Genomic DNA, 57,671 nt, shown 5'->3' on the forward strand with positions numbered 1-57,671 from the left:
GGGGTTTTAATAACTGGCTCAAAGCTGAAAGCTTTCCGGAACCCCCAGCCTAGCTGGGGGTTTTCTGTGCACAAAAAAAGGGCCGCTTTCGCGGCCCTTGAGACTGATGGCAAAGGCAAAACTGCCTGATGCGCTACGCTTATCAGGCCTACATACTTCCTGCAATATATTGAATTTGCACGATCTTATAGGTCAGATAAGGCGTTCACGCCGCATCCGACATGAACAACGCGCACTTTGCCAATAATCTGAAGGGCCGCTTTCGCGGCCCTTCTCACAAAGCATCTTACCGATTACAGCAGTTCTTTTGCTTTCGCAACAACGTTGTCAACGGTGAAGCCGAACTCTTCAAACAGCAGCTCTGCCGGAGCAGATTCACCGAAGGTGGTCATGCCGACGATAGCACCGTTCAGGCCAACATACTTGTACCAGTAGTCAGCAATGCCAGCTTCCACCGCAACGCGTGCAGTAACCGCTTTCGGCAGTACAGACTCACGGTAAGCCGCATCCTGCTTGTCGAATGCGTCGGTAGACGGCATGGAAACCACGCGCGCTTTCACGCCTTCAGCAGTCAGTTTTTCGTAGGCAGCAACCGCCAGTTCAACTTCAGAACCGGTAGCGATGAAGATCAGTTCCGGCTGACCGGCACAGTCTTTCAGCACATAACCACCGCGCGCGATGTTTGCCAGCTGCTCTTCGGTACGTTCCTGCTGCGCCAGGTTCTGACGGGAGAGGATAAGCGCAGTCGGGCCGTCCTGACGCTCAACGCCGTATTTCCACGCGACCGCGGATTCAACCTGGTCACACGGACGCCATGTGGACATGTTCGGGGTCACGCGCAGAGAAGCGACCTGCTCTACCGGCTGGTGAGTCGGGCCATCTTCGCCCAGACCGATGGAGTCGTGGGTGTAAACCATCACCTGACGCTGTTTCATCAGCGCAGCCATACGTACGGCGTTACGTGCGTATTCCACGAACATCAGGAAGGTGGAGGTGTACGGCAGGAAGCCACCGTGCAGGGAGATACCGTTAGCAATCGCGGTCATACCGAACTCGCGAACACCGTAGTGGATGTAGTTACCCGCAGCATCTTCGTTGATTGCTTTAGAACCAGACCACAGGGTCAGGTTAGACGGTGCCAGGTCAGCAGAGCCGCCGAGGAATTCCGGCAACAGCGGGCCGAACGCTTCAATCGCATTCTGAGACGCTTTACGGCTGGCGATTTTCGCCGGATTAGCCTGCAGTTTAGCGATGAATTCTTTCGCTTTGGCATCGAAGTCAGACGGCATTTCGCCTTTCATACGGCGGGTAAATTCAGCGGCTTCCTGCGGATAAGCTTTGGCGTAAGCAGCGAATTTCTCGTTCCATGCGGATTCTTTCGCCTGGCCTGCTTCTTTCGCATCCCACTGAGCATAGATTTCAGACGGGATTTCGAACGGTGCATATTTCCAGCCCAGCTGTTCGCGGGTCAGGGCAATTTCAGCGTCGCCCAGCGGCGCACCGTGGGAGTCGTGCGTACCGGCTTTGTTCGGTGAACCGAAACCAATGATGGTTTTGCACATCAGCAGGGACGGTTTGTCAGTCACTGCGCGCGCTTCTTCTACTGCGCGTTTGATGGATGCCGCGTCATGACCGTCGATGCCGCGAATAACGTGCCAGCCGTAAGCTTCGAAACGCATTGCGGTGTCGTCGGTGAACCAGCCTTCAACGTGACCATCGATAGAGATACCGTTGTCATCGTAGAACGCAATCAGTTTACCCAGCTTCAGCGTACCCGCCAGAGAGCAAACTTCATGGGAGATGCCTTCCATCATGCAGCCGTCGCCCATGAAGGCGTAGGTGTAGTGGTCGACGATGTCGTGGCCCGGACGGTTAAACTGCGCCGCCAGCGTTTTTTCTGCAATCGCCATACCGACTGCATTGGCAATACCCTGACCCAGCGGACCTGTAGTGGTTTCCACACCAGCGGTGTAACCCACTTCCGGGTGGCCCGGAGTTTTGGAATGCAGTTGACGGAAGTTTTTCAGTTCTTCCATCGGCAGATCGTAACCGGTGAGGTGCAGCAGGCTGTAGATCAGCATGGAGCCGTGGCCGTTGGACAGCACGAAGCGGTCACGGTCAGCCCAGGACGGATTCTGCGGGTTGTGTTTCAGGAAATCACGCCACAGGACTTCGGCAATGTCAGCCATACCCATAGGGGCACCCGGGTGACCGGATTTGGCTTTCTGTACTGCGTCCATGCTCAGCGCACGAATAGCATTGGCAAGCTCTTTACGTGAGGACATTTTGACTCCAGATCGGATGATGAAGGGCACGCCCTTAACGACTTGACGACAGCGCGTTTTGGGCTACGCCGGAAAATTTGCCAACAATTTACCGCAAGCCGCGCGTCATGTACATGGAACATCCTTTTGCCGCTTCAGAAATCTCTGGATCATGCTCGCATGTTGCGCAATCTGCTCGCCCGTCCGCTGCGCTTTTCCTTATACTGAGACTGAGCATCGATTCACCTGCAAACGGTGCATTTTTAGAATAATCCTGACCTTGTGCGGAAGAGAAAACATGAAAATTCGCGCCTTATTGGTAGCAATGAGCGTGGCAACGGTACTGACCGGTTGCCAGAATATGGACTCCAACGGACTGCTCTCATCAGGAGCGGAAGCTTTTCAGGCTTACAGTTTGAGTGATGCGCAGGTGAAAGCCCTGAGCGATCAGGCATGTCAGGAGATGGACAGCAAGGCGACGATTGCGCCAGCCAATAGCGAATACGCTAAACGTCTGACAACTATTGCCAATGCGCTAGGCAACAATATCAACGGTCAGCCAGTAAACTACAAAGTGTATATGGCGAAGGATGTGAATGCTTTTGCGATGGCAAACGGCTGTATCCGCGTCTATAGCGGGCTGATGGATATGATGACGGATAACGAAGTCGAAGCGGTGATCGGTCACGAAATGGGGCACGTCGCGTTAGGCCATGTGAAGAAAGGGATGCAAGTTGCATTAGGTACCAACGCCGTGAGAGTCGCGGCAGCCTCTGCGGGCGGGATTGTCGGCAGTTTATCGCAATCACAGCTTGGTGATCTGGGCGAGAAATTAGTCAATTCGCAATTCTCCCAGCGCCAGGAAGCAGAAGCCGATGATTATTCTTACGATCTTCTGCGCCAACGCGGCATCAGCCCGGCTGGTCTTGCCACCAGCTTTGAAAAACTGGCGAAACTGGAAGAAGGCCGCCAAAGCTCAATGTTTGACGACCATCCGGCATCCGCCGAACGCGCCCAGCATATTCGCGATCGTATGAGCGCGGATGGGGTTAAGTAAAGCCTGGTGGTGCCGAACGTAGGTCAGATAAGGCGTTCACGCCGCATCTGACATGAATGACACATTTGTTACCCTGTCCGCAATGCCGGATGCGATGCTGACGCATCTTATCCGGCCTACGGGCGACATCGCATCTGGCGCTTACTCGCCCTTTTTCGCCGCCTGAATATACAGCATCTCCAGCGCCAGCGTCGCTGCTGCCAGAGCGGTGATTTCCGACTGATCGTATGCCGGAGCCACTTCCACTACGTCCATCCCAACGATGTTGAGATCTTTCAGGCCGCGTACCAGTTTAATGGCGCGATCGGAGGTCAGGCCGCCAATCACCGGCGTACCGGTGCCCGGCGCGAAAGCAGGATCCAGGCAGTCGATATCAAAGGTCAGGTAAACTGGCATATCACCTACAATCTGTTTCACCTGGGCGATAACGTCATCCACGCTGCGATCGTTCACCTGGCAGGCGTCCAGTACGGTAAAGCCGTTGTCTTTATCAAACTCGGTACGAATACCAATCTGTACGGAGTGATTCGGGTCGATCAGACCTTCTTTCGGCGCGGTATAGAACATGGTGCCGTGGTCAAATTCACAACCGTTCGCATAGGTATCGGTGTGGGCGTCAAAGTGTACCAGCGCCATTTTGCCGAAATGCTTCGCATGAGCACGCAGCAGCGGCAGGGTAACAAAGTGGTCACCACCGAAGGAGAGCATACGCTTACCGGCAGCCAGCAGCTTTTCAGCATGCGCCTGCAGCTTCTCGCTCATCTCACGAGCATCGCCGAAGGCATACACCAGATCGCCACAGTCCACCACATTCAGACGCTCGCGCATGTCGAAATTCCACGGGAAGCGGTTGTGTTCCCAGGCCAGATTCGTCGAAACCTGACGGATCGCCGCCGGACCGTGGCGTCCACCCGCACGACCAGAAGTGGCCATATCGAACGGCACGCCGGTAATTACCCAGTCGGCGTCGCTGTCGTACGGCTGGAAGTTCATCGGCAGGCGTAAAAAACCAAAGGCGTTAGAAACCAGTGAGTTATCGTATTGATGACCTAAGGTGCTCATGGATGGACTCCTATTACAAAGTCGATATAAAAAAAACCCTTCCGCGTCGTTAGGCCCGACGAGGAAGGGTTGGATTTGCGAAACACAATTTTGTGCTAATTATCGCCTTAAATGGGCGAAGCATCAAGCGAGGTTACTATTTCCGACACGGTGGCGGCGCATAGCCATTGTTATCTGCCGGGAAGGCTTGTCCAGAGCACGGCGGCAGCGTGTTTTGCGCCGGGCCTTGCAATTCGAAAGCTGCAAAGCCAATTACACCGGTATTACGCACATCGCCTTGCGCCGAATTGGCTGCGTAGGAATCAGCAACGTTGGCGAACTGAAAAGCCGCTTCGGTATGTTTATCTTTGCGGAATCCTTTAATCGCCAACGAATCCCCGGCATTCACAATATAGCCGTTGTTATTCAGAGAACCTTGTTTACCATTGAGAACATCCAGGCCATCAACTGTCGCAACGATCTCGTAGTTGGTGTTACGACTGTAATTGCGGACATATAATTGGTAATTCATTCCTACTCTGGCATGGACTATATAGCGTAGTTCTTTACCTGATGAATTATAAATCCGCGTAATAGGTAGAGAATTAAAATTACCATCGCGAATAGCATATTCAAGTTCGTTAATACGGATGCTATAAACGCGGTCGTAGCCGGAAGGAACATTAGTCGAATAACTAATAACGATCATCTCTGCCGGATCGCGCCAGGCTCGTTCAGCAGATACGCCCTGAACCGTTGAGTGCACATCCCCACCCCAGGCGGTGCCGACATTGCCCGATGCACTGCTATTATACTGCGCATTACTGGAACAACCGGCCAGCAGCACGACTAATGCCACCAACGCGCTACGTACTTTCCATTTTTTCATAACCGTTCCCTCTGCATTTAATTAATGCAGCGATTGTAGGGAGATTATTTAATAAGGAAAGCAGCTAAATTATTTTTAAGAATATATAAAAAGAAAGCGGGTCGATTTACATAAATAAATCGACCCGATAGCGGAATAATCTTAATTACTCATCTTCAAGATAAGTATAACCGTACAGACCTGCCTCGAACTCTTCCAGGAACTGTTGTTGCAGTTCAGCATCAAGATCGGTTTTCTTCACTTGATCACGGAACTGGGTTAACAGCGTTTTCGGATCGAGCTGTACATATTGCAGCATGTCCGCCACGGTATCGCCTTCGTCAGACAGTTCCACTTCTACGCTACCATCAGGGAAGACGAACACGTCAACCGCTTCGGTATCACCAAACAGGTTGTGCATGTTGCCGAGGATCTCCTGATATGCGCCGACCATAAAGAAACCGAGCATCGGCGGATTCTCTGGATCGTACTCCGGCATAGGCATTGTTGTGGCAATACCATCACCATCAATATAGTGGTCGATGGCACCGTCAGAGTCACAGGTAATATCCAGCAGCACGGCGCGGCGCTCCGGAACTTGATTCAGCCCTTCCAGCGGCAGAACCGGGAACAACTGGTCGATCCCCCATGCGTCCGGCATCGACTGGAACAGCGAGAAGTTGACGTACATTTTGTCCGCCATACGTTCCTGCAATTCGTCGATAATCGGGCGATGTGCGCGGTTTTGCGGATCCAGCTGCTTTTGCACTTCATGACACATGCTCAGATAAAGCTGCTCAGCCCACGCGCGTTCTTGCAGGTTGTAGGTGCCCGAAGAATAGCCGATATGAATATCGTGCAAGTCCATCTGGCTGTCATGTAACCACTCACGCAGAGAACGGCGAGTTCCCGGTTCGTGCATCTCCTGCCAGGTTTCCCACATGCTTTGCAGCGCGCGCGGCGCGTCTTCTGCTGGCGCGGTCGGCACCGTGTATTCGTTACGTTCCACGCCGATGATATTCGACACCAGCACGGTGTGATGCGCAGTCACCGCACGACCTGATTCGGTGATTACTGTCGGATGCGGCAGACCATTTTCTTCACACGCATCGCCAATCGCCCAAATGATGTTGTTGGCGTATTCATTGAGGCCGTAATTCACTGAACAGTCGGACTGCGAACGAGTACCTTCATAGTCCACACCCAGACCGCCGCCGACATCAAAGCACTGAATATTGACGCCCAGCTTGTGCAGTTCCACATAGAAACGCGCGGATTCACGAACGCCCGTGGCGATATCGCGAATATTCGCCATCTGCGAACCGAGGTGGAAGTGCAGCAGTTGCAGGCTGTCGAGACGTCCGGCTTCACGCAGGGTTTCAACCAGTTGCAGTACCTGAGTCGCCGCCAGGCCGAACTTCGATTTTTCCCCGCCAGAAGACTGCCATTTGCCAGAACCTTGAGACGCCAGACGCGCGCGCACGCCCAGACGAGGAACGACATTCAGACGTTCTGCTTCATCCAGCACAATGGCGATTTCTGACATCTTCTCAATGACCAGATAGACCTTATGGCCCATCTTCTCGCCAATTAATGCCAGGCGGATATATTCGCGGTCTTTATAACCATTGCAGACGATGACGCTACGGGTCATGCCAGCATGCGCCAGTACCGCCATCAACTCAGCTTTGGAACCGGCTTCCAGGCCCAGCGGTTCGCCCGAATGAATCAGGGATTCAATCACGCGGCGGTGCTGGTTAACTTTGATCGGGTAAACGAGGAAGTAATCGCCGTTATAGCCGTAGGATTCCCGCGCACGTTTGAACGCGGCGTTAATGGAACGCAAACGGTGCTGCAGGATCTGTGGGAAACAGAACAATGCAGGCAGACGCTGACCCTGTGCTTCACGAGTTTTCACTAACTGCGCGAGATCGACGCGAGCTTCCGGGACGTCCGGGTCCGGGCACACGCTAATGTGACCCAGCTCGTTAACGTCATAATAGTTATTGCCCCACCAGGCAATATTGTAAGTACGCAGCATCTTGCTGGCTTCCTGGGAGCTCATTGCAACCTCCTGCATGGAGCGTAGTACACCGTGTTCGCCCGCTGACGAAGGCAAACCCATAGACATGTCGTCAGACATAGCGAACCTCAAATTATTTTATTAAGTGTAAAACAGTTAACGACTATCGCAGCCTGGGACTGCGATAACAACCCATAAGCACACGGATTTTCCAGCAAAGTATGCTGACGCTCCGACTGCGCAACCGGTTTCTTTTTCATAACATTATTAAACACATAACCGAACGTAAGTGTGACAGTTCGGCGAAACCACGAGAAAACTCTTGTTTTTACAAGAGCGCCCTTGTTCAGTCCTCAGTAACTGTAACCAGCTCTTGAATCCTGAGAAGCGCCGAGATGGGTATAACATCGGCAGGTATGCAAAGCAGAGATGCAGAGTGCGGGGAACGAATCTTCACCAGAACGGTGAGACAGGTTAAGCAGCAGACAACGGTTCATTATTTCGTATCACCTCCACGGCCGCCTGTTAAGACGAACCCACAAGCCAAAACTCTGATTTCAACCCGGCTGGAAGTGGCAACACGAAAGAAACGTCGTGTGCTTTTTATTTAAGCCGCGCGCCGCGTTTTATACCCCACAATGGCAGAAAATTGCAAAAGATAAATACGCAGAATGCCAGCATTGTCAGGAAAAATTTCCAGCCACGTTTTTAACAGAATGAGACACGATTCAAAAAAAAGTGGAAATTGGGTGAAGAACTGACCTAAAATAGCCATCCAGATGTTAATCCATCCATACCGATTAACACTCAGACTGCCAGTGTTTTTAACCTGCAGAGTCGTGGTAGGATCCGCTACCACAGAAAATCCACACAACAGTTTGAGCTAACCAAATTCTCTTTAGGTGATATTAAATATGGCAAAACACCTTTTTACGTCCGAGTCCGTCTCTGAAGGGCATCCTGACAAAATTGCTGACCAAATCTCTGATGCCGTTTTAGACGCGATCCTCGAACAGGATCCGAAAGCACGTGTTGCTTGCGAAACCTACGTAAAAACCGGCATGGTTTTAGTTGGCGGTGAAATCACCACCAGCGCCTGGGTAGACATCGAAGAGATCACCCGTAACACCGTTCGCGAAATTGGCTATGTACATTCCGACATGGGCTTTGACGCTAACTCCTGTGCGGTCCTGAGCGCTATCGGTAAACAGTCCCCTGATATCAACCAGGGCGTCGACCGTGCCGATCCGCTGGAACAGGGCGCGGGCGACCAGGGCCTGATGTTTGGCTACGCAACCAATGAAACCGACGTGCTGATGCCAGCACCTATCACCTATGCACACCGTCTGGTTCAGCGTCAGGCTGAAGTACGTAAAAACGGCACTCTGCCGTGGCTGCGCCCGGACGCGAAAAGCCAGGTGACTTTCCAGTATGACGACGGCAAAATCGTTGGCATCGATGCTGTAGTACTTTCCACCCAGCACTCTGAAGAGATCGACCAGAAATCGCTGCAAGAAGCGGTAATGGAAGAGATCATCAAGCCGATTCTGCCCGCAGAATGGCTGACTTCCGCAACCAAGTTCTTCATCAACCCGACCGGACGTTTTGTTATTGGCGGCCCGATGGGTGACTGCGGTCTGACTGGTCGTAAAATTATCGTTGATACCTACGGCGGCATGGCACGTCACGGTGGCGGTGCATTCTCTGGTAAAGATCCATCAAAAGTGGACCGTTCCGCAGCGTACGCAGCACGTTATGTCGCGAAAAACATCGTTGCAGCTGGCCTGGCTGATCGTTGTGAAATTCAGGTTTCCTACGCAATCGGCGTGGCTGAACCGACCTCCATCATGGTGGAAACTTTCGGTACCGAGAAAGTGCCTTCTGAGCAGCTGACCCTGCTGGTACGTGAGTTCTTTGACCTGCGTCCATACGGTCTGATTCAGATGCTGGATCTGCTGCACCCGATCTACAAAGAAACCGCAGCATACGGTCACTTTGGTCGTGAACATTTCCCGTGGGAAAAAACCGACAAAGCGCAGCTGCTGCGCGATGCTGCCGGTCTGAAGTAATCTTTCTTCACCTGCTTTCAAAGGCCAGCTTCGCGCTGGCCTTTTTCTTTTCCAGAGAAATGCCTGATGCGCTACGCTTATCAGGCCCACAACCGCTGTCACATGTAAGTGGATAAGGCGTTCACGCCGCATCCGGCAAAAAAAACCGCCTGCACAATAACATCATTCTTTCTGAACACGTTTTACCCTCAAATCATCACCACGACTGAAACCGATTACACCCACTACACCAGCCAAATATTTGTAATATTTTCATATTATTATTCAGTTTTCACAGCTGTTACATTTCTTTTCAGTAAAGTCTTAATTGCAGATAACAGCGTTTAATCTATGATGATATAACTCAATTATTTTCATGCACTTAAATCATAACTAAGATAAATGTTAGTGTAAGCGATTACACTGATGTGATTTGCTTCACATCTTTTTACGTCGTACTCACCTATCTTAATTCACAATAAAAAATAACCATATTGGAGGGCATCATGCCTGACGCTAAAAAACAGGGGCGGTCAAACAAGGCAATGACGTTTTTCGTCTGCTTCCTTGCCGCTCTGGCGGGATTACTCTTTGGCCTGGATATCGGTGTAATTGCTGGCGCACTGCCGTTTATTGCTGATGAATTCCAGATTACTTCGCACACACAAGAATGGGTCGTAAGCTCCATGATGTTCGGTGCGGCAGTCGGTGCGGTGGGTAGCGGCTGGCTCTCCTTTAAACTCGGGCGCAAAAAGAGCCTGATGATCGGCGCAATTCTGTTTGTTGCCGGTTCACTGTTCTCTGCGGCTGCGCCAAACGTTGAAGTACTGATTCTTTCCCGCGTTCTGCTGGGGCTGGCGGTGGGTGTGGCCTCTTATACCGCACCGCTGTATCTCTCTGAAATTGCGCCGGAAAAAATTCGCGGCAGTATGATCTCGATGTATCAGTTGATGATCACTATCGGGATCCTCGGTGCTTATCTTTCTGATACCGCCTTTAGCTACACTGGTGCATGGCGCTGGATGCTGGGTGTGATTATCATCCCGGCAATTTTGCTGCTGATTGGTGTTTTCTTCCTGCCAGACAGCCCACGTTGGTTTGCCGCCAAACGCCGTTTTGTTGATGCCGAGCGCGTGCTGCTGCGCCTGCGCGACACCAGCGCGGAAGCGAAACGCGAACTGGATGAAATCCGTGAAAGTTTGCAGGTTAAACAGAGTGGCTGGGCGCTGTTTAAAGAGAACAGCAACTTCCGCCGCGCGGTGTTCCTTGGCGTACTGTTGCAGGTAATGCAGCAATTCACCGGGATGAACGTCATCATGTATTACGCGCCGAAAATCTTCGAACTGGCGGGTTATACCAACACCACCGAGCAAATGTGGGGGACAGTGATCGTCGGTCTCACCAACGTACTCGCCACCTTTATCGCAATCGGCCTTGTTGACCGCTGGGGACGTAAACCAACGCTAACGCTGGGCTTCCTGGTGATGGCTGCTGGCATGGGCATACTCGGTACAATGATGCATATCGGTATCCACTCTCCGTCAGCGCAGTATTTCGCCATCGCCATGCTGTTGATGTTTATTGTCGGCTTTGCCATGAGTGCCGGTCCGCTGATTTGGGTACTGTGCTCCGAAATTCAGCCGCTGAAAGGCCGCGATTTTGGCATCACCTGCTCCACCGCCACCAACTGGATTGCCAACATGATCGTTGGCGCAACGTTCCTGACCATGCTCAACACGCTGGGTAACGCCAACACCTTCTGGGTGTATGCGGCTCTGAACGTACTGTTTATTCTGCTGACACTGTGGCTGGTACCGGAAACCAAACACGTTTCGCTGGAACATATTGAACGTAATCTGATGAAAGGTCGTAAACTGCGTGAAATCGGCGCTCACGATTAATCTCCTCTGGCTTCCTCCCGTCGCGGAGGAAGCCACCTCTTGCAGTCATCTTTTCTTCGCTCTATCCTCTGCCGCTATGAAAACATCCCGTCTCCCTATCGCCATCCAACAGGCCGTTATGCGTCGCCTGCGGGAAAAACTCGCCCAGGCCAACCTGAAGCTGGGGCGTAACTACCCGGAGCCAAAACTCTCTTACACCCAGCGCGGAACCTCTGCCGGAACAGCCTGGCTGGAAAGCTATGAAATTCGCCTCAATCCCGTTTTGCTGTTGGAAAACAGTGAAGCTTTTATTGAAGAAGTGGTGCCACACGAACTGGCACATTTGCTGGTATGGAAACATTTCGGCCGCGTAGCGCCACATGGCAAAGAGTGGAAGTGGATGATGGAAAACGTGCTTGGCGTTCCCGCTCGTCGTACGCACCAGTTTGAACTGCAATCCGTGCGTCGCAACACCTTCCCCTACCACTGCAAGTGCCAGGAACATCAGCTTACCGTACGCCGCCATAATCGCGTAGTTCGTGGCGAGGCCGTCTATCGCTGTGTTCATTGCGGTGAACAGCTGATTGCAAAATAACCACCTGAACTATCAGGAACTTTCCTGATCTGGCTGATTGCATACCAAAACAACTTTCGCTACGTTGCTGGCTCGTTTTAACACGGAGTAAGTGATGTACCGTTATTTGTCTATTGCTGCGGTGGTACTGAGCGCAGCATTTTCCGGCCCGACGTTGGCCGAAGGTATCAATAGTTTTTCTCAGGCGAAAGCCGCGGCGGTAAAAATCCACGCTGACGCACCGGGTACGTTTTACTGCGGATGTAAAATTGACTGGCAGGGCAAAAAAGGCGTTGTCGATCTGCAATCGTGCGGCTATCAGGTGCGCAAAAATGAAAACCGCGCCAACCGCGTAGAGTGGGAACACGTTGTTCCCGCCTGGCAGTTCGGTCACCAGCGCCAGTGCTGGCAGGACGGTGGACGTAAAAACTGTGCCAAAGATCCGGTTTATCGCAAGATGGAAAGCGATATGCATAACCTGCAACCGTCAGTCGGTGAGGTGAATGGCGATCGCGGCAACTTTATGTACAGCCAGTGGAATGGCGGCGAAGGCCAGTACGGTCAATGCGCTATGAAGGTCGATTTCAAAGAAAAAGTCGCCGAGCCACCAGCACGTGCACGCGGAGCCATTGCGCGCACCTACTTCTATATGCGTGACCAATACAACCTGACACTCTCTCGCCAGCAAACGCAGCTGTTTAACGCATGGAACAAGATGTATCCGGTTACCGACTGGGAGTGCGAGCGCGATGAACGCATCGCGAAGGTGCAGGGCAATCATAACCCGTATGTGCAACGCGCTTGCCAGGCGCGAAAGAGCTAACCTACACTAGCGGGATTCTTTTTGTTAACCCCTACCCCACGCGTACAACCGCGTGGGGAGACGACGCGGATTTTTAACTATGCGTATCCCCCGCATTTATCATCCTGAACCACTGACCAGCCATTCTCACATCGCGCTTTGCGAAGATGCCGCCAACCATATCGGGCGCGTACTGCGCATGGGGCCAGGACAGGCGTTGCAATTGTTTGACGGTAGCAACCAGGTCTTTGACGCCGAAATTACCAGCGCCAGCAAAAAAAGCGTGGAAGTGAAAGTGCTGGAAGGCCAACTCGACGATCGTGAATCTCCGCTGCATATTCACCTCGGTCAGGTGATGTCGCGTGGCGAAAAAATGGAATTTACGATCCAGAAATCGATCGAACTCGGTGTAAGCCTCATTACGCCACTTTTTTCTGAACGCTGCGGCGTTAAACTGGATAGTGAACGTCTGAACAAGAAGCTCCAGCAGTGGCAGAAGATTGCAATTGCTGCCTGTGAGCAGTGTGGTCGTAACCGGGTGCCGGAAATCCGTCCAGCGATGGATCTGGAAGCCTGGTGTGCAGAGCAGGATGAAGGACTGAAACTGAATCTTCACCCGCGCGCCAGTAACAGCATCAATACGTTGCCGTTACCGGTTGAACGCGTCCGCCTGCTAATTGGCCCGGAAGGCGGTTTATCGGCAGATGAAATTGCCATGACTGCCCGCTATCAATTTACTGATATCCTGTTGGGACCTCGCGTTTTGCGTACAGAGACAACTGCGCTCACCGCCATCACCGCACTACAGGTGCGTTTTGGCGATTTGGGCTAACGGAGAAGAATAATGATCAAGCTCGGCATCGTGATGGACCCCATCGCAAACATCAACATCAAGAAAGATTCCAGTTTCGCTATGTTGCTGGAAGCACAGCGTCGTGGTTACGAACTTCACTATATGGAGATGGGCGATCTGTATCTGATCAATGGCGAAGCCCGCGCCCATACCCGCACGCTGAACGTGAAGCAGAACTACGAAGAGTGGTTTTCGTTCGTCGGTGAACAGGATCTGCCGCTGGCCGATCTCGATGTGATCCTGATGCGTAAAGACCCGCCGTTTGATACCGAGTTTATCTACGCGACCTATATTCTGGAACGTGCCGAAGAGAAAGGGACGCTGATCGTTAACAAGCCGCAGAGCCTGCGCGACTGTAACGAGAAACTGTTTACCGCCTGGTTCTCTGACTTAACGCCAGAAACGCTGGTTACGCGCAATAAAGCACAGCTGAAAGCGTTCTGGGAGAAACACAGCGACATCATTCTTAAGCCGCTTGACGGTATGGGCGGCGCGTCGATTTTCCGCGTGAAAGAAGGCGATCCAAACCTCGGCGTGATTGCCGAAACCCTGACTGAGCATGGCACTCGCTACTGCATGGCGCAAAATTACCTGCCAGCCATTAAAGATGGCGACAAACGCGTGTTGGTGGTGGATGGCGAACCGGTGCCGTACTGCCTGGCGCGTATTCCGCAGGGGGGCGAAACCCGTGGCAATCTGGCTGCCGGTGGTCGCGGTGAACCTCGTCCGCTAACGGAGAGTGACTGGAAAATCGCCCGTCAGATCGGACCGACGCTGAAAGAAAAAGGGCTGATTTTTGTTGGTCTGGATATCATCGGCGACCGTCTGACTGAAATTAACGTCACCAGCCCAACCTGTATTCGTGAGATTGAAGCAGAGTTTCCGGTGTCGATCACCGGAATGTTAATGGATGCCATCGAAGCACGTTTACAGCAGCAGTAACCCACCTTAGCGAGAAGGATCTCGTTGAGACTCTGAGTGACAGCGCCCTTCTTTCCACGCATACTGGGCGCTGTTGCTTTTTTGAACCAGGAAACAGAACCTCTGACAATGAATTTACAGCATCACTTTCTTATTGCCATGCCTGCTCTCCAGGATCCGATTTTCCGTCGTTCCGTGGTCTACATTTGCGAACATAATACCAATGGTGCAATGGGGATCATCGTCAACAAGCCGCTGGAAAATCTCAAAATTGAAGGGATTCTGGAAAAGCTGAAGATCACGCCGGAGCCGCGTGATGAATCAATCCGTCTGGATAAACCGGTTATGCTCGGCGGCCCACTGGCGGAAGATCGCGGGTTTATTTTGCATACTCCGCCCTCCAATTTTGCTTCCAGCATTCGCATTTCAGACAACACGGTGATGACCACTTCCCGCGATGTGCTGGAAACGCTCGGCACCGATAAACAACCGTCTGACGTATTGGTGGCGCTGGGTTATGCCTCCTGGGAGAAAGGTCAACTGGAACAAGAAATTCTCGATAACGCGTGGCTAACGGCCCCGGCAGATCTGAATATTCTGTTCAAAACGCCTATTGCCGACCGCTGGCGCGATGCGGCAAAACTGATTGGTGTGGATATTCTCACCATGCCTGGTGTGGCAGGGCATGCCTGATGAGTGGAACCTTACTCGCCTTCGATTTCGGCACTAAAAGCATTGGCGTAGCGGTCGGACAACGCATTACCGGCACCGCTCGCCCACTGCCCGCAATTAAAGCGCAGGACGGTACGCCGGACTGGAACCTTATCGAACGTTTACTGAAAGAGTGGCAGCCTGACGAAATTATCGTCGGTTTGCCGCTGAATATGGACGGTACCGAGCAACCGTTGACTGCCCGGGCGCGTAAATTCGCCAATCGTATTCATGGCCGTTTTGGTGTTGAAGTTAAGCTCCATGACGAGCGTCTTAGCACCGTGGAAGCGCGCTCCGGTCTGTTCGAACAGGGCGGCTATCGGGCGCTCAACAAAGGTAAAGTCGACTCTGCCTCTGCGGTTATTATTCTCGAAAGTTATTTCGAGCAGGGATATTAAGGCGATTTACAAACGCCCTTCCCCCACCCGCTGCTGATAACTCTGCTGAAACGTTAACATCCCCACTTGTTGCCCAGTTTGAATAACATGTGGTAACTGGTGGGTTTTCCCTTCGCGAATCAAATTCCCCACCGCGGGTGTGTTAATCAGCAATTCAAACAGCGCCACGCGTCCTTCCTGTTTATCCACTTCCAGCTTTTGTGACAACACCGCCCGTAAACTACCTGCCAGTTGATTACGCACGGGATCTTTTTCCTGCGCCGGAAATGAATCCACCAGTCGCTCAACTGCCTGCGCCGCACCACGCGTATGTAATGTTGCCAGCACCAGATGCCCGGTTTCTGCCGCCGTCAGCGCCAGACGGATTGTCTCGCTGTCACGTAGCTCTCCGAGCAATATCACATCGGGATCTTCCCGCAATGCAGCCCGCAACCCCGATGCGAACGTCATACAGTGCAAACCAATCTCCCGCTGCTGGATCAAACATCGCTGGCTGGCATAGAGATATTCCACAGGATCTTCCAGCGTCAGAATATGCGCATCGGCATGTTGATTGAGATAGCCAACCATCGCCGCCAGCGTGGTAGATTTGCCGCTCCCCGTCGCCCCCGTCACCAGAATCAGGCCATTCTCGATCTTGAGTAATTCCGGCAATACCGGTGGTGCGCCAAGCTGTTCGAGCTGCGGGCAGTGCGAAGGTAACAACCGTAATGCCAGAGAAATACCTTGCCGTTGCGCGAACGCACTGCCGCGCAATCGCTGGTTTTCCGCCAGCGACACAGCAAAATCTAACTGACCATTCTCCAGCAATATTGCCCGCTGATCGTCATCCAGCCACTCCCGCAATAGCTCTTCCACGTCCGGCGCGTCAAACGGCGCAGCTTCCATTCTTCCGCGAATACGCCATCGTGCGGGCCAGGCGCTGCACAGGTGTAGATCCGAGACGTTATGCTTTACACTAAGGGCCACAATTTCTTCCATATTCATACTAAGATCCTCGGAAAATGAACGATATTGCGCATAACCTGGCACAGGTCCGGGACAAAATCTCAGCGGCTGCAACGCGTTGCGGCCGTTCTCCAGAAGAAATTACGCTGCTTGCAGTCAGTAAAACAAAACCTGCGAGCGCCATCGCAGAAGCCATTGATGCCGGGCAGCGTCAATTTGGTGAAAACTATGTTCAGGAAGGGGTAGATAAAATTCGCCACTTTCAGGAACTGGGCGTAACAGGATTAGAATGGCATTTTATTGGCCCGTTGCAGTCTAATAAAAGCCGCCTGGTGGCAGAACATTTCGACTGGTGTCATACCATCGACCGTTTGCGCATCGCCACCCGCCTGAACGACCAGCGCCCGGCAGAACTCCCCCCTCTTAACGTACTGATTCAAATTAATATTAGTGATGAAAACAGTAAGTCCGGGATTCAACTGGCTGAACTGGACGAGCTGGCAGCAGCGGTCTCTGAACTACCGCGTTTACGTCTGCGCGGGCTGATGGCAATCCCTGCGCCTGAGTCAGAATATGTAAGGCAGTTTGAAGTTGCACGCCAAATGGCTGTAGCATTTGCCGGACTGAAAACGCGCTACCCGCATATCGACACGCTCTCTCTGGGAATGTCGGACGATATGGAAGCCGCCATCGCGGCAGGTAGCACGATGGTTCGTATCGGCACTGCAATTTTTGGTGCGCGTGATTACTCTAAAAAATAAGGAATTAAAGGAACGCCATGAATACGTTGACTTTCCTGCTTTCAACGGTCATTGAGCTGTATACCATGGTGCTGTTATTACGCATCTGGATGCAGTGGGCTCATTGTGATTTTTACAACCCCTTCTCACAGTTTGTAGTGAAGGTAACGCAGCCAATTATCGGGCCACTGCGCCGCGTTATTCCTGCAATGGGGCCAATTGACAGCGCCTCACTGCTGGTTGCGTACATTCTCAGTTTCATCAAAGCCATCGTGCTGTTTAAAGTGGTGACCTTCCTGCCAATCATCTGGATTGCCGGTTTACTGATTTTGCTGAAAACCATCGGCCTGCTGATTTTCTGGGTCCTGCTGGTGATGGCGATTATGAGCTGGGTAAGCCAGGGTCGTAGCCCGATTGAATACGTCCTGATTCAGCTTGCCGATCCTCTGCTGCGCCCGATTCGCCGCCTGCTGCCAGCAATGGGTGGGATTGATTTCTCGCCGATGATCCTCGTTCTGCTGCTGTATGTCATTAATATGGGTGTCGCAGAAGTACTGCAGGCGACCGGAAATATGCTACTACCGGGGCTGTGGATGGCGTTATGAGTGCCGTAACAGTTAATGATGACGGTCTGGTTTTACGGCTTTATATTCAGCCGAAAGCCAGCCGTGATTCTATTGTCGGTTTACATGGCGACGAAGTAAAAGTCGCCATTACCGCGCCGCCAGTTGACGGCCAGGCCAACAGCCATCTGGTGAAGTTTCTCGGCAAGCAATTCCGGGTAGCCAAAAGCCAGGTGGTGATTGAAAAAGGCGAACTTGGCCGCCACAAACAAATTAAAATCATTAATCCGCAACAAATCCCGCCAGAAATCGCGGCGTTAATTAATTAGGTATCCTATGCAAAAAGTTGTCCTCGCAACCGGCAATGCCGGTAAAGTGCGTGAGCTGGCGTCGCTGCTTAGCGACTTCGGTCTTGATATCGTGGCCCAAACAGACCTCGGCGTAGATTCTGCCGAAGAAACCGGCCTGACCTTTATCGAAAACGCGATTCTGAAAGCACGACACGCGGCAAAAGTGACCGGTTTACCAGCAATTGCCGACGACTCTGGTCTGGCGGTAGATGTGCTTGGCGGCGCGCCTGGGATTTACTCCGCACGTTATTCCGGTGAAGACGCGACCGATCAAAAGAATCTGCAAAAACTGCTGGAAACAATGAAAGACGTACCGGACGACCAACGTCAGGCGCGTTTCCACTGCGTGCTGGTATATCTGCGCCACGCGGAAGATCCGACTCCGCTGGTGTGCCACGGTAGCTGGTCTGGCGTGATTACTCGTGAACCGGCGGGTACTGGCGGCTTTGGTTATGATCCAATCTTCTTCGTGCCTTCCGAAGGTAAAACTGCTGCCGAACTGACCCGCGAAGAAAAGAGCGCCATTTCCCACCGTGGTCAGGCATTGAAACTGCTGTTGGACGCTTTACGAAATGGTTAAATTACCGCCGCTGAGTCTCTACATTCACATCCCGTGGTGCGTGCAGAAATGCCCGTACTGCGATTTCAACTCTCACGCGTTGAAAGGAGAAGTGCCGCACGACGATTATGTTCAGCATCTGCTTAACGATCTGGACAACGATGTGGCTTACGCTCAGGGCCGTGAAGTGCAGACAATCTTTATTGGCGGCGGTACGCCGAGCCTGCTTTCTGGCCCGGCGATGCAAACGCTGCTGGACGGCGTGCGTGCGCGTTTGCCGCTGGCAGCGGATGCAGAAATCACCATGGAAGCGAACCCAGGCACGGTAGAAGCCGATCGCTTTGTTGATTATCAGCGTGCTGGTGTAAACCGCATCTCTATTGGTGTGCAGAGTTTTAGCGAAGAAAAGCTAAAACGACTTGGACGTATTCATGGCCCGCAAGAAGCGAAACGGGCGGCAAATCTGGCAAGCGGGCTGGGGCTGCGTAGTTTTAACCTCGATTTGATGCATGGGTTGCCTGATCAATCACTGGAAGAGGCGCTTGGCGATCTACGCCAGGCCATTGAACTGAATCCGCCGCACCTTTCCTGGTATCAACTGACCATCGAACCTAATACGTTGTTTGGCTCACGCCCTCCTGTACTGCCGGACGACGATGCATTGTGGGATATCTTCGAGCAAGGGCATCAGTTATTAACGGCTGCGGGTTATCAGCAATATGAAACATCCGCTTACGCCAAACCAGGTTATCAGTGCCAGCACAATCTCAACTACTGGCGATTTGGTGACTACATCGGTATTGGCTGCGGCGCGCACGGCAAAGTCACCTTCCCGGATGGGCGCATTCTGCGTACCACCAAAACGCGTCATCCGCGTGGTTTTATGCAGGGGCGGTATCTGGAAAGCCAGCGTGATGTCGAAGCCGCAGATAAGCCGTTTGAGTTCTTTATGAATCGCTTCCGTCTGCTGGAAGCCGCGCCGCGCGTGGAGTTTAGCCAGTATACTGGCCTTTCAGAAGAGGTTATTCGCCCTCAGTTAGACGAGGCTATTGCTCAGGGTTATCTCACAGAATGTGCGGATTACTGGCAGATAACGGAACATGGGAAGTTGTTTTTAAATTCGCTGCTGGAGCTTTTTCTGGCTGAGTAAATTTGTATTGCCGGATGCGGCGTGTACGCAACATCCGGCTACAACTCTTGCGTCATCGCAAAAATTACTTAATCACCCCATTGCGCCGCAATTGTTCGGTATCTTTTTTCCAGCGTTCATTAGCCTGGTTAATATCGTCAATTTTCATCAAAATCGCGACTTTTTTACTGTTTATTTCTGAAACTTTCATCGTTAACGGATATTGCCCTTTTTCGAGCGTTATCCAGTCATCCTGCAATTTACGGCTAAGTTTTTGTGATTGCAGAAAAGTCTGTCGCCGTTGTTCGTTGATATCGAAATCTCGCTTCTGCTGAATCGGCACTTCATAACACTCTGCACTCTGTTTATGACATGCCGCAATCGCCGGTTGATAAACCTCTTTGTCATATTTAACCGCGAACGCCTCGCTATCGTTCTGTTTATTAAACTCATCACGCTGTTGGTGAATTTTTTTAAATGCGTCTTCGCGGGTCATTTGCTTACCGTTTGCATCTTTTCCCCAATATGCATCCGCTGCTTTCTGCGCCGCCACCATTTGCTTATCAAGCGCTTTCACTTCCTTTTCCAGCGCAGGAATCGAGTTCTTCTGGGTATTCAACGCTGATTCAAGCTGACTAAAGCGATAATTGAAATCTTCGCTATTCACGATCAGATATTTATTATTCGTTTTGATATCGTCGACCACCCGCCCACGATCGCTGGCTGCCGCCTGAAAAGAGTAAAAGTTCACCGACCAGCCAGACGCGGGCGTTCCTTTACTGGTTAACATCGCCGAGAATTTTACCGGTTTATCTTTCGTCCAGGTCTGTTCGAGCAGTTCGTAATCTGCCAACTGACCGACCCAGGTATAGAGATCGTCACTGGAAGAGACATCGCCTTCCGCTGACCAGGTGGCCTGATTACCCTTAGCATCAAGATTTTTTAAGCTGATGGCATCAAGCTTGAGAATGCCGTGATACTGCTTTTTGAATTGATCTTTTAAGATATTTTCAGTTGGCGGTTCGCCATCTGCCCAGGCATTACCAGTCATCAACATAAGCAGCGCCGTGCCTACAATCCATTGCTTTTTCACCCGAAAACCCTCGCACGGAATAATTTATTCCGGTGATTATCATTAGGGTGATAAAAATTGGCAATGGACGTGAGTCTGAAGTGAAAAGCCCCGGCACGATACCGGGGCGAGGTGATTAGTACTGATTGAAGAGCTGCTGGATCTGCTGCGGATCTTTGGTTTGCGTCAGAGCCAGTTGCAGCAGAACGCGCGCTTTTTGCGGGTTCAGCGTGCCAGAGGCCACGAAGCCATATTTCGCATCATCCACTTCGGCATCCTGAGTGGTAGCGCCCGTCGGTACGCGGGAAGAACGCACTACTGCAGTGCCGTTTTTCGCGGCGGTCGCCAGAGTGTCGAACACGGATTTATACAGGTTACCGTTACCCACACCAGCGCTGACGATGCCATCATAGCCCGCATCTACCAGTGCTTTAGCCGGAAGATCGGATGCGTTAGCGTAGTTATAAACGATGCCGACTTTCGGCAGTTCATTCAGCTTAGAGACATCGAACGGCGTGTCGCTGGTATGCTTACGTGCCGGGGTACGTTGGTAGTCAATCTTACCGTTGTGAATGTAACCCAGAGGACCGTAGTTAACAGACTTGAAGGTCGCTACGTCGGTGGTGTTGGTTTTGGTGACATCGCGACCGTCCAGTACGGTGTCGTTCATCACCACCAGCACGCCACGATTAGCGGAGGCTTTATCAGCTGCGGTCACTACCGCGTTATACAGGTTGAATGGACCGTCTGCGCTCATGGACGTGGACGGGCGCATTGCGCCGACCATCACCACCGGTTTGTCGCATTTCACCGTCAGGTCGAGGAAGTAAGCGGTTTCTTCCATCGTGTCGGTACCGTGAGTAATGACGAAGCCGTCGGTTTTATCGCAGTCGGTGTTAATTTTTTTCGCCAGTGTCAGCCAGACATTATCGTTCATGTCCTGGGAGCCGATATTCACTACCTGCTCGCCTTTAACGTTCGCAATGTCCTTCAGTTGCGGCACCGCATTAACCAGATTTTCTACGCCAACTTTACCCGCTGTGTAGTTAGATTTGGTTGCGGAGTCACCACCACCGGCAATGGTCCCGCCGGTTGCTAAAATGGTGATATTGGGTAATGCCAATGCTGCACCACTAAAACCCATAACCAGTGCGGCAAGTGCCGTCTTTTTGAAAAACTCCATTTCATTCCTCCAGTTACGTGAACGCTACGCATTATCCCTTAGCTTTGTATGGGAAATTTGACGTTAAACAATTTACAACGTGAATATATTTTGGAGATCTACAAAGTTAGAGACAGGTAACAAAACGAAGAATTAAACGGCATAAAAAAGTATTATGCCGTCTTAAAATAGAGGATTATTTTAAATTTCCGACCAGGGCTTTGCGGCTATCTTCCAAAGTCACAACGCGGCTACAGACATCTTTGCCAAACTGCTGGAAGTCTTTTTCCTGCTTTTTCCATTCGGTCTGGATTGAGGATTGCAGACCGCCCAGGCTTCCCAGCACATTCTGTAATGGGTTACCACCGCTTTTCAGCACCGCTTTCGCGCCCATTTCATTAATGCTGTCCTGTAAAATTCCGCCCATTGCCTGATTCACTAATTGCTGGCCTTCGGCGCGAACCTGATCAATGGCTTTATAGTGGAACGTCAGGCCATCGCTGCGCGTTTCGATAATGCGGTTCATCTGCTCTTTCAGTTGCGCATCAAGTTTGGTCAGACGGCTGCGCATTTTGCTGTTTTCGCCCATCTCCTGAACGATGATTTTATCCAGCACGATACGGGCTTTCTCGACGCGGCTTTTCGCGCCTTCATCAATCCACGGCAGCGTACTACGCAGTTCAGCCTGATAATCCTTCGCCTGCTCGCGCTGGGCGGCGTTCAGGGAATATTGCTTACCGTTATACATCACGTTGCCGTCTGGCGTGATCACCAGATTGCCGTTTTCGCCCTTCACCTGCACGGTTTGCGGGCTGACAATCACATCATCACGCGGCGTGACGCTGCACTGGTAGTCGGCGTGAGCGGTCATCGCCGTCACTGAAAGTGCTGCCGCCAGCAGCATTTTGCGCATCATAGTCTTCCCTCAAGAACAAATCAGGCCAGCATTTGCTGGCCCCAGATTGATAACAAAGTACACGTTATCCATGCCGGATGCGGCGTAAACGCCTTATCCGGCCTACTCGATTGTGCATCTTTCCAGGCCTGATAAGCGTAGCGCATCAGACAGTTTTGCATTTGTCATCGCCCGTATGCTTTCTTAGTCCCACCAAACGTCGAAAAGTTCGCTGGTGCGTACCTCATCCAGTTTGCGCTCTTCCAGCCACTTACGCACAATCGCCTGATGTTCTTCGGTGCATTTGCCGATTTCCTGCATGCAGATCAGACCTTCCCAGGCCAGATATCCGCTGCCGTCAAAGGCCAGTTTGTTCGGTTCGATAACCTCGTTAATAAAGTCATCAACGGTTTTATCAATCTGTTCTTCCGATGTACCTTCCGGGAATCGCCATGCCACCGAAAATCCTAATTCCTGGAATTCGTCGATGTGCATTTTTTTACGCAGACGACGGCTACGGTTCTTTGCCATTATTTCACCCTCTCGAACATTAAGTCCCATACTCCGTGACCAAGACGATGACCACGTTGTTCAAATTTCGTCACCGGACGTGATGCCGGACGCGGTACGTAATCATTGCTCTCTGACAGGTTTTTATAACCGTCAATAGAAGACATCACTTCAAGCATATGTTCCGCATAAGGTTCCCAGTCGGTCGCCATATGGAATACGCCCCCCAGCTGCAGTTTGCTTTTTACCAGTTCGGCAAACGGCACCTGAACGATACGGCGTTTATTATGGCGCGCTTTGTGCCACGGGTCAGGGAAAAAGAGCTGCACCATGCGCAATGAATTGTCAGGAATCATTTTATGCAGCACTTCAACCGCATCATGACACATCACGCGCAGGTTGCTTAAGCCCTCTTCATGCGCAGAAGACAGGCACGCACCAACGCCTGGTGAATGCACTTCAATGCCGAGGAAGTCCTGCTCAGGGCGATCTTTAGCCATTGCCACCAGCGACGCCCCCATGCCGAAACCAATCTCAAGCGTCACTGGCGCTTCACGGCCAAAAAGCGCAGGGAAATCCAGCATATCTTCGCTGAACTCAACGCCCATCACCGGCCAGTAGTTTTCCAGCGCATGTTCCTGGCCTTTGGTCAGTCGCCCCTGGCGGCGCACAAAACTACGGATACGGCGCAGCGGGCGGCCGTTTTCATCAAATTCCGGTGAGATGACGTCGTTTTTCATAAAGATTTAGTCGCTTGTGAAAGTGTTCTGAAAACGGGCATTATCCAAAGTTAGTTGCCGGATGCAAGCATGATAAGGCCGTGGCTGCGGAAAGTTCCGGTTTACACCCTGCCGTCGCTGTGCTGCAATCTTGCCCCCAACAACAGTGAATTCGGTGACCATGCAAGCGTCGCAATTTTCAGCCCAGGTTCTGGACTGGTACGATAAATACGGGCGAAAAACTCTGCCCTGGCAAATTGACAAGACGCCCTACAAAGTATGGCTCTCAGAAGTGATGTTGCAACAAACTCAGGTTGCGACCGTTATCCCCTATTTTGAACGCTTTATGGCGCGCTTCCCGACGGTGACCGATCTCGCCAATGCGCCGCTGGACGAAGTTCTCCACTTGTGGACCGGACTGGGCTATTACGCCCGCGCGCGCAATCTACATAAAGCGGCACAGCAAGTTGCCACCTTACACGGCGGTAAATTCCCGGAAACCTTTGATGAGGTTGCCGCGTTACCGGGCGTCGGGCGTTCCACCGCAGGCGCGATTCTCTCGCTTTCTCTGGGTAAGCACTTTCCGATTCTCGACGGTAACGTCAAACGCGTGCTGGCGCGCTGCTATGCTGTAAGCGGCTGGCCTGGGAAAAAAGAGGTCGAGAATAAACTATGGAGTTTGAGCGAGCAGGTGACGCCCGCGGTTGGCGTGGAACGGTTTAACCAGGCGATGATGGATTTGGGCGCGATGATTTGTACGCGCTCGAAGCCGAAATGTTCGCTCTGTCCGCTACAAAACGGGTGTATTGCCACCGCCAACAATAGCTGGTCGCTTTATCCGGGCAAAAAACCGAAACAGACGCTACCGGAGCGCACCGGCTACTTTCTGCTGTTACAGCACGAAGATGAAGTATTTCTGGCGCAGCGTCCGCCGAGCGGATTGTGGGGCGGTTTATACTGTTTCCCGCAGTTTGCCGATGAAGAAAGTTTGCGGCAATGGCTGGCGCAACGGCAGATTGCTGCCGATAACCTGACGCAGCTGACCGCGTTTCGCCATACATTCAGCCATTTCCACTTAGATATTGTGCCTATGTGGCTTCCCGTGTCGTCATTCACCGGCTGCATGGATGAAGGCAATGCGCTCTGGTATAACTTAGCGCAACCGCCGTCAGTTGGCCTGGCGGCTCCCGTGGAGCGTTTGTTACAGCAGTTACGCACTGGCGCGCCGGTTTAGCGCGTGAGTCGATAAAGAGGATGATTTATGAGCAGAACGATTTTTTGTACTTTCCTGCAACGTGAAGCAGAAGGTCAGGATTTTCAGCTGTACCCCGGCGAACTGGGAAAACGCATCTATAACGAGATCTCCAAAGAAGCCTGGGCGCAGTGGCAGCACAAACAAACCATGCTGATTAATGAAAAGAAACTCAACATGATGAATGCCGAGCACCGCAAACTGCTGGAGCAGGAGATGGTCAACTTCCTGTTCGAGGGTAAAGAGGTGCATATCGAGGGCTATACGCCGGAAGATAAAAAATAAAAACAGTGCCGGAGCACGCCTCCGGCACCTGCATAAATACAAACACAACACGCACCCGGAATGATGAAAAAATATCTCGCGCTGGCTTTGATTGCGCCGTTGCTCATCTCCTGTTCGACGACCAAAAAAGGCGATACCTATAACGAAGCCTGGGTCAAAGATACCAACGGTTTTGATATTCTGATGGGGCAATTTGCCCACAATATTGAGAACATCTGGGACTTCAAAGAGGTGGTGATCGCCGGTCCTAAGGACTACGTGAAATACACCGATCAATATCAGACCCGCAGCCACATCAACTTCGATGACGGTACGATTACTATCGAAACCATCGCCGGGACAGAACCTGCCGCGCACCTGCGCCGGGCAATAATCAAAACGTTGCTGATGGGTGACGATCCGAGTTCGGTCGATCTCTATTCCGACGTTGATGATATTACGATTTCGAAAGAACCTTTCCTTTACGGTCAGGTGGTGGACAACACCGGGCAGCCGATTCGCTGGGAAGGTCGTGCGAGCAACTTCGCGGATTATCTGCTGAAAAACCGTCTGAAAAGCCGCAGCAACGGGCTGCGTATCATCTACAGTGTCACCATTAACATGGTGCCGAACCACCTTGATAAACGTGCGCACAAATATCTCGGCATGGTCCGCCAGGCGTCACGGAAATATGGCGTTGATGAGTCGCTGATTCTCGCAATTATGCAGACCGAATCTTCCTTTAACCCCTATGCGGTCAGCCGTTCCGACGCGCTGGGGCTAATGCAGGTGGTACAACATACTGCCGGGAAAGATGTGTTCCGCTCGCAGGGGAAATCCGGCACGCCGAGCCGCAGTTTCTTGTTTGATCCTGCCAGCAATATTGATACCGGCACCGCGTATCTGGCGATGCTGAATAATGTTTATCTTGGCGGAATTGATAACCCAACGTCGCGGCGTTACGCCGTCATCACCGCCTATAACGGCGGCGCAGGCAGCGTGCTGCGAGTCTTTTCGAATGATAAGATTCAGGCGGCTAATATTATTAACACCATGACGCCGGGCGATGTTTATCAGACGCTGACGACCCGCCATCCCTCTGCGGAATCTCGCCGTTATCTTTATAAAGTGAACACTGCGCAAAAATCTTACCGCCGCCGATAATTCCACTTACCGCCCCTGACGATGCTCAGGGGCAAAAATGTTATCCACATCACAATTTCGTTTTGCAAATTGGGAATGTTTGCAATTATTTGCCACAGGTAACAAAAAACCAGTCTGCGAAGTTGATAGAATCGCATCATCTCGCACGGTCAAATGTGCTTTTTCAAACACTCATCCGCATCACGATGTGAGGAAATTAACATGAATCTTAAGCTGCAGCTGAAAATCCTCTCTTTTCTGCAGTTCTGTCTGTGGGGAAGTTGGCTGACGACCCTCGGTTCCTATATGTTTGTTACCCTGAAGTTTGACGGTGCTTCTATTGGCGCAGTTTATAGCTCACTGGGTATCGCCGCGGTCTTTATGCCTGCGCTGCTGGGGATTGTGGCCGACAAATGGTTAAGTGCGAAATGGGTCTATGCCATTTGCCACACCATTGGCGCTATCACGCTGTTCATGGCAGCACAGGTCACGACGCCGGAAGCGATGTTCCTTGTGATATTGATTAACTCGTTTGCTTATATGCCAACGCTTGGGTTAATCAACACCATCTCTTACTATCGCCTGCAAAATGCCGGGATGGATATCGTTACTGACTTCCCGCCAATCCGTATCTGGGGCACCATCGGCTTTATCATGGCAATGTGGGTGGTGAGCCTGTCTGGCTTCGAATTAAGCCACATGCAGCTGTATATTGGCGCAGCTCTTTCCGCCATTCTGGTTCTGTTTACCCTGACTCTGCCGCATATTCCGGTTGCTAAACAGCAAGCGAATCAGAGCTGGACAACCCTGCTGGGCCTCGATGCATTCGCGCTGTTTAAAAACAAGCGTATGGCAATCTTCTTCATCTTCTCAATGCTGCTGGGCGCGGAACTGCAGATTACCAACATGTTTGGTAATACCTTCCTGCACAGCTTCGACAAAGATCCGATGTTTGCCAGCAGCTTCATCGTGCAGCATGCGTCAATCATCATGTCGATTTCGCAGATCTCTGAAACCCTGTTCATTCTGACCATCCCGTTCTTCTTAAGCCGCTACGGTATTAAGAACGTAATGATGATCAGTATCGTGGCGTGGATCCTGCGTTTTGCGCTGTTTGCTTACGGCGACCCGACTCCGTTCGGTACCGTGCTGCTGGTACTGTCGATGATCGTTTACGGTTGCGCATTCGACTTCTTCAACATCTCTGGCTCGGTGTTTGTCGAAAAAGAAGTTAGCCCGGCAATTCGCGCCAGTGCGCAAGGGATGTTCCTGATGATGACCAACGGCTTCGGCTGTATCCTCGGCGGCATCGTGAGCGGTAAAGTGGTTGAGATGTATACCCAAAACGGCATTACCGACTGGCAAACCGTATGGCTGATTTTCGCAGGTTACTCCGTGGTTCTGGCCTTCGCGTTTATGGCGATGTTCAAATATAAACACGTTCGTGTCCCGACAGGCACACAGACGGTTAGCCACTAATTACGCAAAGAAAAACGGGTCGCCAGAAGGTGACCCGTTTTTTTATTCTTACTTCAACACATACCCGTACAACCGTTTCATACCATCCGCATCGGTTTCGCTATAGACACCTTGCAGCTCCGGTGAAAAACCTGGCAGCAAATTCACCCCTTCTTCCAGCGCAAGGAAATAACGTTGAACCGCCCCACCCCAGACTTCCCCGGGTACCACGCAAAGCACGCCAGGTGGATAAGGCAACGCCCCTTCTGCCGCAATTCGCCCTTCGGCATCACGAATCCGCACCAACTCCACTTCACCGCGAATATAAGCGCTATGCGCATCCTGGGGATTCATCACCACTGACGGGAAACTCTGCTGGCGGAACATCGCTTTTTGTAGGTCTTTGACGTCGAAACTGACATACAGATCGTGCATCTCCTGACACAACTGGCGCAGGGTGTAGTCGCGATAGCGCACCGGATATTTGTTATAAACGCTCGGCAACACCTCAGCCAGCGGTGAGTCATCCTCAATATGCTGTTCAAACTGCGCCAGCATCGCCACCAGTTGCGCCAGCTTCTCGTGGCTTTCCGCCGGCGTTAATAAGAACAGAATGGAGTTGAGATCGCACTTCTCCGGCACAATGCCGTTCTCACGCAGATAGTGCGCCAGAATCGTCGCCGGAACGCCAAAGTCGCTATATTCGCCGGTTTCGGCATTGATACCTGGTGTGGTCAGTAACAGCTTACACGGATCGACAAAATACTGCTCCGCGGCATATCCTTCAAAGCCGTGCCACTTCGCCCCCGGCTCAAAACTGAAAAAACGACGGTCGCTGGCTAACACTGACGTCGGATAATCCTGCCACAATTTGCCATCAACAACGGGTGGAATAAACGGGCGGAACAGCTTACAGCGCGCAAGAATCGCCTTCCGGGCTTCAATCCCCAACGCAACGCACTCCGCCCACAGCCGACGCCCACTCTCCCCTTCATGAATTTTGGCGTTAACGTCCAGCGCGGCAAACAGCGGATAGAACGGGCTGGTAGAAGCATGGAGCATAAAGGCATTATTTAACCGCTTATGCGGGCAAAAACGCGCCTGCCCGCGAATATGGTTATCTTTTTTATGGATCTGCGATGTCTGCGAGAAGCCCGCCTGCTGTTTATGCACCGACTGCGTCACAAAGATCCCCGGATCGTTTTCGTTAAGCTCTAACAGCAGCGGCGAGCTATCCGCCATCATTGGGATAAACTGTTCGTAACCGACCCACGCGGAATCAAACAGAATGTAATCACATAGATGCCCAATGGTATCGACCACCTGTCGGGCGTTATAGACAGTGCCGTCATAGGTTCCCAGCTGAATAATCGCCAGGCGAAACGGGCGCGGCAACTCAGCTTTTTCTGGCGCAACGTCGCGAATTTGCTGGCGCAGATACTCTTCATTAAAACAGTGCGCATCAATACCGCCAATGAAACCAAACGGGTTACGTGAAGCTTCCAGATAGACTGGCGTCGCCCCCGCCTGAATCAGCGCGCCGTGATGATTCGACTTATGGTTGTTACGGTCGAAGAGCACCAGATCGCCACGCGTTAACAGCGCATTCGTCACCACTTTATTCGCTGCCGATGTGCCGTTCAGCACAAAATAGGTTTTATCGGCATGAAAGACTTTGGCTGCGAATTTCTGCGCATCTTTCGCCGATCCTTCATGAATAAGCAGATCGCCCAATTTTACGTCAGCGTTACACATATCGGCGCGAAAGACGTTCTCACCAAAGAAATCGTAAAAATGGCGTCCGGCAGGATGCTTTTTAAAGAACGCACCATGTTGATGTCCAGGGCAAGCAAAGGTGCTATTACCCATCTCAACGTACTGCGTCAGCGTGTCATAAAACGGTGGCAGCAAATTCTCTTCATACTGACAGGCTGCGGATTCCAGCTCCAGCCACTGCTGCTCGTTGCCGTTGATTACCGCCGTAACGCCCGCAGGTAATTCAACAGCATGTTCGGAATACAAAAACACCGGTAGATGAAAACCGGTGCGCTTAAGCAACGCAAGAATGCCACTGCGGCTATCCGCAGCGGTAATGACGACTGCCGCGACGTCCGTAAAATCAGTATCTCCCAACGCCACCACGCGGCGATGAGTAGAAAGTCGGGATACCAGTTCACTACTGGCGGCAATATTCATTGATTTCATAAGCGCAAAACCCGTTTCGGGGAAGTAAGAGTACCGGACAGGATGGACAAACCTGCCCCATGAGATGTGGGTCAAACTGGTCACCAGCTCCGACCGCCAGACATCAGTAAAAGCAGAAACGCTCTGATTTTACTGTTGTCCTGCAGTGAGCGTGCGTTAACTTCACCGCATGAGCAGAAAAAGGGAGGAGTTTCGCGCGAAACGGCGATAAGCAAGAGAATGTAAGGAGGTGGCGTGCATCGGGCAAACTCCGTACAGTGAGGAGAAAATTCGCGCAATCATGGCACCTTTCGCTAAAGCGCGCAAGCCAGGACTTTGCGAACAAACAAGCCATCGAAGGAGCCAAACGTTCATAATAAGAAAATCAGACAATGCAGCTAACAGGAACTCTTGTGGTCATCGGTCCTTTTATCAACGCAAGTGCAGTATTACTGGGTGGCGTTCTCGGTGCACTCCTTAGTCAACGCTTACCGGAACGTATCCGCGTCTCCATGACATCAATTTTTGGTCTGGCATCGCTGGGGATTGGTATTTTACTGGTGGTGAAATGCGCCAACCTTCCGGCGATGGTTTTAGCAACCTTACTCGGAGCATTAATCGGCGAAATTTGTCTGCTGGAAAAAGGCGTCAATACAGTGGTCGCCAAAGCGCAAAATCTGTTTCGCCACTCACGTAAGAAGCCAGCGCATGAATCTTTTATTCAGAATTATGTCGCGATTATTGTCCTGTTTTGCGCCAGCGGCACCGGGATCTTCGGGGCGATGAACGAAGGGATGACCGGCGATCCGAGTATTTTAATCGCCAAGTCATTTCTCGATTTCTTTACGGCGATGATCTTCGCCTGCTCGTTGGGTATTGCGGTGTCGGTAATTAGTATCCCATTACTGATCATCCAGTTAACGCTGGCGTGGGCTGCCGCGCTGATATTACCGCTGACCACACCGTCGATGATGGCAGACTTCAGCGCTGTAGGCGGTTTATTGCTGCTGGCAACCGGCTTACGCATCTGTGGCATTAAAATGTTCCCGGTGGTCAACATGCTTCCAGCATTGCTTCTGGCAATGCCGCTTTCCGCAGCCTGGACCGCCTGGTTTGCCTGACAGTGCGTGCAATAGCGACAAAGTGATGATAGATTGTGCAGTCTGCAGTAAATTGAAGAAATTTGATTGACGAGACGAGGCGAATCAGGTTTAATGCGCCCCGTTGCCCGGATAGCTCAGTCGGTAGAGCAGGGGATTGAAAATCCCCGTGTCCTTGGTTCGATTCCGAGTCCGGGCACCACTATTCTAAAGAACCCGCCCACAAGGCGGGTTTTTGCTTTTGGATCTGACAATAACCTTCACGAAAAAAATTAGCTTATAAAGTCTGGGGGAATTACTCTCGCCACGTTAACGAGAGTAATTTTATTGATATTAATCTCCTGATACTTTATCCCCGTCCAAACTCCAGCCGCTGCACATTCACCATCCCAGGCTTCTCAGCAGCACTGACATCAATTTGTGTCACCCGCAGCGCATATTTTTCATCCAGTGCGTTTAACCATTTCAGAAGGTCATTAAACACCACAGGTTCTATCCAGACCTGGATATTCTCCCCGCGCTCGGCTATCCGCTTAATGACCACTGAATGCGCCGAAGCACTGTCGCTGATGACCCGCGATACCTGTGCTTGCGTTGTCGTGCCGGATTTTCGCGCTGCAATAATATCCGGCGCGGAGCTCTTCAGTCGCGCGTTCATCGCCACCAGCTGCTGCAACATCGTCTCCTGTTGCTCAATCCGTTCGCTCAAAGGCTGCCAGATGAGGACGTAATATCCGGCGCTAAACAGGAACACCACCGCTGCCAGTAACATGCCTTTTTCACGCGACGAACGCCCCGCCAGGTGTTGTGTCAGCCAGTGTTCGCCACGGCTTAACTGGCGTTCACGCCATTGCTGAAAATAGTGAATAAATTTATCGCGTAACATGTTATTTCCTCCGCAACGTTACGCCGCCGGAAACCGCATCACCCTCTTTCTGTAACGCGTCCTGTTGCACAACATAATCTGCCGCCAGTGCGCTACGCAGTTTGTCGAAGCTGGCAAAGTTCGCAGCCCGTAGCTGGAGATGAAGCGTCTGGCGTTTTTGATCAAAGGTGAAACCACGCATTTCGATGTCGGAAAGTGACGCTGATTTCAGGGTACTGGCGATCGCTGACAATTCTGCGAGCAGCCGGGTATCGTCGGCCTGTGGGCGATATTTTTTCAGCGCCATCGTCACCTGAGAGCGTAAATTCACAATCCGCTTCTGCTCCGGGAATAGCGTTAAGAACTGTTTCTCCGCCTGGGTGCGGCTTTGCGCCACCTGTTCGCTGACGCTCCATAACGTCACGCCCCGTTCCACTGCCAGCGCAACCAGAATCAGCAATATCGGCAGAATCATCACCCGCCAGCGCGCCCACTGTTTTCGGTAGCTGACACGAGGCTGCCACGGCCCTGTTAGCAGGTTCCCTTCAGGTTCGCCATAAGTGGTAACGGCTGGCAGGGCCGTCACTGTCAGACGTTCAGCGTCTGGGCCAGCCCATGCAGATAGCTCTTCCGGCGCGATTCCGACTACGGTCAGCGAAAGCGGTGACGCCTGCTCATTGAGCTGTGCGCAGAACATGACCGGGGCCAGCGCCCGCCCGGCGCTCCATCCACGACATTCATCGATGCGGCAAATAATTCGCTGTTCATCGCCAGCCATATAACCACAAGGAATGGACATCCAGTCTGGCGCGACGGTTGCGCGGGTGATGCCGTTCTCCTGTAACCACTGCGCAATGTTGCGCATATGCTGTTGGTGAATCACTGCTACGGTTGCCAGTTGCTGGTCGATTTTCAACGGCGCAAAATGCAGTTCGTCGATATCCTGGTTCAGCTCTTCTTCCAGTAAGGCGGGCAGAATAGTCGGTATCTGCTTGCGGGGGACATCAGGAAGTTCAACCTGCCATACGCTGATCCATTCGCCAGGAATGTAGAGTCGAATCGCATCAGTTTGCAGCCATTGCTGGAGACGTTCGTCAGCAACGTCAGACCAGATACCGTGCTCCACGTCGGGTGTACGGCGCTGCCAACGGATGGGATCAGCGGCGCAAAGCGGGAAAAAAATCTCAAGGATGGAACTCACTCACTTTCTCCTGTCTGATGCCAGAGAACAGAAAAGTGTTGTGGGCCCATGCGGACAATTAACGAATTCATCGTCAGTTCAATCTCATTCACGGTGATATCTGAACGCAGCCAGAAGTAATTGCTGTCCACGCTCAGGACGGTTTTTAGCTTTTTTTTAGTACGCTCATCGACGTCAGCGAGTAGCGGCTGTGCGAGAAACTGATCGACATCTTCCCAGCCCTTCGCAGGACGTTGTTGTAATAACGCCCGCGCCTGAACAGGGCTTAACCACGGGTCAAACAGCGCCTCAAGAATCACACTTTGCGTGACGTCTAAGGTATTGATGTTGATTTGCTGGTGGGTCATCGGCAGCGCACAGACCAGCGGTTTGAGTTTTTGATAAAGGCCGGCGTCCATTCCCTGTACCACGCGCATTTCGCTGATATCGGTCAGCGGTTGATTGGCGGCGTAGAACGGTACCGAACGGGCGAGATACTCGCTGTCTTCACGGCCCAGACGCGTCTGCACGCTGCGGTCCTCGTCAATAAATTCCCACAGGCTTTCGGCTATCAGTTCGGCCCGATAAGCAGGCACATCCAGGCGCGAGATCAGGGCAATCAGTTGTTGTACCGCGAGCGGACGCGACGCCGTTGTTGGTTGAGCAAGGGCATTCAGGTTAAAGCAGGCCTGAGCGTCACGCAGAGTGACGGCAATTTGCCCCTGCGGCAGTGGCAACAAACGAGGGCCAGAAGCCCACGGCTGCGCCAGATGCACGCGCTTTTCATTTTTCAGGCTCAGACTGAGTGCGCTCAGCGCGAGGCTTTCTGCACTGGCGCTATACCACAGCGCCTGCTGGTACTCCTGCTGACTGCGCGTTCGCCCAAGTTGTTGCTGCATCCGCCCGGAAAGCGTGATGGTTACCAGCATCATGACCGCCAGCAATACCAGCACCACGACCAGTGCCATTCCGCGTTTTGGTGGTGAGGTGATCATGATAATTGCGGCCCGCGTAACAACCAGATGCGTTCAATCTCGCCCCATTGCGGCGAATGCAGAGTCATGCGCACTGCCACAGGGATCGCCTGCACTGATGACCAGGTTTCCTGCCAGCGAGTGCCGTCGTAAAACTGCAAACGAAGTGAATCCGCCGGAATCAACTTTTGCGTTGTTGGCTTCACGCTGCCTGCGGCATCGGTCAGCGGCCAGGCTAACCGTTCGAGATAACCGTCATGAATGCGGTAACCGACGGTGAGCAGATTACTGCGCGGCAGACGCATCAATGGATTAACCACACCGCCGCGCACAAAGCGTATTCCTTCACTCTCAGAGGCCAGCACGCCAGCGCCCGCCAGTAACGCAGGTTCTCGCTGCCCCTGATCGCCTCTTACCGGACGCGGCATCATTTGGGTCAGATCGTGGGTCAGAAAACTCATCGTTTGCTGCATGAGGTTCAGTTTTTGATCGTGTCCGGCGATGGCGCTATTCACGCGTGTGACGCCGTTTGTCACCTGCTGTGCCATCAGTGCCAGCGAGGCAAAAATGGCTATCGCCACCAGCATTTCCAGTAACGTGAAACCAGCGCGAGTCCTTTTCACTGTTGGCCTCCCACGGCGCTAAACCAGGCGCGTCGTGACTGAATCACTGACGAAAAGTCTTCGTGACGGCTGACTTCAATATCCACCGCCTGGAGCAGCGCGTTACCTGTATTCAGAGGGATCGTTCGCCAGAACCAGCGGCTTCCTGCCATATCGCTCTCGCCCTGATGCCTGACCGCCCGTTGTTCGCGGGTCATCAGGTAGAGCAGTGCGGTCTGGTTTTCAGCTACCCAGCCCGCTACCGTTTTTTCCTCAAGGATTTGCTGATTACTCAGCGCACCGCTGGCAATCTGTAACACCGCCGTGGCAGCCAGCGCAAAAATCGCCAGTGCGATCATCACTTCCAGCAAGGTAAATCCGCGCTTCATGGCATCCTCTCATCACATTGATTGAGGGATAACGCGCCATCGTGCGCCAGCTTTACCGCCCAACACGCGTTTTGCGCCGCCGAGTAGAAGCGCAGCGTAAACGGCGCGGCGGGTTCAAAAGGCGAAAAACGGATCTGCGGCGTCTTCTTTTTCGCCTCTTTTTGCAGCTCCAGTTCAATATCGTGCAGCGTCAGGCGACGGCGTTGCAGCTCCAGCGCATATTCCTTCTGCCAGATATCACTGCCGGGTTGTAGCAGCATTTGCACCTGTTTCGCCACCGTAACCTGTGCCGATAAGCGGGTCGCGGAAACGGGCAACCACTGCCCGTGACGACGCTGCATAAACTGATAACCAGGCGGGTCGATTAGCACACCGAGTGTTTGCCCTTCGATCACTGCCCTGTCCTTGAACTGCGCAAAGCGAGTCAGAAAATCCTGCGCCGCTTTTTTCGCAGGCGATTCAGAATCGGTCGAAAAAGTCTGTACCACGCCCGCACTGGCAAGGCCGATAAGGAAAATCACCAGCATGATTTCCAGAAGAGTGAATCCGCGTTTGGGCACTGATTACTGAAACTCCTGCAAATTCCAGTTACCGATATCTGCGCCAGCACCTTCCCCGTTTTCCTGACCATCCGCCCCTAAGGTGTAAACATCAAACAGTCCTTTTTCACCCGGGCTGAGATACTGATAATCATTGCCCCACGGATCCTTTGGCAGCCGTTTGATGTATCCACCAGGACGGTAGTTGCGGGAGTCCGCCATATTGGCCGGTTGCTGGATCAGCGCCTCAAGCCCCTGTTCGGTGGTCGGATAACGCCCGTTATCCAGTCGATACATATCCAGCGCGTTCTCCAGCGCCACGATATCGCTGATGGCTTTTTGCCGATCGGCTTTCTCTTTGTTGCCCAAAAGATTAGGCACCACCAGACTTGCCAGGACGCCAAGAATAACAATCACCACCATCACTTCCAGCAGGGTAAAACCTGCCCGTGGTCTTTGTGTGCGGGATAACGAATTCATGTGATAACTCCGTAAATTACATTCCAACCATATTGTTCAGTTGCAGCATCGGCTCGAGGATGGCGATGACGATAAACAGCACCACACCCGCCATCATCACCACCAGAGCAGGCTCAAACAGCCCCAACGCCAGCCCTACCTGGGTATCAAATTCCCGTTCCTGGTTGACTGCGGCCTGTTCAAGCATGGTTTCCAGTTCACCGCTCTGTTCGCCGGAGGCGATCATGTACAGCATCATCGGCGGGAACAGGCGCAACTCCGCCAGCGCAGCGCGTAGACTGCTTCCTTCGCGGACGCGATCTGCCGCCAACAGCAGTTGTTGCTCGACATAACGATTTGCCGACACGGCGGCGGCGGTCTGAATACCTTCCAGCAGCGGAACACTGCTGGCGGTGAGGATGCTTAATGTGCGGGAAAAACGCGCCGTATTCAGTCCGCGCGCAACACGCCCCGTCACGGGCAAACACAGCAAGGTTTTATCCCAGCGCAGGCGCATCGCAGGATTTTTGAGTAACCGTTGCCCCAGCACCAGAAGCCCCAGCAAACCCGCCAGCCAGTACACGCCGCTGGCCTGTAACGCGTCGCTCATGGCGATGAGCATTCGGGTAGAGGCGGGCAGCGCGTGTCCGAGATGATCAAACTGTTCGATAATTTTCGGCACCACCGCCGTCAGCAAAATAGTGACCACGCCCGTTGCCACCACCAGCAGTACCAGCGGATAAAGCATGGCCTGCAGCAGGCGTGATTTCAGACGCTGCCGCTGTTCGGTGTAATCCGCCAGGCGATTAAGCACCACGTCGAGATGTCCGGATTTTTCTCCGGCAGCGACCATCGAACAAAACAGAGAATCAAAGACGCGGGGATGTTCGCGCAGGCTGTCCGACAGGGTGTAACCTTCCTGAATCCGGCTGCGCAGCGCCATTCCGAGGCTTTTTACATGCAGTTTTTCACTTTGCTCACTGACCGCCTGTAAGCAGGTTTCCAGCGGCATTGCTGCCTGCACCAGCGTTGCCAGTTGGCGAGTGAACAGCGCCAGATCTGCCGCCGCCACGCGACGATGTGCGTGCCGCCGACGCTGCAACATTCCCCCTGCCGAAGCATTCATCCGTGCTTCAATGTGCACCGGAATAAGCTCTTTACCGCGCAACAACTGGCGGGCATGACGCGCGGAATCCGCCTCAATCATACCTTTGGTTTTGCGACCATTACGCTGTAACGCCTGATAGTAAAACAGTGCCATTACATTACGCCTCCATCGTTACCCGCAGCACTTCATCGAGAGAGGTTTCTCCGGCGAGCACTTTCTCAATGCCGTTGCTGCGGATACCCGCAGAGTGTTGCCGGACATAACGTTCCAGCTCCAGTTCCCCGGCCTGACGGTGGATCAAATCACGCAATGTGGCGTCCACCACGATCAGTTCATGGATAGCGGTACGTCCGCGAAAACCTTTGTGATTACAGGCGGGGCAGCCCTGCGGATGGTACAGCGTGACGGTACGCACGTCGGTAATCCCCAGCAGGCGTTTTTCTTCATCAGTGGCAGGCGCGGGCTGGCGGCAGTCGGTGCACAGTGTGCGAACAAGTCGCTGCGCCATCACGCCCGTCAGGCTGGAAGAGAGCAGGAAAGGCTCAACGCCCATATCCTGCAAACGCGTGATCGCCCCCACCGCCGTGTTGGTATGCAGCGTGGAAAGCACGAGGTGTCCGGTCAATGACGCCTGGACGGCGATTTCTGCGGTTTCGGTATCGCGGATTTCACCGACCATCACCACATCCGGGTCCTGACGCAAAATCGCGCGCAGGCCACGGGCGAAGGTCATGCCGACGCGGGTGTTAACCTGTGTCTGACCGATCCCTTCAATCATGTATTCGATGGGGTCTTCAACCGTGAGAATGTTGCGCGAGTGGTTGTTCAGCTCCTGCAATCCGGCGTACAGCGTGGTGCTTTTGCCGGAACCTGTCGGCCCCGTCACCAGAAAGATGCCGTGCGGTTTGTGCAGTAGCTGGCGCAACTGCGTGGTCAGTTCATGGCTCAACCCCAGACGTTCCAGCGTCAGGCGGGCCTGGTTTTTGTCCAGCAGTCGCAGCACCACGCGCTCGCCCCAGGCGGAAGGCATAGTGGAGACACGCACGTCAATCGCCCGACCACCCAGCAGCAGCGCAATACGGCCATCCTGCGGTACGCGCTTTTCGGCGATATCCAGCCGCGCCATCACCTTAATACGTGATACCAGCAGCGAGGCCAGTTTGCGCCCCGGGCGCAGCATTTCATGTAATGTGCCGTCAACACGAAAACGGATCACCAGACTCTTTTCAAATGTCTCGATGTGGATATCCGAAGCGCCTTCTTTAATCGCCTCTGCCAACATGGCGTTGATCAGTTTGATGATCGGCGCATCATCGTCACTTTCCAGCAGATCTTCCGTTTCCGGCAGTTCTTCTGCGAGAGTAAAAAAGTCCTCAGCAGAACCGAGATCTTCCATCAGCTGGCGAGCCTCGGAAGAGTCACGCTGCCAGACCGCATTCAGCCGCTGTTCAAATTCGGCTTCGTCGATTTGCCGCAGCGTAAAGGGCGCGTTCAGCCCCCGTTGCAGCTCCTGCAAAACAGAGAGCGACAACGGATGCACATGGAGGATCTCCAGCGACGCTTCGCACCATGCCACCAGGCTAAACCGACGGCTGAAACTGTAGGGCAGACGCACGGTGTTAGCAGTGGTTTCCTGTGCTACAGGCACCATTAACGCGTTCTCCCGGCATTAAGGAACGCACGAACTTCCGGCGGTAGAGCCTGATTTTGCGCTGGCAGTACCGGCTGCGCGGTGTGCGGCATCAGGCTTAAGCCTTGCTCATCGCGATAGATCTGTTCGGCGCGCATATAGTTATATTTGCGCTGCGACACGCCGTCTGCCGCCATACCATCACGCAGAATGGTCGGGCGGATAAACACCATCAGGTTACGTTTTTCTTTTTTATCCGCCGTCGATTTAAACAGGTTACCAATCAACGGGATATCGCCCAGCAGCGGCACTTTCGCCACGCTTTCTCCCGCCTGATCGTCCATCAGACCGCCAAGCACGATCAGCTCACCATCGTTTGCCAGCACGGTAGTTTTCAGTTTGCGCTCGCCAAACACGACGTCGAGGCTGGTCTGTCCTTCCACCTTCGACACTTCCTGCTCAATCACCATCTGTACCGCGTTTCCTTCGTTAATCTGCGGCGTGACTTTCAGCATGATGCCGACTTTTTTCCTTTCTACTGTATTGAAAGGATTGCTGTTATTGGAGCCAACGGTAGAGCCGGTTAATACCGGAACATCCTGGCCCACCATGAAGAAGGCTTCCTGGTTGTCCAGCGTAGTGATGCTCGGCGTGGAGAGAACGTTCGAGCTGGAGTCGTTTTTAACCGCCTGTACCAGCGCCATCCAGTCGCCTTTCACCACGCCAACCGCCGTACCGCTAAAGCCAGAAAGAAGCTGGGCGAGCGTGGAGAGATCGCCGTTAGTATCCGGGTTAATGGTGGTGGCACCGTTTTCGCTGATCACCGTTGAACCTTTCTGCGGTTTCGCCTGAGAAATGGCTGCGCCCAGCGTACCGATAGGGATCTGCGTACCGTTAGCAAACTGCATTAATCCGGCATCTTTCGACGCCCACTGCACGCCGAAGTTGATATTGCTGCCTTCGGCAACTTCCACGATCAACGCCTCGACATGCACCTGAGCACGGCGAATATCCAGTTGTTCAATCACGCTTTGCAGCGACTGCATGATGTCCTGCGGCGCGGTGACAATCAGGGCATTACTGTGTTTGCTGGCGGCGATGGAGACAACCTCACGCCCGCTACCAACCGTGCCTTCCGCCTCTTCTTTAGCCGCTGTGAGCGTGCCGCTGACCTGTTTCAACACATCGACCAGATCTTCGGCTTTGCTGTATTTGAGATAGAACACCTGGCTGTTGCCGCTGCGCTCCATTTCTGAATCAAGGCGACGGATCAGGCGGCGCATTTTGTCTCGCGTGGCAGGGTCACCACTGACAATCACGCTGTTGGTGCGTTCATCAGCGACAATTTGAGATTTCAGCGTTGCTGGCTGGTTCTCGCCGCTGTTTTTGGTCAGGCTTTCCAGCACCCGGGCAATTTCCGAAGCTGAGGCGTTATCCAGCGGGATCACCTCTTCGGTGCGGTTTCCCGCATGATCCACGCGCTGGATCACTTCCGTCAGGCGCTCCACGACGGAGGCGCGTCCGGTAAGCATAATTACGTTGGAGGGATCGTAATTAACAACGTTGCCTGAGCCTGCGCTGTCGATCATCTGGCGCAAAATCGGTGCCAGTTCGCGGACCGACACATTACGTACCGGCACTACTTTGGTGACCATTTCATCGCCCGCGTAGTTGTCGCTGCCTTCACCGACCAGCGGCAGCGGCTCAACTTTTGCGGCGCTGGATTTCACCACCTTCAGCACGTCGTTTTCCATCGGTACGACGGCATACCCCTGCGCTTCCAGCAGGTTAAGGAATAACTGGTAATACTGGCGTTCATTGAGCGGCGTCATAGTGCGAATACTCACTTTCCCCTGAACGCCCGGCCCCATAATGATGGTTTTATTAAGGTTAGCGCCGACGGTTTCGATGAACGATTTCAGGTCGGTATCTTTAAAATTAGCGGTGAAAGTGGCTTCTTCCGCCCAGACCGGTGAACTGCATAATACCGCTGCCAGCACCAGCGGCAGTAAACGCTTTTTTGTTTTGAGGCCAGTTGTCTTCTTACGCCAGACCGACAACGTAATATCACGCCAAAACACGATGAATGATTCTCCTGGATTAAATGCGGTTAGCGCAGCGCGATGGAAATGTCGTGGCGCGCACCCTTGCGTAAAACCGTAAGTTGAATGGAATCCATTGAAGGTAACTGCCGCATCAGAGCAATCATTGCTCGTGGATCAGTGAAATCCTGCTGATTTAGTGCAATGGCGATATCGCCTTCCTTGAAACCGCTGGCATCGAACAGAGAACGATCTGCCCCCGGTTTCACTGCATAACCGACAATCCCCTCCTTACGCACAGGCGTAAGCTGGATATAGTTAAAAATTTTCTGCGGATCTTTCGCCAGTGCCTGACGCACGGCAGCTGGGATCTCAACGGGCGCACTGGCAGCAGGCTCAGCAACAGCTTGCTTTGCTTCGTCACTGACGGCTTTTTTGTTGGTCACGGCTACGGTGGAACGCTCCTCTTCAGCCAGACTGAGCCGCTCCATTTTTCCCTGATAGCGCAGCATCACATGGTCGCGATTGATTTCCTCAATCACCGCGTTGTGAGAGCCAAGCCGTTCACCCTGCAAATAGACCTGCTGTTTGCCACCTTCTTCAATCACCGCGCCGGGTCTGGTACCAAAGGCGATCCCGCGCAGCACCACATTAAGACGCGTTTCTGCTACAGGTTCAGGTTGCTTTACCGGTGCGGCGACGCGCTGATATTTACCAAACCAGTTTTGCTGGCTGATTAATTGCGCGTCATTTTTATCGAACGGTTTTGCATCCGCGCGGGGCGGTTTATTCACCGATTGAGAAACCGCCGTATATTCCGCAGAAAAGGAGAAATAGCGCCAGAGTGAATACGCCATTTTTGCAGAAATAATAAGCAGCATCAGCCAGAACATCGCGCGAGCAATTTTTCGCAGATGCTCTTTGTTTGTATTAAGAGATTGTCTCTGGTTAAGAGTGTGACGAATTTTAGTCAACCATTGAATGAGATAAATTCGTGCGTCACGAAAAACAACCCGCGCCAATTTATATACCCGACGTTATGCTTTGACTATTCCACAAGTAGTGCGATCCAGTTTCCGCTGATACTGGTTACCTGTACGTGTATCATTAATCGTTATGCTGTAATTAATTCCCTCGGTGATCATTAATTTCACCGTTGGGTCTGCACACATTTGTCGTTGGTAGCTGGTTAAAAAGGCGTCAGGCGTCTGCGTGGTCTGAGCACCCGCTTCGCTGATGATGGTCATTTTTACCGTCGTGCCGCTGCTTTGCGCCAGCACTAAGGTATAACCCGCAGATTTAATCGGCAGGTTTTGGCTGATATTTTGCGCCTGTTTTTTCGCCAGTAAACTGGCATTTTCATTATGGCTGGCACAGCCACTGAATAATCCTGTAGCGCTCAATAATAGCGATATTAATACCCTCCCTGGCATCTGTTTTATCGACATGGTAAATAATCTCTAAGGTTATTAATAAGAGTTAAAATGTCACTTTGATAATGACGGGATTATCATTAAAACAATGCCTGTAGATAAAGTGTTGCTATACCGCCCAGACTTAAACACGGTCCAAAAGGCAGTGTGGTTGATCCTCTTTTTGTAATAACGGCATATATCAGGCCGCAGCATGAGGCGATTAAAGCCACATTGGGCAGCGACAACGCGCCCACCCAGCCACCTAACGCGGCGAAGAGTAATACATCGCCCATGCCTAATGCTTCTTTACGCAGAACTATTCCGGCTATCCAGCGCAGGGAGTAAAAAGTGATAAATCCCACCAGGACGCCGGTAACTGCGTCTTGTAGCGTTAACGGACTCTGTTTCGCCCATGCCGCAATCAGTCCTGTCCACAATACGCCCTGAGTAAAAACATCGGGCAGCCATTGGTTATCAAGGTCGATGATGCTCGCGGCAATCAGCCAGGCGGATAATATCATCACCGCCAGCGCCCATCCACTTTCCGGCCAGACCAGACTCGCCAGCAAAAAAGCGAGTGCCGTCAATAACTCCACCAGCGGATAACGCTTGCTGATTTTCGCCTGACAATCACGGCAGCGCCCTTTGAGCATCAACCAGGAGAGCAGCGGAATATTGTCACGAACGCGGATGGTCTGCTGACAATGCGGACAGTGCGAACGCGGTAGCGCCAGGCTTATTTTTGACTGCGCACTCGGCATTTCACCGTGAAACTCCGCCATTTGTTGGCGAATCATGATGGGATAACGCCAAATCACCACATTCAAAAAACTGCCGATGATCAATCCTCCGACGGTTGCCAGTATGGGCATCGCCGCAGGGTATTGCTGAAAAACATCAAAAAGCATGGTTAAAGGTTGTTTGTTGTAACTTGCCGGATGTGGGCCTGCAGGTGTATGCCATACGGCTTTCCTCCAGGCCCGATAAGCTTGCGCATCGGGCATATGTGTTGACCCGGTGCGCCTTATATCATGCCGGATGCGGCGCGAGCGCCTTATCCGGCCTACGGGCTTACTCGGCAGACATCTTATGCTCGGTAACCTGATTAATGGTTTCCGGCCCTTGTTCCGGTTTCGGCAGGTGCAGCGCTGCGAGCGTGTTGTAAGCCGACTGGCTCACTCCGCCCTCGAAGCTCATCTCGCTTGCCCCCGGAAGCTGGTAAGCATTCGCACCCGGATTCCACTTCTTAAAGAACTCCGAAAGATCCGTCTGGGCGACCCAGGATGCACACAGCATCAGCGTGTCCGCTGCGTTACCGTTGGATTCAGCACAGTAATTTCTGCCGCCAAACTTGTCATTGCTGACCTCATCGCCGCGTGCTTTACGATGCATCAACTGGAACAGGTTCCAGCCTTTCATCCCTTCACGCTCGCTGTAAAACTCTGGCAGAGGAGTGCCATCTGGATACCATTTCTTGATATCAAAGTTTTTCTCTGCCCATTCCTTCAGCTGCGCGTACATCAGCAGACGGTCACCCGCACCGCCGCGCGCCCATGCCTGGTTGTTGCTCTCCTCCAGATATTCCGGTGCGACGGTAATATCGTCAGCGACACGGTTCATCTTGCCGAGATAGCGATCCTGCATGTACAGCGCCAGCACGTTGTTCGCCACTTCGGTCGCGCCCGGTACAGTCAACGGCGTTTCGGCGGCGTTATGCCCTACTTCATGCCAGATCAACCAGTCGTTCAGCGGCGTCGTCGGCAGCGTGGTGCTGTTCGTCGAGAAGCTGCTGTTCATTACCGGATAACCCGAATGCGCATCACCGATGGAGATCTGCACATCGTTGGCGAAACGATGTTTATGCCCCGTCAAGTTTTTATAGGTAAACATCCGGTGGTTACCGCTTTCGCTATCACGGCCATAGAAGTCATTCATCGAGCTGGCAAAGGTATCCAGATCTTTAGCGAATTGCTCCAGACCGCCCGTGTAATTGCTGGCATTCAGGTTCTTCTTCGGCGTAGTGTAGATGAAAGCGTCTGACTCCAGCTCGCCCAGCGGCGCAGGGGAGTTCAGATCGTTTTTCCATTCGCCGTCTTTATAGAACGGCGCTTTTACTACACCGGTAAAGGTGAAGCTGGCAGATTCATTGTCTTTGCTGTCGCCTTTGATATAAATCAGGCCACCGTAAGGCACCTTGAACGTCAATTCACCGTTAGCCGCCAGAGAATAGGTTTTAGTGACTCTTGGCGGACGGTTCAGCGCGACTTCATGCTTCTCACGTCCGGTCAGGTCGTCAGCCAGCGCCACGGTGACGGTCACAGGGACTGACGCCGAAGACTTAATGGTGACGTCCTGCTGGGCCGGTGCCCACAGACCGGTAGATTGCATATTACCCGCAAACCATTTGGTCGGATTCGAGTACAGGCTGATGGTTTCAGTAACCTCTTCTCCCCCTACAGATACCGCTCCAGGGTACTTCTCCACATCAACCTTAATGTTCAGATCCCACCAGGAACGGCCCAGCATCAGGCGCGTCAGCGGTTTTTCCATATAGTTGAGCGGGTAGCTCGGATTCATCATGCCCGCTTTGCTGCCTTCACCGTAGATCATCTTGTTATCGATCAGCGATTTTTTCAGATCTGCAGAACACTTGGTGCCACCTGCATAGGCATCATTGGCGTAGCAGTTCAGGAACTCGGTGAACGTTTTAAAGCCCAGCTCGTCATTTTTGCCTTCTTCATAACGATAAGCCGTATCGTTCCACAGCCAGACTGACATGTTCTGGTACAGACGCTCCAGATCGACGCTGTTCAGACGCTCACCTTTACTGCCTTTAGTACGGAAATAAAGCTCATGCTGATACAGGCGCTGAATGTTGGTGCCTAAATCCGCAGCCTGCACCATCGCTTTCGCCGTGTTGGCGTCAAGATTCAGTTGCGTATAGCGCGGAACATACATGCCACCAGTAACCGGAACCCCCGTGCCAGGACGATATTCCAGGCAGTTGACCTCATAGTGGTATGCCGAGTCCTTACACTCCTGTAATCCAGGAAACTTCTCAAAGATTTTTGCCTTTGCAGCCTCCAGAGACTCTTTGGTTTTAAACTCCGCCTCATCAATAAAGGCATAGCGCGTTTCCTGTTTGCCATCTACATCTTCCAGCCAGCTGGCAACTTCCAGTTTCGGTTTGTCATCAGGTTTGTTATCTACCTGATATTTCCACTTAACTTCCCCTGTCTCGCTATCGATGGAGTATGGCAACGCACCGTCTACGGCAGGATAACGTTCATAGACCCAAATGCCCGTTGCGCGCTGCTGACGAACGCGGTTCGGATACCCTTGAGGATCATTATTCACCACCGACTTGTTCAGTGCCATTGACAGGCCTGCGGCATCAAGCAGGCGCACAAAGCCAGACGCGCTCTCTTCCTTAAGATTGCTCATCACGTTTTCCATGATCAGCACCGAACCGCCTTTGTCCAGATAGGCTATCAGATCGGTCACATCCTGCTGGCTCAGCTTCGGTTTGCTGGTATCTGCACGTAGAGGCACTGCATAGGGATCACCAGACCACTGAGTCACATATTCAAAGCCGTTGAGGATCAGCAACGGAACTTCTTCCGGATTCAGATCGCCATAGCTGGTCAAATGTTTAACAGAAATACCTGCGAAATCCGGATGGAAGCCAAACGCAGCACGGCTCCCCGTAACCTGGCCATGATTTTTGAAATAAACGTTTTCCAGGTTCGTACCCACGGTCATTGTGCTCTTGGTATTTGGCTGCCAGATGTCGTTTGACAGATAGCGCAGTACGTTCTGCATGAAGTGCTTCATGTCATCTGAATCACCGCTGAGCGTACACTCACCTTTATCATTAACACCACCGGCCCAGCTGTAACCATTCGGGCAACGCAAAATGCTATTGTAGTGCGGGTTACCGATAACCATCAGTTTGCCCTCACCGACTTGCCCCAGCGAAATAAACGGCAGATTGAAGGTGGCGGTATCGCGCGTAACGTTCTCTGGCTGCACAATGGAAGGCGCTTCCGTAATGTACGCCAGCTCGTTTTTATCCCAGGCGCGTTTTTCGCCAAACGCCAGCCAGTAGTTTTTATCATTACGCGCCATCAGAATCGGGAATGCCGCGTTGGAGATATTCACTACCGCCTGACCGCGCGCATTTCCCGTGCTGCCATAGAAGTTGGTAGAGTCATGAAATACATGGAACTTGCTGACAGACTGGTAGTTCGTATCCACGCCCCACAGCTTGTTGATAACGCCCTGAATCTGGCCGTCATTAACATTGCGCGTCGTCAGCGAGAACCAGCGAGCCTCGTTACAACCGTCGCTTTTCGCACAAATCGCGGTATCGATCTCTTTGGCCTGCCCCGTCTTAAACTGCTCGATAAATTCGTTAGGCAGCACAACGTTTTGATCGCCTTCATCCAGCGTCGCGCCATTGGATAACGAGAGATTGATAATCTCGTTGATCACGTTGGGATATTCGGCAAAGATCTTGCGTACATCGTCCGGAACAACACGGGTATTATTTTGTCCGGCTTTCGAATAGCGGTGGATAAGCTGATCAACATTCGCGCCGTGAACTTCATCACCCAATTCAGTCAGCGCAATAGTCGACTTATTGCCGCGTACTGAGCCCAGTTCAAAGGTATCGATACCAAAGGAGATGGTTTCGCCCCAGCTAAAGGAGAATTTACCGTTTTCGTCAGTTACGCCACGGCCTGAATTGGTGTAGTAGTCTACGCCAGCAACACCGTTCCCCAGGCTATCCACCAGATGGCCTTCGGAAAGAATGATTTCAGTTGGTTGATACTGATAAAACTGTTCCGCGTTAGCCGACACGAAGGACGCGTTCAGATCCGGTTTTGTTCCCTCTGTCGTGACTGGCACTACCGTTGAGGTATGGGTGGACGGCGCTTTATCAGTCGCAGCATTGTTTTCCACCTCTTCATTGACCAGCTTGCTGAAATCGTTTGTTGCCAGATCAATTTGCTTATACAGTTTTTCAAAACGCGCGCGATCAACCACTGACGAGAAAGTAAGACAAAGCTGTTCTGCATCTGCGGGGCAACTGTCGCTGGACGTCACCAGAGAGATGGCGTTGGTTTTCTTATTTGCAGAATCCGCCAGCTCCTGCGCGTCCTCAAGGCTAAACGACACTTTGTCAACCGCACGCAGGCTACGCGCAGTCTCTGACTGGGTGTTGAATGTTGCAATGGTCGTACTGCCCACCACACAACTCACGGTATTGCCTGGCGTAAAGGTAAAGCCGTCGCTGGATTCACCATTACAGGTAGCACCAGTTACCCGCTGGCTTCCGCCCAGGGTCAGATACCCCGTTTTCGTAGGAACAGGTTCTGGTTCTGGCTCCGGTTCTGGTGTCGGCTCTGGATCGGGTGTCGGGTCTGGTGTAGGTTCTGGGTCCGGCGTCGGCTCAGGTGTCGGTTCCGGGGTTGGTATTGGATCGGGTTTCACTTCCGGCAAAGTCCCTGCTCCAGAATCTACAGACGGCGTATCGGAGGACGATCCTGAACCACCGCCATCACAACCGGTTAATAAGGTTGCGCTTAAAATAGCCGCTAAAAGCGATTTTTTATATTTAAATTTCTTATTCATTAATAACGCAAGTGACAAAATAAAATTAAAGAATTTGTAACTGGGAAAATAGTTTTATGCTTTATTTTCTCTAATAACTTCCTCCATTCTTAAGAAAACGGCATCATTTATAGAAAAACAGGTGAAATCTATAAGAATATCCCCTATACGATATCTGTCAGGTTATTTTTACGAAATTTCAACAAACAAAAAATCAACAACTTTTCACAGCGTAACCATATAAATTCGTTGATAGTTTTAACGATTTAGATTGCAAAAGCAACAGATAGAACGGTGTTTGCTCATCAAGCGAACATAATTAATACAGACTTGTTTTGCGTGATAAAAAAACAGATGTTCTCACACCCTTAATTATTTAGTATGTTATCTGAATGCAATACATTATTACTGTATAGATAATAAAGCGGGAAATGATTTTAAATTAATAAGACAGAATAATGTAATGAACAAAGAATGAAGCCGGATGATATTAACGATCATCCGGCTTTATTGATTTACGAGACTAACATTCCGGTAAACACATACGCCTGCAGCAGCGTGATAATGCCGATAACGCTGGCAAAAATCAGACTGTGCTTCACGGTGTAGCGGAACAGTTCAGATTCTCGGCCCACCATGCCCGTCGCGGCGCAGGCCACGGCGATAGATTGCGGGGAGATCATCTTGCCAGTTACGCCGCCGCTGGTGTTTGCTGCCACCAGCAGAGTGTCAGAGACGTTGATTTGCTGCGCCGTCGTTGATTGCAGTGAACCAAACAGGGCGTTAGAAGACGTATCCGAACCCGTGAGAAATACACCCAACCAGCCAAGGAACGGTGAGAAGAACGGGAACATCACGCCTGTGCCCGCCAGCACCAGCGCCAGCGTGGTGGACATGCCGGAATAGTTGGTGACAAAAGCAAATGCCAGCACCATGCCAATCGACAGTATCGGCCACTTCAGGCTAATTAGCGTTTCGGCAAAGACGCCAATACCTTTCTTGATCCCCACGCCGAGGATGAAGATAGAGATAATCGCCGCAATAAAAATAGCGGTACCGCCAGCAGAGAGGGGGTCGAATTTAAACACCGCATCCATTGGCGTTGGCTGAGCGACAATGGGTGCCGCTTTCAACACTTGTTGATGCAAATGAGGGATCTGGAAATTAATCACCAGCGAATAAAACGCACCGCCCGGAGCAAATAACGCTTTAAATGGTTTCATCGTCCAGATGGTAACCAGTACCGTTAAGATTAAAAACGGTGACCATGCACGAATGATTTGCCCCAGACTATATTCTGAAGGCACGGGACCGCCAGAAGATGGCTTATTTACCACCATCGCACCTGCGGATTGCCCCATGCTGATTGCCGTTTCGGTATTTTTCGGCCGCCAGACTTTAAGGAATAAAGCGAGTGAGACAATACTCACCAGCGCCGAAGTAATATCCGGCAGTTCCGGACCAATGTAGTTAGAGGTAAAGAACTGCGTGACAGCGAAGCTTCCCCCTGCAACCAGCGCCGCTGGCCAGGTCTCTTTCACCCCTTTCCAACCGTCCATCATTGCCACCAGCCAGAATGGCACAAGAACCGACAGGAACGGTAACTGACGTCCCGCCATTGCGCCAATATCAAACGGATCGATTCCCGTTACCTGACCAGCGACCAGAATCGGCACGCCCAACGCACCAAACGCCACCGGCGCAGTGTTGGCAATCAGACACAACCCCGCCGCATATAACGGTTTGAAGCCCAGCCCCACCAGCAGAGCGCCTGTAATCGCCACCGGCGCGCCAAAGCCAGCCGCTCCTTCCAGCAGTGCGCCAAAGGAGAAACCAATCAGTAACACCTGCAAACGCTGATCGTCGGTGATGGAGATAACCGAACTGCGGATAATATCAAACTGCCCGCTGGCAACGGTTAATTTATACAGGAATACCGCCGCGACAATAATCCACGCAATAGGCCATAATCCATAAATAAAGCCATAGCCCGCAGCAGCAAATGCCATATCAATTGGCATTTTAAAGGCGAATATCGCAATCAGGATAGATAATATAAGGGTTATTGCTCCAGCAACATGCCCTTTCAGACGTAATACCGCGAGTGCAACGAAGAAGAATATTATCGGGATCAGGGCGACCAGAGCGGATAGCCCCAGTCCTCCCATCGGCATATACATTTGGGTCCAGGTAACCATATTGTTCAGTCTCTTATTATCTTTATATGCTTGATATACTTAAGGTTGTAATAAGCAAAAGAGGACTGAACTGTAAAATATAGGCGTTATACTTTACAGCAACAGTACGCCGCTAACGCAATTGCTACCTCTGGCATAACAAGTATATCGGGTAAGGGTTTCTGTTCCGCACACACAGGTGCAGAGTATCGTAAAGATGTCCATAATGTTGTTTTAATCCCGCTAGTGATGCGCTACGGGTATTTAATATTGTTAAACCCTGATAATCGCTCCGGTTATTTCCGGGATAAATATACTACCGCAGTTACTATCATAGCCCCGACAATAAAACTTGCCGGGGCTTTTTTGATGCTATTAATGACTTTCTTTTTCACGTAAACGCCAGGCGTGTAATAACGGTTCGGTATAACCGTTTGGCTGTTTCACGCCGAGGAAGATCAAATCGCTGGCAGCTTTAAAGGCACACGAGTTAGCGAAATTCCCGACCATCGGACGATATGCCGGATCGCCAGCATTTTGCTGATCCACCACTTTCGCCATGTTCTCCAGCGACGCATGCACCTGATCTTTGGTCAGAATACCGTGACGTAACCAGTTGGCGATATGCTGGCTGGAGATACGCAACGTTGCACGGTCTTCCATCAGCGCCACGTTGTGAATATCCGGCACTTTAGAACAACCAATCCCCTGCTCTACCCAACGCACCACGTAGCCCAGAATTCCCTGCACGTTGTTATCCAGCTCTTGTTGGATCTCTTGTGCCGACCAGTTAGCGTTTTCAGCAACCGGAATGGTCAGCAGATCGTCCAGCAGCGGTTCAAATTCAGCATTGAACTCGGTCTGGGCAATGTTGGCTTGCACACTCTGTACGTTGGTTTGATGGTAGTGCAGCGCATGGAGTGTAGCGGCAGTTGGCGACGGAACCCAGGCCGTGTTCGCCCCGGCACGTAACTGATCGCCCTTCTGGCTGTACATGTCTGCCATCAGGTCCGGCATTGCCCACATCCCTTTACCGATTTGCGCTTTACCGCGCAGCCCGCAGAACAGGCCGGAAAGCACGTTGTTGCGCTCGTAGGCTTTGATCCACGGCGTCGATTTCATCTGGTTTTTACGCAACATTGGGCCCGCTTCCATCACCGAATGCATCTCATCGCCAGTACGGTCGAGGAAACCGGTATTGATAAACGCCACGCGGTTGCTCGCCTGAGCGATACAGCTACGCAAGTTCAGCGAGGTCCGGCGTTCTTCATCCATAATGCCCATTTTCAGGGTATTCGGTTTCATACCAAGCATTGTCTCAATGCGGGTAAACAGTTTGTTGGCAAAAGCCACTTCCTGTGGACCGTGCATTTTCGGTTTCACAATATAAACGCTGCCGGTACGCGAGTTTTTCTGCACTTTTAAGTCGTAGAGGGCAATCGCACCAGTCATGACGCCATCAAGAATACCTTCCGGAATTTCATTACCTTCGCTGTCCCAAATCACAGGAATGGTCATCAAATGACCTACGTTGCGGATAAACAGCAGCGAACGTCCGTGCAGAGAAATTTCAGAGCCATCGGCGGCGGTGTACTGACGATCGTCATTCAGTTTACGCACGATTTGCCGACCGTTTTTCTCCATTTTCTCTTGCAGAGTCCCCTGCAACAGGCCCAGCAGGTTGCGATACAGCAGGATTTTATCTTCCGCATCAACCGCCGCGACCGAATCTTCGCAATCGAGAATGGTACTGATGGCCGCTTCGACGATAACATCGTTGATGTGCGCCGGATCGTCTTTGCCAATCCGCCCGTTGGCATCGATTTGTAGCTCAATATGCAGGCCGTTATTTTTCAGCAAAATGCAGGTCGGCGCAGCGGCATCGCCACGGTAACCGACAAACTGTGCTGGAGTACGTAACGTGGTTTCTTTACCATTTTTCAACTGGATGCGTAATTGTTTATCGACCACCTTAAACGCCACCACATCCTGATAGCTGCCATTTTCCAGCGGTAGTGATTCATCGAGGAAACACCGAACCCAGGCGATAACCTGCTCACCACGCTGCGGATCGTAGCCGCTGACCATCGCCCCTTCCTGCGGGATGATGTCGCTGCCGTATAACGCATCGTACAGTGAGCCCCAGCGAGCGTTCGCCGCGTTCAGCGCGTAGCGAGCATTCATTGCCGGAACCACCAGCTGTGGCCCCGCCTGGCTGGTGATTTCGCTGTCGATGCCCGTGGTTTCCACCGTAACGTGGTCAGGCTGTGGCACCAGGTAGCCCAGTTCACGCAGGAAAGATTTATAGGCCGCTTTATCTTTTACCGGCCCCGGATTGCTGCGATGCCACTCATCAAGCGCCGCCTGAATGCGATCGCGCTCTGCCAGCAACTGACGATTCTCTGGCGCCAGATCGTGAACGATCTCATCAACATTGTGCCAGAACGCGGCAGCATCCAGTTCCACGCCAGGCAAAACTTCTTCATCCACAAAACGTTTAAAATTGGCGTCAATGCGTAAACGGCCCTGGGTTATGGTTTGACTCATTGTTTATCTCCTCGTTTTCGCTTATTTCGCCAACACCGCTGCTGCCGCTTTCGCGACCTGCGCATCCTGTGCTCCGGTTAAACCAGAAACCCCCACGGCACCAATAATTTGCCCATCCACAACAACCGGTACGCCACCTTCCAGAGACGTCAGTAACGGCGCAGTCACGAACGCGGTACGTCCGTTGTTCACCATCTCTTCATAGCCCTTAGTTTCACGACGCCCCAGCGCGGCGGTACGCGCTTTCTCCTGGGAGATGTAAGCCGCAATTGGCGCGCAATCATCCATGCGACTTAACGCCAACAGATGACCGCCGTCATCGGCAACAGCAATGGAAACAGACCAGTTATTTTTCTGCGCCTCTTCCTGACCTGCGGCAATAATTGCACTCGCCATTTGCTGGCTAAGAATGACTTTAGTTTTCATTTTGTTATTCCTTATCAAGGGCTTGTTCTACAATTTCAATCCAGTGACGCACAGAGGTACGACCGGCACTCGCCAGATGCATCTGGCAACCAATGTTGGCGGTGACGATCATTTCCGGTTTGCCGCTTTCCAGCGCATTCATTTTGTTATCCCGCAGCTGGCGCGCCAGATCGGGATGCGTTAATGCATACGTTCCCGCCGACCCGCAGCACAGATGGCTGTCGGGAACGTCGGTTAAGGTAAATCCAAGACGAAGTAACACTTTTTCTACTTCGCCGTTCAGCTTTTGCGCATGTTGTAGGGTACACGGGCAGTGGAAAGCCAGTTTTTTATCGCCGCGAATTGCCAGTTTTTCCAGCGGTTCCTCGCGCAGAAGTTCGACTAAATCGACCGCCAGCTCACTGACCTGACGCGCTTTATCGGCATACAACGCATCGTTTTTCAGCATCTGCCCATACTCTTTGACAAACGCGCCGCAGCCGCTGGCAGTCTGCAAAATTGCCTCGGCACCTGCTTCAATCGCGGGCCACCAGGCATCAATATTATTGCGCGCCCGCGCTAACCCTTTCTCTTGCGCATTAAGATGATAGTCCACCGCGCCACAACAGCCTGCTTCGTTAGCTGGCATGACGCTGATCCCCAGACGATCCAGCACTCGCGCAGTTGCCGCGTTGGTGTTGGGCGAAAGCGTAGGCTGGGCGCAGCCTTCCAGCATTAAAACCCGACGCTTATGGCGCAGCGGTGGACGCGGTTTAGCTTTCACGGTTTCAGCAGGCAGTTTTGCTCTGACCTGTTCCGGTAAAAACGGTCGCAGCACCAGCCCTACCTGCGTCAGCGCACGGAAGACCGCCGGACGCGGCACTACCTGGCGCAATCCTTCGCGCAGCATTCGCTCCGGCAGTGGGCGTTTCACTTTCTGCTCGACAATATCACGCCCGATATCCAGCAAATTGTGATAGCGCACACCAGAAGGACAGGTGGTTTCACAATTGCGACAAGTGAGACAGCGATCGAGATGCTCCTGCGTTTTAAGCGTGACTTCGTTGCCCTCCAGCACCTGTTTAATCAGATAGATGCGCCCGCGCGGCCCGTCCAGTTCATCGCCTAAAAGCTGATAAGTTGGGCAGGTTGCGGTACAAAATCCACAGTGAACACAGGCGCGCAGGATGCTGTCGGCTTCCAGCGCACGCGCGTTCTGAAGCATCTCTTCAGTTAACCGGGTTTGCATAGCCTGCTCCTTAAAGTTCCGCGTACATGCGACCGGGGTTAAACACGCCGCAAGGGTCGAGCTGCTGTTTAAGCTGCTGGTGATAGCGGAATAAAGGAGCCGGTAGCGGGGCAAAGCCACCATCTCCGGCACTAAAGCGGGTCGCATGACCGCCTGCGTTGCGGGCAATGCGATGGATTTGATTGTCATCGGCTGTCGATTTCAGCCAACGTAACGCGCCGCCCCAGTCGATCAGTTGCTCGCCGGGTAAATCCATCATCGGCGCATCGGTGGGTAAGGAAATACGCCATAAAGTGCCCGGTAATGAGAAGAACGGCAGTTGTTGTTCACGCAATTGCTGCCAGAACTGACCCGCAACCTCTTCGCCACCCAGCAGTTCACGTGCTGCTTTTACCGATCCTTCGCCGCCCTCAAGGCGGATCCACAACGCATTGTCGAAGTAACATAAGCCACTAATGGGTAATGGCTGGAGTTGCCACTGGGCGATTTCATTCATGGCTTCTTGCAGGCTTATTTCCCGACGCAAGCTCAGTGTGGCGCGCGGTCGCGGCAACACTTTCATCGAGATTTCAGTGAGCACGCCAAGACAGCCGTAGCTTCCGGCCATTAACCGCGAGAGATCGTATCCGGCAACGTTTTTCATCACTTCGCCACCAAAGCGCAGATGTTTTCCAGTGCCGGTAATAATGCGCGTACCGAGGACAAAATCGCGTACTGAACCACTCCACGGGCGACGCGGCCCTGCCAGCCCGCAGGCGACCATCCCGCCCCAGGTGGCTTCTTCACCATAATGCGGTGGCTCGCAGGGGAGCATTTGCCCCGCGCTCTCCAGCGCCGCTTCAATCGCCACCAGCGGTGTTCCGGCACGCGCGGTAATCACCAGCTCGGTCGGGTCGTAATTAACAATGCCGCGATGGCAACGCACATCCAGCGTTTGCCCGATGACAGGACGACCTAAAAAGGCTTTGCTATTGCTTCCCTGAATCGCCAGCGGCGTTTTATCGCTAATTGCCTGATTCACCTGCTCCAGCAGTACCTGGCTGTAATCACACTCGCGTAGCATCAGAAACGCTCCAGTTCAGGGAAAGGTAAATGACCGTGATGCACGTGCATGGCACCAAATTCAGCGCAGCGGTGCAGTGTGGGGATGTTTTTCCCAGGGTTCAGCAAACCATCAGGATCAAACGCCGCCTTGACTGCATGAAAGGTAGTAATTTCATCACTGTTGAACTGGGCGCACATCTGATTGATTTTTTCGCGCCCGATGCCATGTTCCCCACTGATACTGCCGCCTACTTCAACACAGAGTTCAAGGATCTTCCCACCCAATTCTTCCGCACGGGCGAATTCACCGGGTTCGTTGGCATCGAAAAGGATTAACGGGTGCATATTGCCGTCTCCGGCATGAAAGACGTTGGCAACGCGTAAATCATATTGCTGCGATAAACGGGCAATGCCTTCCAGTACGCCAGGCAGAGCGCGACGCGGGATGGTGCCATCCATGCAGTAGTAATCCGGGGAAATACGTCCCACCGCCGGGAAGGCGTTTTTGCGACCGGCCCAGAAACGTACGCGCTCTGCTTCGTCCTGTGCCAGACGGACGTCAGTCGCGCCCGCTTTCAACAAGATGTCGTTAACCCGCTCGCAGTCTTCCTGTACGTCAGACTCCACGCCGTCCAGCTCGCATAACAAAATCGCTTCGGCGTCGACGGGATAACCGGCATGAATAAAATCTTCCGCCGCGCGGATCGACAGGTTATCCATCATCTCCAGCCCGCCGGGGATAATGCCATTAGCGATGATGTCGCCAACCGCAAGTCCGGCTTTTTCTACCGAGTCAAAGCTGGCTAACAGAACTCGTGCCACAGGGGGCTTCGGCAGCAGTTTTACCGTCACTTCGGTGGTCACGCCGAGCATGCCTTCCGATCCGGTGAACAGCGCCAGTAGGTCAAAACCGGGCGAATCCAGCGCGTCCGATCCCAGCGTTAGTGCCTCGCCATCCAGCGTTTGCACTTCAATTTTCAGCAGGTTATGTACGGTCAGACCATATTTCAGACAGTGGACGCCCCCGGCGTTTTCCGCCACGTTGCCGCCAATGGAACAGGCGATTTGTGAGGAAGGATCCGGCGCGTAATAGAGATTATGCGACGCAACAGCCTGGGAGATCGCCAGGTTACGCACGCCCGGCTGCACACGCGCACGGCGACCAACGGGGTTAATGTCGAGGATTCCTTTAAAGCGCGCCATCACCAACAACACACCTTTTTCCAGCGGCAGCGCACCGCCAGAAAGTCCGGTGCCTGCGCCACGGGTCACTACCGGTACATGCAAACGGTGGCAGACAGCGAGAATCGCCGTCACCTGTTCCATCTGCTTAGGCAGAACAACCAGTAATGGACGCGTACGATACGCGCTCAACCCGTCACACTCGTAAGGAATGATCTCCTCATCGGTATGCAGGATCTCCAGTCCAGGGACATGCTCACGCAGTGCCATCAGTACCGATGTACGGTCGACATCGGGTAAAGCGCCATCAAGACGCTCTTCGTACAAGATGCTCATGAGTAGGGTTCGCTTTGTTGTGTTGTGTGGCAGCTGATTTTTGCGCGCTGCTTCTGTGAACAGTTATTAAGCGGGCTTTTCGTTTTCGTCTATCTCTTTAGCTACCGGTCAGACCATTTTTTTTCCAGCTCTGTGACCTTGCCTTGGTTAACTTAATGTTAAATTGATGTAACATAATCACTTACGTGATGTGCGTGTTTTGCGAATCAAGAACAGAAAAATTGGTCCTACCTGTGCACGAGGTCCGGGAATGAAAGATGAACGTCGCCCTATTTGCGAAGTGGTTGCAGAGAGTATCGAACGGTTAATTATCGACGGCGTGCTGAAGGTCGGTCAGCCGCTTCCTTCGGAGCGTCGACTGTGTGAAAAGCTCGGCTTCTCGCGTTCCGCACTGCGTGAAGGGCTGACCGTGCTGCGCGGACGC

Annotated in this window: 55 protein-coding genes and 1 tRNA gene (1 of these 56 running past the window's edge); 21 read left to right on the forward strand and 35 right to left on the reverse strand. The window is 52.4% G+C overall.

Going from position 1 to position 57,671, the window contains the following annotated elements; all coding sequences use genetic code 11:
* Nucleotides 1-293 precede the first annotated feature (293 nt).
* Nucleotides 294-2,285: a transketolase gene (gene tkt, locus FQ015_RS11445; RefSeq protein ID WP_000098632.1), complete on the reverse strand. Its 1,992-nt coding sequence runs from the start codon at nucleotides 2,283-2,285 to the stop codon at nucleotides 294-296.
* Between the two features lie 277 nt (nucleotides 2,286-2,562).
* Here tkt and loiP point away from each other — a divergent pair, with 277 nt between their 5' ends.
* A complete protein-coding gene (gene loiP, locus FQ015_RS11450; protein WP_001299420.1) occupies nucleotides 2,563-3,321 on the forward strand; it encodes a metalloprotease LoiP in 759 nt (252 codons plus the stop codon).
* Between the two features lie 141 nt (nucleotides 3,322-3,462).
* Here loiP and speB read toward each other — a convergent pair whose 3' ends face one another.
* From speB to yqgD, 6 genes are all read right to left on the reverse strand, one after another.
* The gene (gene speB, locus FQ015_RS11455; protein ID WP_000105566.1) at nucleotides 3,463-4,383 is read right to left on the reverse strand and encodes an agmatinase; all 921 of its coding nucleotides are present in this window, start codon (nucleotides 4,381-4,383) and stop codon (nucleotides 3,463-3,465) included.
* 136 nt (nucleotides 4,384-4,519) lie between these two features.
* On the reverse strand, nucleotides 4,520-5,251 hold the full coding sequence (locus FQ015_RS11460; RefSeq protein WP_039021548.1) for a hypothetical protein: 732 nt from the start codon (nucleotides 5,249-5,251) through the stop codon (nucleotides 4,520-4,522).
* Between the two features lie 145 nt (nucleotides 5,252-5,396).
* On the reverse strand, nucleotides 5,397-7,373 hold the full coding sequence (speA, locus tag FQ015_RS11465) for a biosynthetic arginine decarboxylase (RefSeq protein WP_001352954.1): 1,977 nt from the start codon (nucleotides 7,371-7,373) through the stop codon (nucleotides 5,397-5,399).
* Nucleotides 7,374-7,381: 8 nt separating this feature from the next.
* The gene (gene yqgB, locus FQ015_RS11470; RefSeq protein WP_001360961.1) at nucleotides 7,382-7,513 is read right to left on the reverse strand and encodes an acid stress response protein YqgB; all 132 of its coding nucleotides are present in this window, start codon (nucleotides 7,511-7,513) and stop codon (nucleotides 7,382-7,384) included.
* Nucleotides 7,514-7,606: 93 nt separating this feature from the next.
* On the reverse strand, nucleotides 7,607-7,750 hold the full coding sequence (yqgG, locus tag FQ015_RS24545; RefSeq protein WP_001297404.1) for a protein YqgG: 144 nt from the start codon (nucleotides 7,748-7,750) through the stop codon (nucleotides 7,607-7,609).
* Nucleotides 7,751-7,860: 110 nt separating this feature from the next.
* The gene (gene yqgD, locus FQ015_RS24550; RefSeq protein ID WP_001305310.1) at nucleotides 7,861-8,112 is read right to left on the reverse strand and encodes a protein YqgD; all 252 of its coding nucleotides are present in this window, start codon (nucleotides 8,110-8,112) and stop codon (nucleotides 7,861-7,863) included.
* A gap of 55 nt (nucleotides 8,113-8,167) precedes the next feature.
* Between yqgD and metK the strand changes: the two genes are divergently transcribed.
* The 8 genes from metK to ruvX all read left to right on the forward strand — a co-directional run bounded on the left by metK (nucleotide 8,168) and on the right by ruvX (nucleotide 15,440).
* Nucleotides 8,168-9,322, forward strand: a complete 1,155-nt coding sequence (metK, locus tag FQ015_RS11480) for a methionine adenosyltransferase (RefSeq protein ID WP_001062128.1) — start codon at nucleotides 8,168-8,170, stop codon at nucleotides 9,320-9,322.
* A gap of 485 nt (nucleotides 9,323-9,807) precedes the next feature.
* Nucleotides 9,808-11,202 carry a galactose/proton symporter gene (gene galP, locus FQ015_RS11485; RefSeq protein ID WP_001352953.1) on the forward strand — a complete coding sequence of 465 codons (1,395 nt, stop codon included), beginning with the start codon at nucleotides 9,808-9,810 and terminating at the stop codon, nucleotides 11,200-11,202.
* Between the two features lie 76 nt (nucleotides 11,203-11,278).
* On the forward strand, nucleotides 11,279-11,776 hold the full coding sequence (locus FQ015_RS11490) for a SprT family zinc-dependent metalloprotease (RefSeq protein ID WP_115738241.1): 498 nt from the start codon (nucleotides 11,279-11,281) through the stop codon (nucleotides 11,774-11,776).
* Nucleotides 11,777-11,870: 94 nt separating this feature from the next.
* The gene (gene endA, locus FQ015_RS11495) at nucleotides 11,871-12,578 is read left to right on the forward strand and encodes a deoxyribonuclease I (RefSeq protein WP_000286512.1); all 708 of its coding nucleotides are present in this window, start codon (nucleotides 11,871-11,873) and stop codon (nucleotides 12,576-12,578) included.
* 79 nt (nucleotides 12,579-12,657) lie between these two features.
* On the forward strand, nucleotides 12,658-13,389 hold the full coding sequence (gene rsmE, locus FQ015_RS11500; RefSeq protein ID WP_001300912.1) for a 16S rRNA (uracil(1498)-N(3))-methyltransferase: 732 nt from the start codon (nucleotides 12,658-12,660) through the stop codon (nucleotides 13,387-13,389).
* Nucleotides 13,390-13,401: 12 nt separating this feature from the next.
* Nucleotides 13,402-14,352 carry a glutathione synthase gene (gene gshB, locus FQ015_RS11505; protein WP_000593273.1) on the forward strand — a complete coding sequence of 317 codons (951 nt, stop codon included), beginning with the start codon at nucleotides 13,402-13,404 and terminating at the stop codon, nucleotides 14,350-14,352.
* 108 nt (nucleotides 14,353-14,460) lie between these two features.
* A complete protein-coding gene (locus FQ015_RS11510; protein WP_001339287.1) occupies nucleotides 14,461-15,024 on the forward strand; it encodes a YqgE/AlgH family protein in 564 nt (187 codons plus the stop codon).
* Complete coding sequence (gene ruvX, locus FQ015_RS11515) at nucleotides 15,024-15,440, forward strand: Holliday junction resolvase RuvX (RefSeq protein ID WP_000017111.1); 417 nt, start codon at nucleotides 15,024-15,026, stop codon at nucleotides 15,438-15,440. The genes FQ015_RS11510 and ruvX overlap by 1 nt, the downstream gene beginning before the upstream one ends.
* Nucleotides 15,441-15,446: 6 nt before the next feature.
* Here the strand turns inward: ruvX and FQ015_RS11520 are convergent, their stop codons facing one another.
* Nucleotides 15,447-16,427 carry a PilT/PilU family type 4a pilus ATPase gene (locus tag FQ015_RS11520; RefSeq protein ID WP_072039640.1) on the reverse strand — a complete coding sequence of 327 codons (981 nt, stop codon included), beginning with the start codon at nucleotides 16,425-16,427 and terminating at the stop codon, nucleotides 15,447-15,449.
* 17 nt (nucleotides 16,428-16,444) lie between these two features.
* Between FQ015_RS11520 and yggS the strand changes: the two genes are divergently transcribed.
* Genes yggS through hemW form a run of 5 tightly spaced genes read left to right on the forward strand, consistent with a single transcriptional unit; the run spans nucleotide 16,445 to nucleotide 19,750 of the window.
* A complete protein-coding gene (gene yggS, locus FQ015_RS11525; protein WP_000997797.1) occupies nucleotides 16,445-17,149 on the forward strand; it encodes a pyridoxal phosphate homeostasis protein in 705 nt (234 codons plus the stop codon).
* A 17-nt stretch (nucleotides 17,150-17,166) separates the two neighbouring features.
* Nucleotides 17,167-17,733, forward strand: coding sequence for an osmotic shock tolerance protein YggT (gene yggT / locus FQ015_RS11530; RefSeq protein ID WP_001094831.1), 567 nt, complete (start codon nucleotides 17,167-17,169; stop codon nucleotides 17,731-17,733).
* Nucleotides 17,730-18,020, forward strand: coding sequence for a DUF167 family protein YggU (gene yggU, locus FQ015_RS11535; RefSeq protein ID WP_001277222.1), 291 nt, complete (start codon nucleotides 17,730-17,732; stop codon nucleotides 18,018-18,020). The genes yggT and yggU overlap by 4 nt, the downstream gene beginning before the upstream one ends.
* A 7-nt stretch (nucleotides 18,021-18,027) precedes the next feature.
* Nucleotides 18,028-18,621, forward strand: coding sequence for an XTP/dITP diphosphatase (locus FQ015_RS11540; RefSeq protein ID WP_001174755.1), 594 nt, complete (start codon nucleotides 18,028-18,030; stop codon nucleotides 18,619-18,621).
* Complete coding sequence (gene hemW / locus FQ015_RS11545) at nucleotides 18,614-19,750, forward strand: radical SAM family heme chaperone HemW (protein ID WP_039021550.1); 1,137 nt, start codon at nucleotides 18,614-18,616, stop codon at nucleotides 19,748-19,750. The genes FQ015_RS11540 and hemW overlap by 8 nt, the downstream gene beginning before the upstream one ends.
* A gap of 64 nt (nucleotides 19,751-19,814) precedes the next feature.
* On the opposite strand, the gene FQ015_RS11550 is transcribed toward hemW, so the two are convergent.
* The 5 genes from FQ015_RS11550 to trmB all read right to left on the reverse strand — a co-directional run bounded on the left by FQ015_RS11550 (nucleotide 19,815) and on the right by trmB (nucleotide 24,108).
* Nucleotides 19,815-20,822: a DUF1202 family protein gene (locus FQ015_RS11550; RefSeq protein ID WP_000745202.1), complete on the reverse strand. Its 1,008-nt coding sequence runs from the start codon at nucleotides 20,820-20,822 to the stop codon at nucleotides 19,815-19,817.
* A 115-nt stretch (nucleotides 20,823-20,937) separates the two neighbouring features.
* Complete coding sequence (ansB, locus tag FQ015_RS11555; protein ID WP_000394126.1) at nucleotides 20,938-21,984, reverse strand: L-asparaginase 2; 1,047 nt, start codon at nucleotides 21,982-21,984, stop codon at nucleotides 20,938-20,940.
* 175 nt (nucleotides 21,985-22,159) lie between these two features.
* Nucleotides 22,160-22,879: a DUF2884 domain-containing protein gene (locus FQ015_RS11560; protein WP_160524073.1), complete on the reverse strand. Its 720-nt coding sequence runs from the start codon at nucleotides 22,877-22,879 to the stop codon at nucleotides 22,160-22,162.
* 183 nt (nucleotides 22,880-23,062) lie between these two features.
* The gene (locus FQ015_RS11565) at nucleotides 23,063-23,389 is read right to left on the reverse strand and encodes a YggL family protein (protein WP_001107564.1); all 327 of its coding nucleotides are present in this window, start codon (nucleotides 23,387-23,389) and stop codon (nucleotides 23,063-23,065) included.
* Nucleotides 23,389-24,108 (reverse strand): tRNA (guanosine(46)-N7)-methyltransferase TrmB, encoded by a 720-nt coding sequence (gene trmB, locus FQ015_RS11570; RefSeq protein WP_000786916.1) that lies wholly within the window; start codon nucleotides 24,106-24,108, stop codon nucleotides 23,389-23,391. The genes FQ015_RS11565 and trmB overlap by 1 nt, the downstream gene beginning before the upstream one ends.
* 160 nt (nucleotides 24,109-24,268) lie before the next feature.
* On the opposite strand from trmB, the gene mutY reads away from it, so the two are divergent.
* The 4 genes from mutY (at nucleotide 24,269) to nupG (ending at nucleotide 28,225) form a co-directional block, all read left to right on the forward strand.
* Nucleotides 24,269-25,321: an A/G-specific adenine glycosylase gene (gene mutY, locus FQ015_RS11575; protein WP_039021553.1), complete on the forward strand. Its 1,053-nt coding sequence runs from the start codon at nucleotides 24,269-24,271 to the stop codon at nucleotides 25,319-25,321.
* A gap of 27 nt (nucleotides 25,322-25,348) precedes the next feature.
* Complete coding sequence (locus tag FQ015_RS11580; protein ID WP_000091700.1) at nucleotides 25,349-25,624, forward strand: oxidative damage protection protein; 276 nt, start codon at nucleotides 25,349-25,351, stop codon at nucleotides 25,622-25,624.
* Between the two features lie 63 nt (nucleotides 25,625-25,687).
* Nucleotides 25,688-26,767: a membrane-bound lytic murein transglycosylase MltC gene (mltC, locus tag FQ015_RS11585; RefSeq protein ID WP_160524091.1), complete on the forward strand. Its 1,080-nt coding sequence runs from the start codon at nucleotides 25,688-25,690 to the stop codon at nucleotides 26,765-26,767.
* A 201-nt stretch (nucleotides 26,768-26,968) separates the two neighbouring features.
* The gene (gene nupG / locus FQ015_RS11590; RefSeq protein WP_001049791.1) at nucleotides 26,969-28,225 is read left to right on the forward strand and encodes a nucleoside permease NupG; all 1,257 of its coding nucleotides are present in this window, start codon (nucleotides 26,969-26,971) and stop codon (nucleotides 28,223-28,225) included.
* A 48-nt stretch (nucleotides 28,226-28,273) separates the two neighbouring features.
* Here the strand turns inward: nupG and speC are convergent, their stop codons facing one another.
* Both speC and FQ015_RS24200 read right to left on the reverse strand, forming a co-directional pair.
* Entirely contained in the window at nucleotides 28,274-30,409 is a 2,136-nt protein-coding gene (speC, locus tag FQ015_RS11595; RefSeq protein ID WP_039021411.1) for an ornithine decarboxylase, read from the reverse strand.
* A gap of 162 nt (nucleotides 30,410-30,571) precedes the next feature.
* Nucleotides 30,572-30,649, reverse strand: a complete 78-nt coding sequence (locus tag FQ015_RS24200; protein WP_212734103.1) for a hypothetical protein — start codon at nucleotides 30,647-30,649, stop codon at nucleotides 30,572-30,574.
* A 152-nt stretch (nucleotides 30,650-30,801) separates the two neighbouring features.
* Here FQ015_RS24200 and FQ015_RS11600 point away from each other — a divergent pair, with 152 nt between their 5' ends.
* The gene (locus FQ015_RS11600; RefSeq protein ID WP_039021410.1) at nucleotides 30,802-31,509 is read left to right on the forward strand and encodes a DUF554 domain-containing protein; all 708 of its coding nucleotides are present in this window, start codon (nucleotides 30,802-30,804) and stop codon (nucleotides 31,507-31,509) included.
* Nucleotides 31,510-31,614: 105 nt separating this feature from the next.
* Nucleotides 31,615-31,690 (forward strand) — tRNA-Phe (locus FQ015_RS11605).
* Nucleotides 31,691-31,837: 147 nt separating this feature from the next.
* On the opposite strand, the gene yghD is transcribed toward FQ015_RS11605, so the two are convergent.
* The 20 genes from yghD to glcD form a co-directional block, all read right to left on the reverse strand.
* Complete coding sequence (gene yghD / locus FQ015_RS11610) at nucleotides 31,838-32,374, reverse strand: GspM family type II secretion system protein YghD (protein WP_160524074.1); 537 nt, start codon at nucleotides 32,372-32,374, stop codon at nucleotides 31,838-31,840.
* 1 nt (nucleotide 32,375) lies between these two features.
* Nucleotides 32,376-33,554: a type II secretion system protein GspL gene (gene gspL, locus FQ015_RS11615; protein ID WP_160524075.1), complete on the reverse strand. Its 1,179-nt coding sequence runs from the start codon at nucleotides 33,552-33,554 to the stop codon at nucleotides 32,376-32,378.
* On the reverse strand, nucleotides 33,551-34,528 hold the full coding sequence (gene gspK, locus FQ015_RS11620) for a type II secretion system minor pseudopilin GspK (RefSeq protein WP_160524076.1): 978 nt from the start codon (nucleotides 34,526-34,528) through the stop codon (nucleotides 33,551-33,553). The genes gspL and gspK overlap by 4 nt, the downstream gene beginning before the upstream one ends.
* Nucleotides 34,525-35,130 carry a type II secretion system minor pseudopilin GspJ gene (gspJ, locus tag FQ015_RS11625; RefSeq protein WP_160524077.1) on the reverse strand — a complete coding sequence of 202 codons (606 nt, stop codon included), beginning with the start codon at nucleotides 35,128-35,130 and terminating at the stop codon, nucleotides 34,525-34,527. The genes gspK and gspJ overlap by 4 nt, the downstream gene beginning before the upstream one ends.
* Nucleotides 35,127-35,498, reverse strand: coding sequence for a type II secretion system minor pseudopilin GspI (gene gspI / locus FQ015_RS11630; protein ID WP_160524078.1), 372 nt, complete (start codon nucleotides 35,496-35,498; stop codon nucleotides 35,127-35,129). Before gspI ends, gspJ begins: the two co-directional genes overlap by 4 nt.
* The gene (gspH, locus tag FQ015_RS11635) at nucleotides 35,495-36,058 is read right to left on the reverse strand and encodes a type II secretion system minor pseudopilin GspH (protein WP_046080694.1); all 564 of its coding nucleotides are present in this window, start codon (nucleotides 36,056-36,058) and stop codon (nucleotides 35,495-35,497) included. Before gspH ends, gspI begins: the two co-directional genes overlap by 4 nt.
* 3 nt (nucleotides 36,059-36,061) lie before the next feature.
* Nucleotides 36,062-36,517: a type II secretion system major pseudopilin GspG gene (gene gspG / locus FQ015_RS11640; RefSeq protein WP_001087303.1), complete on the reverse strand. Its 456-nt coding sequence runs from the start codon at nucleotides 36,515-36,517 to the stop codon at nucleotides 36,062-36,064.
* Nucleotides 36,518-36,533: 16 nt separating this feature from the next.
* A complete protein-coding gene (gspF, locus tag FQ015_RS11645; RefSeq protein WP_160524079.1) occupies nucleotides 36,534-37,757 on the reverse strand; it encodes a type II secretion system inner membrane protein GspF in 1,224 nt (407 codons plus the stop codon).
* Nucleotides 37,758-37,761: 4 nt separating this feature from the next.
* Nucleotides 37,762-39,255: a type II secretion system ATPase GspE gene (gspE, locus tag FQ015_RS11650; protein ID WP_160524080.1), complete on the reverse strand. Its 1,494-nt coding sequence runs from the start codon at nucleotides 39,253-39,255 to the stop codon at nucleotides 37,762-37,764.
* Entirely contained in the window at nucleotides 39,255-41,315 is a 2,061-nt protein-coding gene (gene gspD / locus FQ015_RS11655; protein WP_000498842.1) for a type II secretion system secretin GspD, read from the reverse strand. Before gspD ends, gspE begins: the two co-directional genes overlap by 1 nt.
* A 29-nt stretch (nucleotides 41,316-41,344) precedes the next feature.
* Complete coding sequence (gspC, locus tag FQ015_RS11660; RefSeq protein ID WP_160524081.1) at nucleotides 41,345-42,298, reverse strand: type II secretion system protein GspC; 954 nt, start codon at nucleotides 42,296-42,298, stop codon at nucleotides 41,345-41,347.
* 15 nt (nucleotides 42,299-42,313) lie between these two features.
* Nucleotides 42,314-42,724, reverse strand: coding sequence for a type II secretion system pilot lipoprotein GspS-beta (gene gspS2, locus FQ015_RS11665; RefSeq protein ID WP_105271333.1), 411 nt, complete (start codon nucleotides 42,722-42,724; stop codon nucleotides 42,314-42,316).
* 65 nt (nucleotides 42,725-42,789) lie between these two features.
* Nucleotides 42,790-43,599, reverse strand: coding sequence for a prepilin peptidase PppA (gene pppA, locus FQ015_RS11670; RefSeq protein ID WP_160524092.1), 810 nt, complete (start codon nucleotides 43,597-43,599; stop codon nucleotides 42,790-42,792).
* 163 nt (nucleotides 43,600-43,762) lie between these two features.
* Entirely contained in the window at nucleotides 43,763-48,328 is a 4,566-nt protein-coding gene (gene sslE, locus FQ015_RS11675) for a lipoprotein metalloprotease SslE (RefSeq protein ID WP_160524082.1), read from the reverse strand.
* Between the two features lie 494 nt (nucleotides 48,329-48,822).
* Complete coding sequence (glcA, locus tag FQ015_RS11680) at nucleotides 48,823-50,505, reverse strand: glycolate permease GlcA (RefSeq protein ID WP_000259279.1); 1,683 nt, start codon at nucleotides 50,503-50,505, stop codon at nucleotides 48,823-48,825.
* Nucleotides 50,506-50,859: 354 nt separating this feature from the next.
* Entirely contained in the window at nucleotides 50,860-53,031 is a 2,172-nt protein-coding gene (gene glcB / locus FQ015_RS11685; protein WP_160524083.1) for a malate synthase G, read from the reverse strand.
* 21 nt (nucleotides 53,032-53,052) lie between these two features.
* Nucleotides 53,053-53,457, reverse strand: a complete 405-nt coding sequence (locus FQ015_RS11690; protein WP_000853256.1) for a GlcG family protein — start codon at nucleotides 53,455-53,457, stop codon at nucleotides 53,053-53,055.
* Nucleotides 53,458-53,461: 4 nt separating this feature from the next.
* On the reverse strand, nucleotides 53,462-54,685 hold the full coding sequence (gene glcF, locus FQ015_RS11695) for a glycolate oxidase subunit GlcF (protein WP_160524084.1): 1,224 nt from the start codon (nucleotides 54,683-54,685) through the stop codon (nucleotides 53,462-53,464).
* Between the two features lie 10 nt (nucleotides 54,686-54,695).
* On the reverse strand, nucleotides 54,696-55,748 hold the full coding sequence (gene glcE, locus FQ015_RS11700) for a glycolate oxidase subunit GlcE (protein ID WP_160524085.1): 1,053 nt from the start codon (nucleotides 55,746-55,748) through the stop codon (nucleotides 54,696-54,698).
* Nucleotides 55,748-57,247, reverse strand: a complete 1,500-nt coding sequence (gene glcD / locus FQ015_RS11705; RefSeq protein ID WP_160524086.1) for a glycolate oxidase subunit GlcD — start codon at nucleotides 57,245-57,247, stop codon at nucleotides 55,748-55,750. Before glcD ends, glcE begins: the two co-directional genes overlap by 1 nt.
* Nucleotides 57,248-57,497: 250 nt before the next feature.
* Between glcD and glcC the strand changes: the two genes are divergently transcribed.
* Nucleotides 57,498-57,671, forward strand: partial view of a transcriptional regulator GlcC gene (gene glcC / locus FQ015_RS11710; RefSeq protein ID WP_001332920.1) — the start only. Its footprint extends 591 nt past the window's final position; only the first 174 of its 765 coding nucleotides appear in the window; the start codon lies at nucleotides 57,498-57,500; its stop codon lies beyond the right edge, outside the window.

Origin of the sequence: Escherichia sp. HH26CH, assembly GCF_009820205.1 — a bacterium.
In the GTDB taxonomy this organism is placed as follows: domain Bacteria; phylum Pseudomonadota; class Gammaproteobacteria; order Enterobacterales; family Enterobacteriaceae; genus Escherichia; species Escherichia coli_F.

Bases quoted from the DNA above. Each gene is read 5' to 3' on its own strand.
- tkt (WP_000098632.1), bottom strand. From the start codon at position 2,285: ATGTCCTCACGTAAAGAGCTTGCCAATGCTATTCGTGCGCTGAGCATG.
- loiP (WP_001299420.1), top strand. From the start codon at position 2,563: ATGAAAATTCGCGCCTTATTGGTAGCAATGAGCGTGGCAACGGTACTG.
- speB (WP_000105566.1), bottom strand. From the start codon at position 4,383: ATGAGCACCTTAGGTCATCAATACGATAACTCACTGGTTTCTAACGCC.
- FQ015_RS11460 (WP_039021548.1), bottom strand. From the start codon at position 5,251: ATGAAAAAATGGAAAGTACGTAGCGCGTTGGTGGCATTAGTCGTGCTG.
- speA (WP_001352954.1), bottom strand. From the start codon at position 7,373: ATGTCTGACGACATGTCTATGGGTTTGCCTTCGTCAGCGGGCGAACAC.
- yqgB (WP_001360961.1), bottom strand. From the start codon at position 7,513: ATGAAAAAGAAACCGGTTGCGCAGTCGGAGCGTCAGCATACTTTGCTG.
- yqgG (WP_001297404.1), bottom strand. From the start codon at position 7,750: ATGAACCGTTGTCTGCTGCTTAACCTGTCTCACCGTTCTGGTGAAGAT.
- metK (WP_001062128.1), top strand. From the start codon at position 8,168: ATGGCAAAACACCTTTTTACGTCCGAGTCCGTCTCTGAAGGGCATCCT.
- galP (WP_001352953.1), top strand. From the start codon at position 9,808: ATGCCTGACGCTAAAAAACAGGGGCGGTCAAACAAGGCAATGACGTTT.
- FQ015_RS11490 (WP_115738241.1), top strand. From the start codon at position 11,279: ATGAAAACATCCCGTCTCCCTATCGCCATCCAACAGGCCGTTATGCGT.
- endA (WP_000286512.1), top strand. From the start codon at position 11,871: ATGTACCGTTATTTGTCTATTGCTGCGGTGGTACTGAGCGCAGCATTT.
- rsmE (WP_001300912.1), top strand. From the start codon at position 12,658: ATGCGTATCCCCCGCATTTATCATCCTGAACCACTGACCAGCCATTCT.
- gshB (WP_000593273.1), top strand. From the start codon at position 13,402: ATGATCAAGCTCGGCATCGTGATGGACCCCATCGCAAACATCAACATC.
- FQ015_RS11510 (WP_001339287.1), top strand. From the start codon at position 14,461: ATGAATTTACAGCATCACTTTCTTATTGCCATGCCTGCTCTCCAGGAT.
- ruvX (WP_000017111.1), top strand. From the start codon at position 15,024: ATGAGTGGAACCTTACTCGCCTTCGATTTCGGCACTAAAAGCATTGGC.
- FQ015_RS11520 (WP_072039640.1), bottom strand. From the start codon at position 16,427: ATGAATATGGAAGAAATTGTGGCCCTTAGTGTAAAGCATAACGTCTCG.
- yggS (WP_000997797.1), top strand. From the start codon at position 16,445: ATGAACGATATTGCGCATAACCTGGCACAGGTCCGGGACAAAATCTCA.
- yggT (WP_001094831.1), top strand. From the start codon at position 17,167: ATGAATACGTTGACTTTCCTGCTTTCAACGGTCATTGAGCTGTATACC.
- yggU (WP_001277222.1), top strand. From the start codon at position 17,730: ATGAGTGCCGTAACAGTTAATGATGACGGTCTGGTTTTACGGCTTTAT.
- FQ015_RS11540 (WP_001174755.1), top strand. From the start codon at position 18,028: ATGCAAAAAGTTGTCCTCGCAACCGGCAATGCCGGTAAAGTGCGTGAG.
- hemW (WP_039021550.1), top strand. From the start codon at position 18,614: ATGGTTAAATTACCGCCGCTGAGTCTCTACATTCACATCCCGTGGTGC.
- ansB (WP_000394126.1), bottom strand. From the start codon at position 21,984: ATGGAGTTTTTCAAAAAGACGGCACTTGCCGCACTGGTTATGGGTTTT.
- FQ015_RS11560 (WP_160524073.1), bottom strand. From the start codon at position 22,879: ATGATGCGCAAAATGCTGCTGGCGGCAGCACTTTCAGTGACGGCGATG.
- FQ015_RS11565 (WP_001107564.1), bottom strand. From the start codon at position 23,389: ATGGCAAAGAACCGTAGCCGTCGTCTGCGTAAAAAAATGCACATCGAC.
- trmB (WP_000786916.1), bottom strand. From the start codon at position 24,108: ATGAAAAACGACGTCATCTCACCGGAATTTGATGAAAACGGCCGCCCG.
- mutY (WP_039021553.1), top strand. From the start codon at position 24,269: ATGCAAGCGTCGCAATTTTCAGCCCAGGTTCTGGACTGGTACGATAAA.
- FQ015_RS11580 (WP_000091700.1), top strand. From the start codon at position 25,349: ATGAGCAGAACGATTTTTTGTACTTTCCTGCAACGTGAAGCAGAAGGT.
- mltC (WP_160524091.1), top strand. From the start codon at position 25,688: ATGAAAAAATATCTCGCGCTGGCTTTGATTGCGCCGTTGCTCATCTCC.
- nupG (WP_001049791.1), top strand. From the start codon at position 26,969: ATGAATCTTAAGCTGCAGCTGAAAATCCTCTCTTTTCTGCAGTTCTGT.
- speC (WP_039021411.1), bottom strand. From the start codon at position 30,409: ATGAAATCAATGAATATTGCCGCCAGTAGTGAACTGGTATCCCGACTT.
- FQ015_RS24200 (WP_212734103.1), bottom strand. From the start codon at position 30,649: ATGCACGCCACCTCCTTACATTCTCTTGCTTATCGCCGTTTCGCGCGA.
- yghD (WP_160524074.1), bottom strand. From the start codon at position 32,374: ATGTTACGCGATAAATTTATTCACTATTTTCAGCAATGGCGTGAACGC.
- gspK (WP_160524076.1), bottom strand. From the start codon at position 34,528: ATGATCACCTCACCACCAAAACGCGGAATGGCACTGGTCGTGGTGCTG.
- gspI (WP_160524078.1), bottom strand. From the start codon at position 35,498: ATGAAGCGCGGATTTACCTTGCTGGAAGTGATGATCGCACTGGCGATT.
- gspG (WP_001087303.1), bottom strand. From the start codon at position 36,517: ATGAATTCGTTATCCCGCACACAAAGACCACGGGCAGGTTTTACCCTG.
- gspF (WP_160524079.1), bottom strand. From the start codon at position 37,757: ATGGCACTGTTTTACTATCAGGCGTTACAGCGTAATGGTCGCAAAACC.
- gspE (WP_160524080.1), bottom strand. From the start codon at position 39,255: ATGGTGCCTGTAGCACAGGAAACCACTGCTAACACCGTGCGTCTGCCC.
- gspS2 (WP_105271333.1), bottom strand. From the start codon at position 42,724: ATGTCGATAAAACAGATGCCAGGGAGGGTATTAATATCGCTATTATTG.
- pppA (WP_160524092.1), bottom strand. From the start codon at position 43,599: ATGCTTTTTGATGTTTTTCAGCAATACCCTGCGGCGATGCCCATACTG.
- sslE (WP_160524082.1), bottom strand. From the start codon at position 48,328: ATGAATAAGAAATTTAAATATAAAAAATCGCTTTTAGCGGCTATTTTA.
- glcA (WP_000259279.1), bottom strand. From the start codon at position 50,505: ATGGTTACCTGGACCCAAATGTATATGCCGATGGGAGGACTGGGGCTA.
- glcB (WP_160524083.1), bottom strand. From the start codon at position 53,031: ATGAGTCAAACCATAACCCAGGGCCGTTTACGCATTGACGCCAATTTT.
- FQ015_RS11690 (WP_000853256.1), bottom strand. From the start codon at position 53,457: ATGAAAACTAAAGTCATTCTTAGCCAGCAAATGGCGAGTGCAATTATT.
- glcF (WP_160524084.1), bottom strand. From the start codon at position 54,685: ATGCAAACCCGGTTAACTGAAGAGATGCTTCAGAACGCGCGTGCGCTG.
- glcE (WP_160524085.1), bottom strand. From the start codon at position 55,748: ATGCTACGCGAGTGTGATTACAGCCAGGTACTGCTGGAGCAGGTGAAT.
- glcD (WP_160524086.1), bottom strand. From the start codon at position 57,247: ATGAGCATCTTGTACGAAGAGCGTCTTGATGGCGCTTTACCCGATGTC.